Source organism: Streptomyces sp. NPDC043427, assembly GCF_056436655.1.
This window is the reverse complement of sequence record NZ_JBWKCC010000029.1, coordinates 1-56966: the sequence shown is the minus strand read 5'-3', so window position 1 is coordinate 56966 and position 56966 is coordinate 1. Positions and strand designations below refer to the sequence as shown.

General features: G+C 71.9%; 52 protein-coding genes, 1 rRNA gene and 1 pseudogene (1 of these 54 running past the window's edge). 17 read left to right on the top strand and 37 right to left on the bottom strand.

Going from position 1 to position 56966, the window contains the following annotated elements:
• A protein-coding gene (locus AC067M_RS34575; RefSeq protein ID WP_478700982.1) for an ABC transporter substrate-binding protein crosses the window boundary here: on the top strand, positions 1-21 show its 3' end. It extends 930 nt beyond the left edge of the window; the window shows 21 of its 951 coding nt (coding positions 931-951); its start codon lies beyond the left edge, outside the window; the stop codon is at positions 19-21.
• A 49-nt stretch (positions 22-70) separates the two neighbouring features.
• Here the strand turns inward: AC067M_RS34575 and AC067M_RS34570 are convergent, their stop codons facing one another.
• Positions 71-1300, bottom strand: coding sequence for a DUF5685 family protein (locus AC067M_RS34570; RefSeq protein ID WP_478700981.1), 1230 nt, complete (start codon positions 1298-1300; stop codon positions 71-73).
• A gap of 310 nt (positions 1301-1610) precedes the next feature.
• Here AC067M_RS34570 and AC067M_RS34565 point away from each other — a divergent pair, with 310 nt between their 5' ends.
• On the top strand, positions 1611-2048 hold the full coding sequence (locus tag AC067M_RS34565) for a cell division protein SepF (protein WP_478700980.1): 438 nt from the start codon (positions 1611-1613) through the stop codon (positions 2046-2048).
• Between the two features lie 203 nt (positions 2049-2251).
• Here the strand turns inward: AC067M_RS34565 and AC067M_RS34560 are convergent, their stop codons facing one another.
• Positions 2252-3856: an MFS transporter gene (locus AC067M_RS34560; RefSeq protein WP_478700979.1), complete on the bottom strand. Its 1605-nt coding sequence runs from the start codon at positions 3854-3856 to the stop codon at positions 2252-2254.
• 301 nt (positions 3857-4157) lie between these two features.
• Between AC067M_RS34560 and AC067M_RS34555 the strand changes: the two genes are divergently transcribed.
• Both AC067M_RS34555 and AC067M_RS34550 read left to right on the top strand, forming a co-directional pair.
• Positions 4158-5378 carry a mannosyltransferase family protein gene (locus tag AC067M_RS34555; protein ID WP_478700978.1) on the top strand — a complete coding sequence of 407 codons (1221 nt, stop codon included), beginning with the start codon at positions 4158-4160 and terminating at the stop codon, positions 5376-5378.
• A 228-nt stretch (positions 5379-5606) separates the two neighbouring features.
• A complete protein-coding gene (locus tag AC067M_RS34550; RefSeq protein ID WP_478700977.1) occupies positions 5607-6641 on the top strand; it encodes a phosphatase PAP2 family protein in 1035 nt (344 codons plus the stop codon).
• Positions 6642-6736: 95 nt separating this feature from the next.
• Here the strand turns inward: AC067M_RS34550 and AC067M_RS34545 are convergent, their stop codons facing one another.
• The 4 genes from AC067M_RS34545 to AC067M_RS34530 all read right to left on the bottom strand — a co-directional run bounded on the left by AC067M_RS34545 (position 6737) and on the right by AC067M_RS34530 (position 10180).
• Positions 6737-6952: an I78 family peptidase inhibitor gene (locus AC067M_RS34545; RefSeq protein WP_478700976.1), complete on the bottom strand. Its 216-nt coding sequence runs from the start codon at positions 6950-6952 to the stop codon at positions 6737-6739.
• Positions 6953-7283: 331 nt separating this feature from the next.
• Positions 7284-8294: a helix-turn-helix transcriptional regulator gene (locus AC067M_RS34540; RefSeq protein WP_478700975.1), complete on the bottom strand. Its 1011-nt coding sequence runs from the start codon at positions 8292-8294 to the stop codon at positions 7284-7286.
• A gap of 46 nt (positions 8295-8340) precedes the next feature.
• A complete protein-coding gene (locus AC067M_RS34535) occupies positions 8341-9648 on the bottom strand; it encodes an ABC transporter substrate-binding protein (RefSeq protein WP_478700974.1) in 1308 nt (435 codons plus the stop codon).
• Positions 9617-10180, bottom strand: a complete 564-nt coding sequence (locus tag AC067M_RS34530) for an MTB12 C-terminal domain-containing protein (protein ID WP_478700973.1) — start codon at positions 10178-10180, stop codon at positions 9617-9619. Before AC067M_RS34530 ends, AC067M_RS34535 begins: the two co-directional genes overlap by 32 nt.
• Positions 10181-10314: 134 nt before the next feature.
• Here AC067M_RS34530 and AC067M_RS34525 point away from each other — a divergent pair, with 134 nt between their 5' ends.
• The 3 genes from AC067M_RS34525 to AC067M_RS34515 are packed head-to-tail and all read left to right on the top strand — an operon-like array spanning position 10315 to position 14563.
• Complete coding sequence (locus AC067M_RS34525) at positions 10315-10818, top strand: hypothetical protein (RefSeq protein ID WP_478700972.1); 504 nt, start codon at positions 10315-10317, stop codon at positions 10816-10818.
• Positions 10818-13901, top strand: coding sequence for a branched-chain amino acid ABC transporter permease/ATP-binding protein (locus tag AC067M_RS34520; protein ID WP_478700971.1), 3084 nt, complete (start codon positions 10818-10820; stop codon positions 13899-13901). The genes AC067M_RS34525 and AC067M_RS34520 overlap by 1 nt, the downstream gene beginning before the upstream one ends.
• Complete coding sequence (locus AC067M_RS34515) at positions 13898-14563, top strand: ATP-binding cassette domain-containing protein (RefSeq protein WP_478700970.1); 666 nt, start codon at positions 13898-13900, stop codon at positions 14561-14563. The genes AC067M_RS34520 and AC067M_RS34515 overlap by 4 nt, the downstream gene beginning before the upstream one ends.
• An 87-nt stretch (positions 14564-14650) precedes the next feature.
• On the opposite strand, the gene AC067M_RS34510 is transcribed toward AC067M_RS34515, so the two are convergent.
• The gene (locus AC067M_RS34510) at positions 14651-15340 is read right to left on the bottom strand and encodes a LysM peptidoglycan-binding domain-containing protein (protein WP_478700969.1); all 690 of its coding nucleotides are present in this window, start codon (positions 15338-15340) and stop codon (positions 14651-14653) included.
• 520 nt (positions 15341-15860) lie between these two features.
• Between AC067M_RS34510 and AC067M_RS34505 the strand changes: the two genes are divergently transcribed.
• Both AC067M_RS34505 and AC067M_RS34500 read left to right on the top strand, forming a co-directional pair.
• The gene (locus AC067M_RS34505; RefSeq protein ID WP_478700968.1) at positions 15861-16643 is read left to right on the top strand and encodes a hypothetical protein; all 783 of its coding nucleotides are present in this window, start codon (positions 15861-15863) and stop codon (positions 16641-16643) included.
• A 71-nt stretch (positions 16644-16714) separates the two neighbouring features.
• Positions 16715-17128, top strand: a complete 414-nt coding sequence (locus AC067M_RS34500; protein WP_478700967.1) for a hypothetical protein — start codon at positions 16715-16717, stop codon at positions 17126-17128.
• A 63-nt stretch (positions 17129-17191) separates the two neighbouring features.
• Here the strand turns inward: AC067M_RS34500 and der are convergent, their stop codons facing one another.
• The 5 genes from der to aroH all read right to left on the bottom strand — a co-directional run bounded on the left by der (position 17192) and on the right by aroH (position 21636).
• Complete coding sequence (gene der / locus AC067M_RS34495; RefSeq protein WP_393625227.1) at positions 17192-18673, bottom strand: ribosome biogenesis GTPase Der; 1482 nt, start codon at positions 18671-18673, stop codon at positions 17192-17194.
• A 79-nt stretch (positions 18674-18752) separates the two neighbouring features.
• On the bottom strand, positions 18753-19400 hold the full coding sequence (locus tag AC067M_RS34490) for a lysophospholipid acyltransferase family protein (RefSeq protein WP_478700966.1): 648 nt from the start codon (positions 19398-19400) through the stop codon (positions 18753-18755).
• The gene (gene cmk, locus AC067M_RS34485) at positions 19397-20083 is read right to left on the bottom strand and encodes a (d)CMP kinase (RefSeq protein WP_478700965.1); all 687 of its coding nucleotides are present in this window, start codon (positions 20081-20083) and stop codon (positions 19397-19399) included. The genes AC067M_RS34490 and cmk overlap by 4 nt, the downstream gene beginning before the upstream one ends.
• 99 nt (positions 20084-20182) lie before the next feature.
• Positions 20183-21277, bottom strand: a complete 1095-nt coding sequence (locus AC067M_RS34480; RefSeq protein ID WP_478700964.1) for a prephenate dehydrogenase — start codon at positions 21275-21277, stop codon at positions 20183-20185.
• Entirely contained in the window at positions 21274-21636 is a 363-nt protein-coding gene (gene aroH, locus AC067M_RS34475; protein ID WP_478700963.1) for a chorismate mutase, read from the bottom strand. Before aroH ends, AC067M_RS34480 begins: the two co-directional genes overlap by 4 nt.
• 154 nt (positions 21637-21790) lie before the next feature.
• Between aroH and AC067M_RS34470 the strand changes: the two are divergent.
• Positions 21791-22041, top strand: a pseudogene (locus AC067M_RS34470) (DUF6529 family protein); the annotation flags it as partial.
• A complete protein-coding gene (locus AC067M_RS34465; protein ID WP_478700962.1) occupies positions 22038-22457 on the top strand; it encodes a Rieske (2Fe-2S) protein in 420 nt (139 codons plus the stop codon). The pseudogene AC067M_RS34470 and the gene AC067M_RS34465, both read left to right, overlap by 4 nt.
• A 43-nt stretch (positions 22458-22500) precedes the next feature.
• Here AC067M_RS34465 and AC067M_RS34460 read toward each other — a convergent pair whose 3' ends face one another.
• From AC067M_RS34460 to AC067M_RS34410, 11 genes are all read right to left on the bottom strand, one after another.
• A complete protein-coding gene (locus AC067M_RS34460) occupies positions 22501-23526 on the bottom strand; it encodes an ADP-ribosylglycohydrolase family protein (RefSeq protein ID WP_478700961.1) in 1026 nt (341 codons plus the stop codon).
• A complete protein-coding gene (locus AC067M_RS34455) occupies positions 23523-24242 on the bottom strand; it encodes an NUDIX hydrolase (protein WP_478700960.1) in 720 nt (239 codons plus the stop codon). The genes AC067M_RS34460 and AC067M_RS34455 overlap by 4 nt, the downstream gene beginning before the upstream one ends.
• 125 nt (positions 24243-24367) lie before the next feature.
• Positions 24368-25447, bottom strand: coding sequence for a pseudouridine synthase (locus AC067M_RS34450; protein WP_478700959.1), 1080 nt, complete (start codon positions 25445-25447; stop codon positions 24368-24370).
• The gene (gene scpB / locus AC067M_RS34445) at positions 25447-26145 is read right to left on the bottom strand and encodes an SMC-Scp complex subunit ScpB (protein ID WP_478700958.1); all 699 of its coding nucleotides are present in this window, start codon (positions 26143-26145) and stop codon (positions 25447-25449) included. The genes AC067M_RS34450 and scpB overlap by 1 nt, the downstream gene beginning before the upstream one ends.
• Complete coding sequence (locus tag AC067M_RS34440) at positions 26142-27158, bottom strand: segregation and condensation protein A (protein ID WP_478700957.1); 1017 nt, start codon at positions 27156-27158, stop codon at positions 26142-26144. Before AC067M_RS34440 ends, scpB begins: the two co-directional genes overlap by 4 nt.
• An 18-nt stretch (positions 27159-27176) precedes the next feature.
• The gene (locus tag AC067M_RS34435) at positions 27177-27764 is read right to left on the bottom strand and encodes a hypothetical protein (RefSeq protein ID WP_478700956.1); all 588 of its coding nucleotides are present in this window, start codon (positions 27762-27764) and stop codon (positions 27177-27179) included.
• Complete coding sequence (locus AC067M_RS34430; protein ID WP_478700955.1) at positions 27749-28873, bottom strand: ParA family protein; 1125 nt, start codon at positions 28871-28873, stop codon at positions 27749-27751. The genes AC067M_RS34435 and AC067M_RS34430 overlap by 16 nt, the downstream gene beginning before the upstream one ends.
• A gap of 396 nt (positions 28874-29269) precedes the next feature.
• A complete protein-coding gene (gene ald, locus AC067M_RS34425; protein ID WP_478700954.1) occupies positions 29270-30394 on the bottom strand; it encodes an alanine dehydrogenase in 1125 nt (374 codons plus the stop codon).
• A gap of 134 nt (positions 30395-30528) precedes the next feature.
• A complete protein-coding gene (locus AC067M_RS34420) occupies positions 30529-32586 on the bottom strand; it encodes a tetratricopeptide repeat protein (protein WP_478700953.1) in 2058 nt (685 codons plus the stop codon).
• A 174-nt stretch (positions 32587-32760) separates the two neighbouring features.
• Positions 32761-33387, bottom strand: a complete 627-nt coding sequence (locus AC067M_RS34415; RefSeq protein ID WP_478700952.1) for an NUDIX domain-containing protein — start codon at positions 33385-33387, stop codon at positions 32761-32763.
• A gap of 83 nt (positions 33388-33470) precedes the next feature.
• On the bottom strand, positions 33471-35120 hold the full coding sequence (locus AC067M_RS34410) for a CTP synthase (protein WP_478700951.1): 1650 nt from the start codon (positions 35118-35120) through the stop codon (positions 33471-33473).
• Between the two features lie 511 nt (positions 35121-35631).
• Between AC067M_RS34410 and AC067M_RS34405 the strand changes: the two genes are divergently transcribed.
• The gene (locus tag AC067M_RS34405; RefSeq protein ID WP_478700950.1) at positions 35632-37434 is read left to right on the top strand and encodes a glycoside hydrolase family 15 protein; all 1803 of its coding nucleotides are present in this window, start codon (positions 35632-35634) and stop codon (positions 37432-37434) included.
• A gap of 88 nt (positions 37435-37522) precedes the next feature.
• Positions 37523-38905, top strand: a complete 1383-nt coding sequence (locus AC067M_RS34400; protein ID WP_478700949.1) for an FAD-binding protein — start codon at positions 37523-37525, stop codon at positions 38903-38905.
• On the opposite strand, the gene AC067M_RS34395 is transcribed toward AC067M_RS34400, so the two are convergent.
• Positions 38892-39848, bottom strand: coding sequence for an LLM class F420-dependent oxidoreductase (locus AC067M_RS34395; protein ID WP_478700948.1), 957 nt, complete (start codon positions 39846-39848; stop codon positions 38892-38894). The genes AC067M_RS34400 and AC067M_RS34395 overlap by 14 nt on opposite strands.
• An 80-nt stretch (positions 39849-39928) precedes the next feature.
• Here AC067M_RS34395 and AC067M_RS34390 point away from each other — a divergent pair, with 80 nt between their 5' ends.
• The gene (locus tag AC067M_RS34390; protein WP_478700947.1) at positions 39929-41608 is read left to right on the top strand and encodes a PucR family transcriptional regulator; all 1680 of its coding nucleotides are present in this window, start codon (positions 39929-39931) and stop codon (positions 41606-41608) included.
• Positions 41609-41618: 10 nt separating this feature from the next.
• On the opposite strand, the gene AC067M_RS34385 is transcribed toward AC067M_RS34390, so the two are convergent.
• Entirely contained in the window at positions 41619-42617 is a 999-nt protein-coding gene (locus AC067M_RS34385) for a zinc-dependent alcohol dehydrogenase family protein (protein WP_478700946.1), read from the bottom strand.
• A 118-nt stretch (positions 42618-42735) separates the two neighbouring features.
• On the opposite strand from AC067M_RS34385, the gene AC067M_RS34380 reads away from it, so the two are divergent.
• Positions 42736-43077 (top strand): ArsR/SmtB family transcription factor, encoded by a 342-nt coding sequence (locus tag AC067M_RS34380; RefSeq protein ID WP_478700945.1) that lies wholly within the window; start codon positions 42736-42738, stop codon positions 43075-43077.
• On the opposite strand, the gene AC067M_RS34375 is transcribed toward AC067M_RS34380, so the two are convergent.
• From AC067M_RS34375 to AC067M_RS34355, 5 genes are all read right to left on the bottom strand, one after another.
• The gene (locus AC067M_RS34375; RefSeq protein ID WP_478700944.1) at positions 43041-44177 is read right to left on the bottom strand and encodes a glycosyltransferase family 4 protein; all 1137 of its coding nucleotides are present in this window, start codon (positions 44175-44177) and stop codon (positions 43041-43043) included. The genes AC067M_RS34380 and AC067M_RS34375 overlap by 37 nt on opposite strands.
• Positions 44178-44486: 309 nt before the next feature.
• Positions 44487-46205, bottom strand: a complete 1719-nt coding sequence (gene recN / locus AC067M_RS34370) for a DNA repair protein RecN (RefSeq protein WP_478701049.1) — start codon at positions 46203-46205, stop codon at positions 44487-44489.
• A gap of 236 nt (positions 46206-46441) precedes the next feature.
• The gene (locus AC067M_RS34365) at positions 46442-47347 is read right to left on the bottom strand and encodes an NAD kinase (RefSeq protein WP_133929214.1); all 906 of its coding nucleotides are present in this window, start codon (positions 47345-47347) and stop codon (positions 46442-46444) included.
• Positions 47344-48159, bottom strand: a complete 816-nt coding sequence (locus AC067M_RS34360; RefSeq protein ID WP_478700943.1) for a TlyA family RNA methyltransferase — start codon at positions 48157-48159, stop codon at positions 47344-47346. Before AC067M_RS34360 ends, AC067M_RS34365 begins: the two co-directional genes overlap by 4 nt.
• Positions 48160-48166: 7 nt before the next feature.
• Positions 48167-48466 (bottom strand): hypothetical protein, encoded by a 300-nt coding sequence (locus AC067M_RS34355; protein ID WP_478700942.1) that lies wholly within the window; start codon positions 48464-48466, stop codon positions 48167-48169.
• A 42-nt stretch (positions 48467-48508) separates the two neighbouring features.
• On the opposite strand from AC067M_RS34355, the gene AC067M_RS34350 reads away from it, so the two are divergent.
• Positions 48509-48856, top strand: coding sequence for a sterol-binding protein (locus AC067M_RS34350; RefSeq protein ID WP_478700941.1), 348 nt, complete (start codon positions 48509-48511; stop codon positions 48854-48856).
• Here the strand turns inward: AC067M_RS34350 and AC067M_RS34345 are convergent.
• The 4 genes from AC067M_RS34345 to AC067M_RS34330 all read right to left on the bottom strand — a co-directional run bounded on the left by AC067M_RS34345 (position 48840) and on the right by AC067M_RS34330 (position 53139).
• A complete protein-coding gene (locus AC067M_RS34345) occupies positions 48840-49703 on the bottom strand; it encodes an ABC transporter ATP-binding protein (protein ID WP_478700940.1) in 864 nt (287 codons plus the stop codon). The two genes, AC067M_RS34350 and AC067M_RS34345, sit on opposite strands and share 17 nt — an antisense overlap.
• Positions 49700-50752 (bottom strand): FecCD family ABC transporter permease, encoded by a 1053-nt coding sequence (locus AC067M_RS34340; RefSeq protein ID WP_478701048.1) that lies wholly within the window; start codon positions 50750-50752, stop codon positions 49700-49702. Before AC067M_RS34340 ends, AC067M_RS34345 begins: the two co-directional genes overlap by 4 nt.
• 119 nt (positions 50753-50871) lie before the next feature.
• Positions 50872-51915, bottom strand: a complete 1044-nt coding sequence (locus AC067M_RS34335) for a FecCD family ABC transporter permease (RefSeq protein ID WP_478700939.1) — start codon at positions 51913-51915, stop codon at positions 50872-50874.
• A 195-nt stretch (positions 51916-52110) separates the two neighbouring features.
• Positions 52111-53139 (bottom strand): HAD hydrolase-like protein, encoded by a 1029-nt coding sequence (locus AC067M_RS34330; protein WP_478700938.1) that lies wholly within the window; start codon positions 53137-53139, stop codon positions 52111-52113.
• Positions 53140-53212: 73 nt separating this feature from the next.
• On the opposite strand from AC067M_RS34330, the gene AC067M_RS34325 reads away from it, so the two are divergent.
• On the top strand, positions 53213-54496 hold the full coding sequence (locus AC067M_RS34325) for a DUF1015 domain-containing protein (RefSeq protein WP_478700937.1): 1284 nt from the start codon (positions 53213-53215) through the stop codon (positions 54494-54496).
• A gap of 111 nt (positions 54497-54607) precedes the next feature.
• Here AC067M_RS34325 and AC067M_RS34320 read toward each other — a convergent pair whose 3' ends face one another.
• The 3 genes from AC067M_RS34320 to rrf all read right to left on the bottom strand — a co-directional run.
• Complete coding sequence (locus tag AC067M_RS34320) at positions 54608-55459, bottom strand: tetratricopeptide repeat protein (RefSeq protein WP_478701047.1); 852 nt, start codon at positions 55457-55459, stop codon at positions 54608-54610.
• The gene (locus AC067M_RS34315; RefSeq protein WP_478701052.1) at positions 55351-56640 is read right to left on the bottom strand and encodes a hypothetical protein; all 1290 of its coding nucleotides are present in this window, start codon (positions 56638-56640) and stop codon (positions 55351-55353) included. The genes AC067M_RS34320 and AC067M_RS34315 overlap by 109 nt, the downstream gene beginning before the upstream one ends.
• 235 nt (positions 56641-56875) lie before the next feature.
• Positions 56876-56966 (bottom strand): 5S ribosomal RNA (rrf, locus tag AC067M_RS34310); the annotation flags it as partial.

The window sequence follows — 56966 nt, the reverse complement described above, 5'->3', positions numbered from 1 at the left end:
CCGCCGGAGCTGAACAGCTGAGAGCTGAAGAGCTGAGAAGCACCTCGGGGGCCTGGCCCTTGACGTCGGGTCAGCAGCCGTCGCAGGGGCAGCAGCAGTCGCAGCAGTCACAGTCGCAGTCGCGACAGCAGCCCTCCCGCTTCTTCCGCGACCATGGCCCCTCGTACTCCTTGGCGCAGCACAGTTTGCAGGTGCAGCACAGCAGCCAGAACATCCCGCAGCCCGCCCAGAACCCACGCCGGCCCTTCGGCGGCTCGGGCGCGGGCCCGCCACCGAAACCACCGAACCCGCCGCCGTCGTGGGAGCCCCCACCGCTGCCGTACGGGTTTCCGCCACCGTAGGGGTTCCCGCCGCCGTACGGCTGCTGCGGTGGGCCGTAAGGGCCCTGCTGCGGCGGCTGTCCGTAGGAGCCGGGCTGGTGGGAGGAGCACATCGGGACGGTGCCGAAGGCCCGGTCCACCGAGCGGCGCAGCTCGTGGACGAGCAGCAGGTGCGCGAGCTTCGCGTCCGCGAAGGCGACCTCGCGCAGCGCGAGCCGGATCCCGTGCAGGGCGTCGTCGGCGAGCCGCCGGGCCTCGGCGCGCGAGGTGCCGGTCGCGGTGAGCGGGTTCCACGCGCCCGACTCGGCGTCGGCCGCCTGGTCCTCCACGGCGTCCAGGAGATGCGCGAGCCGACCGAAGAGGCGCCCGGCCTCGGCGAGCGGTTCGGCGTTGTGCGGGCGTCCGGCGAGGACGGCGGTGTGCGCGAAGGCCGCGGCGGTCGCGGTCTCGGTCGGTTCGGTGACGGTCAGGATCGGCGTCCCGAGCCCGGCGAGCGTCTCGATGCCGACCTGCCGGTCGACGGCGTCGACGAGGAGGGCGGTGTCGAACCCGACGGCGGACCCGCTCCGGGCGCCCGCACGTCCCCAGCTCCGCGCGACCCTGCGGGCGGCGACCGCGACCGGCCGGCGTGCCAGCAGCCCGTCGCCGTCGGCGACATGGTCGCGCACCTTGGCGGAGGCGAGCACCAGGGAGACGGCGGCCGCGAGCCGCGCCCCCTCACCGTGGGCGACGGACGCGGTACGCATCCCGCGCAACGCGCACGGTCCGGCCGTACGCCGCCACCCGGTGTCACCGTCGGCGCGGTCGGCCTGAGCCTCCGTCAAAACGGATATCAGCAACCCGTCGTAGTTGGTCACGATCCGGGCGAGCTGCCCGTGGTCGGAGCGAAGAGCGAGACACAGGCCGCACAGGTGCGCCATCCACTGGGCTTTGAGCCCCTCGCCGAGACGGTGGGTGCAGGGCCTGACCATTCCGAACACGACGATCCCCCGTGGCTCGTACGACGTTTGGATTCGCATCGTATCGGCCAGTTGTCATGTCGCGGTGGCCGCCCGGTTCACCCGTACGCCGCGCCCATCACCCGTACGCCAGGAGAAATCATATTTCACTCACAGTCAGCAGCTGTGTACGACAGGAGCCTTGGGGCATACGGACTCTCGACGGATCGCCTGTGCACCAGTACCGTCACAAACCCCCCGCGCGGCGTCTATCCACTTGGCGCGCCGTCCGCATCATGGATGACCATAGGGATGCGGAAAGCAAGAAAGACCGCTGTGAGAGGAGGCGTCCATGGGATCGGTGCGCAAGGCGAGTGCCTGGCTTGGCCTCGTCGACGACAACGATGACGAGCGTTACTACGACGACGACTACTCCGAGGGGACCGACTCCGGGGACGCCTGGGTCACCGACCCCCGGGTGAAGGTCGCCACGGACACGGCCGAGGAAAAGGGCCGTCGGATCGGCACGGTCACCCCGGACAGCTTCCGGGACGCTCGTGCGATCGGCGAGATGTTCCGCGAGGGCGTTCCCGTGATCATGAACCTCACGGCCATGGATGCCGGCGACGCCAAGCGTGTCGTCGACTTCGCGGCCGGGCTGATCTTCGGCCTGCGCGGCTCGATCGAGCGCGTGTCCACCCGGGTGTTCCTGCTGACCCCCGCCGACACGGAGATCGTCAACGGGGAGTCGGCTCCGCACCGGACGGACGGCTTCTTCAACCAGAGCTGAGGCAGGGCCGCTCACCGGCCCTGCCCCCTCCGGGGGTCGGCAGCAGGCGTCAGTGGAGACGTCGAGTTCGGTGAGCGCCTTGCCCAGCACGAGCCGGTGCGTCTCGACGGCGGAGTCGGCCGCCGACGGCGAGTACGCCCCACGGAAGACGTCCACCCCCTCCTCCAGGAGTCACAGGTGGTGCGTGGGTGGGAGACAAACGCTCACACCGAGACGCGGGACTCCGCGACCTCCCGAGGCGCAGGCACCTCCACGGCCGCAGAGGACTCGCACTGCATGTTCCGCGGCAACCGCAACGCCATCACAGCCCCCAACAACAACAACACCGCACTCACGAGCAACGTGACGTGCAGGCCGTGCACAAAGCACTCCCGAGCCGTCCGCCGCAGGGCGACCCCGGCGGAGCCCCCCAACTGCCCGGCCACCTCATAGGCCTCGCCCAGCGAATGCCCGGCCGCCCGCGACGCCGACTCCGGGACCCCAGGAACGGACGACAACCCGGGCGCGTACGCCGCGTTCATCACCGTACCGAGCAGCGCGATCCCGATCCCGGCCCCGAGCTGGTACGACGTCTCCCCGATCGCCGCGGCCCCACCGGCCTGCTCCGGCGGTGCCTCGCTCAGCATCGACTCGTACGCCCCGAACAGCGTCGTCTCGAGCCCGAACCCCAGCAGCACGAACCCGGCCAGCATCAGCCCGGCGTTGTCCGACGCGCCCATCGCGGTCAGCAGCAGCACCGCGACCGCCGTGAGACAGAACCCGAAGCACACCATCCGGCGCGGCCCGAACCGCCGTAGCATCCGCGCACCGGCCAGCCCCGCCGCCATCGCCGCGAAGGTCAGCGGCAGCAACCGCAGCCCCGTCTCCAGCGGCGACAGCCCCAGCACCAGCTGCAGATACTGCGCCGCGATCAGCTCGAGACCCACCAGGGCCAGCATCGCCAGCACGATGCAGCCCACCGACGTACTGAACGCGGGCCGCGCGAACATCCGCAGGTCCACCAGCGGATGCGTCCGGCGCCGCTGACGCCGTACGAAGAGAACGATCAGGGTCGCGCCCACCACCAGCGGCAGCACAGTGAGCACACTGCCCGCGGGCTCCCCGCCGCCGAGCCGCTTCACGCCCAGCACCACACCGAACAGTCCGAGAGCCGCCATCAGCGCGCCGACGACGTCCCAGGGCCCCCGCCCGTCGCCCGTCGACTCGGGCAGCAGCAGCCGACCCACCGGCAGGCTGACCAGCATCAGCGGGATGTTGACGAGGAAGACCGAACCCCACCAGAAGTGCTCGAGCAGGAAGCCGCCCAGCAGCGGCCCGACGGCCGCGCCGACCGCGGCCACCGCGCTCCAGATGCCGATCGCGAGCGCCCGCTCGCGCCGGTCGGGGAAGACCTGCCGCAGGATCGACAGCGTCGCGGGCATGATCATCGCGCCGCCCACGCCGAGCAGCGCCCGGGCCGCGATCAGGGTCCGGGCGTCGGGCGCGAAGGCCGCGAGGGCGGAGGCGACTCCGAACAGGGCGTAGCCGAGGAGCAGGATCCGTCTGCGGCCCACCTTGTCGCCGAGCGTGCCGAACAGGATAAGGAGCGAGGCGCAGATGAGCGGGTAGACGTCGACGATCCAGAGCAGCTCTATCGCGCCGGGCCTGAGGTCCTCGGTGACAGCGGGCACCGCCACGTGCAGCACGGTCGCGTCGACGGCGACCAGGAGCAGGCTCACGCAGAGGACGACGAGTACGACCCAGCGGTTGGCACCGGCCCCGGCCGCCCGGCGGCGCAGCGCGGCGGCAGCCGTGGTCGTCCCGGACATGTACGTACCTCCCAGGTGTCGCGTTCGGCGGGCTCGCGGGGTGGGGGGTTCCCCGCGACTTCGGCCGGAGAGGAGCGGTGGTCTCCGGCCCGCGCAACGAACGGCGAGTGACACGTCAGCGTACGCGAGTCCTCGTCGAGGTCACGTGGCGGAGCTCTCACACTTGGGTGGAAGCTGTGTGGCGTACGCCACTCCTGCACCGCTTCCCCGCCGCCCCTCCATCCCTCCTCCACCTGCTGGTACGGCGGTCGGCACGCCCCGACACACCGTCCGGTTTTCGCGCAGGTCGATAATCGAGCCCGTGACCGATCTTGATGCGCGCGAGGCGCCGCCCGGTGCCGGGGCCCTGCGCCGGGCCGCCCCGGCGCTTCTCGGGTACGCGGCCGTGCGGGCTCTGGGGCTGCTCGTGCTGGCCCTGTGGAGCGCCGGGCGCGGCAAGAACGCGTACACGCTGTTGACGGCCCGCTGGGACGCGCTGTGGTACACGCGGGTCGCCGAGCTGGGGTACGGCTACGAGGTGCGCCTGCCCAACGGCGACGTGCACTCCAACCTCGCGTTCTTCCCGCTGCTGCCCTGGCTGGAGCGGGTGCTGCACACGGTGACCCCGCTGTCGTACGCCGACGGGGGTTTCGTCGTCAGCCTGATCGCCTCACTCGCCGCGGCCTGGGGGATCTTCGCGGTCGCCGACCACGTGTACGGGCGTCGGGCGGGGGTGTGCGCGGTGCTGCTGTGGGCCGTGCTGCCGGTCGGGATCGTGCAGTCGATGGCGTACAGCGAGTCGTTGTTCACGGCTCTCGCGGCCTGGGCGCTGTACGCCCTCCTCACCGGTCGCTGGCTGACCGCCGGGGTGCTGGCGTCGTTGTGCGGACTGACGCGGCCGGTGGGGCTGGCCGTGGTGGCGGCGGTGTGGGCGGCGGGCATCACCTCGTTCGTGCGAGACCGGAGCACGGCACTGGCACCCGGCGCGCGAACCGAGGAACACGCCTCCCCGATCCTCGGCGACCGGGTGGAACAGCGCGCTCCGCGCCGACGGCGCACTCTCGCTCTCCTCCTCGCGCCCCTCGGTGCCGCGGGATACGTCCTGTGGGTCGGCCACCGCACCGGCCGGGGTCCGTTCGGCTACCTCGACGTCCAGGCGGGCTGGCGCAACGGCTTCGACGGCGGTTACGCCTTCGCCCGCTTCGTCGCCGACAAGTTCACGTCGGTCCCGGGCGCCCTCGCGGGCCTGGGGCTGATCGTCGGCGTCGGCCTGGTCGTCCGGCTGTACGTCGTCTGCGTCCGGCAGCGCCAGCCGCTCCCGCTGCTGGTGTACGCGGGGGTCGTCACCGCACTTGCCCTGTGCGCGTCAAGCTACTTCGGCTCGAAACCGCGCCTGCTGCTGCCCGCCTTCCCCCTGCTGCTGCCCCTCGCCCTCGCCCTGTCCCGGCTGCGTACGCCCAGGTCAGCGCTGATCCTGGGCTCGGTCGCGGTGGCGTCGGCGGTGTACGGGGCGCTGTGGCTGAACGGTTCCGGTCCGCCATGATCGCCCGTGATCGCCAGGGTAATTCCATCCCATGATTCGGTGAACGAATTCATAAGGTAGCCAAAACTACTCGCACAGGATGATCAAAGGAATTGAAGGGAACAGCGTTCCGGCATTGCGGATTCCTCGGAATTAAACCCGCCGCTGAGAGCAATCCCACATCACATCGTCATCACAAACCCGTGGATTCGCCCGGGAACTGAGCTCACTCGCTGTAACGTCGATTGGGTGCGTACCGAACGAAACCTCACCCGTCTGGACCGGGTGTTCGCGAGACTGGACCGTGAGCCGGAACGACCGGCCCACCTCGACATGCCGAGGATGAGCCGGCACCGGGTCGCTCTGCTCGCCGGGACTCTGTCCTTCTACCTGGCGATCGTGTGGCTCGTGGTCATCACCTCGTGGCTGGTCCGTCTCGACTGGCAGGTCATGTTTTTCCGGCCGTACCAGCAGTGGTCCGGGATCCACTGGTTCGTGGACTACTACGTGGTGCTCGGCCAGCGCGGCCCGACGGCCGTGATGGTCGCGGCCTGGCTGGGCTGGCGCTCATGGCGCCAGCACACGCTCCGTCCGCTGCTGACCCTGGGCGCGTCCCTGCTGCTGCTCAACATCACGGTCGGCGCCGCCAAGATCGGCATGGGCCGTCTCGGCCCGCACTACGCGACCACGATCGGCTCGAACGAGATGGGCCTGGGCGGCGATATATTTCCCAGCGGCCACACCGCCAACGCCGTGGTGACCTGGGGCATTCTGGCTTATCTGGCCTCCACCCCGAGAGCGCGCCGCTGGCTGTCGGCACTGTCCGCGGTGACCTCGCTCGGCGTCGGGATGGCCACCGTCTACCTCGGTACGCACTGGCTGAGCGACGTCCTGCTGGGCTGGGCCGCGGGTCTGCTGGTCCTGCTGGCGCTGCCGTGGTTCGAGCCGTTGATCGCCCGCGCCGAGGTCGGGATCCTCGACCTGCGTGACCGCTGGCGTACCCGCCAGAGCGGTACGGCAACGCTGCCCGCGCCGGCCTCCCCGGTCACCTCGCCGATACTGCTCCCGTCGCGTGCCACGGCCGAGGAGGAGGCTCCGGCGGCTCATGACACGTCCACCGCGGCACGCTCGCCCAGGGCCTCGATCTACCTCGCTCCGGGCCCGCACGGCGGGCGCTCGGAGCGTACGCCGGTCACCCCGGTCGGCAGCCGCCGGCCACCGCACCCCGACCGCCTCCCGCGCGGCACGGCGGCCTCGGCGGCCCGCCCCCTCACCGGCGGCTGACGCCCACGACCGCGGGGCCGGTACGCACAGCCACCCCCGCACGACGAAGGCCCCGGCTCCTGGGAACAGGAGCCGGGGCCTTCGCATCGGATGTCTCAGCCCTTCCAGGCCCGCGCCACGCGGCCGTCCTTCACCTCCAAGTTCAGCCGTCCCACGCGGTACTCCATGGTGATGATCGTCCCCGGCGGCAACGCACGCACCGTCGACCACCCCCGCTCCCGCGCGAGCTGCTCGGCCCGGGCGGCCTCGAGGCCGACGTACCCGTCCGGATTGTCCTGGGGCTCCGCTGGTGGAGTGGGAATCGGTGCCATGCGGCCACGCTAGGCCGTGGTCGCCGACCGGGGAAGTCGACAGGCGTCCTGGATCACTCCGGTCACACTTCTGTCACAGGACCACGACACGCGTTTCGGCCCAACTCCGTCACACTTACGAGCGGTTCCGGACGCCTTCCGCACGCTTTCGAGCGTAATTCCCGTGTGTCGCGACAGCCCGCCGAATAACCGGACGGAAAGCGCCCGGAGAACCGCACCCTTACCCCGGCTCCATTCCCTTTCCGTGCCTGATCGTCGGGGCTGACGCCGCATAGGAAATACACCGATCCGCCACATAATCTCCGTACGCCCCGTGTGGGGCGCGCACGCCTCATGACGGGAGCTCACGCCGGCGCCCACGGCTCGGGTGAGGCTCCGCGGCCCGGGCCAGAGCGGCATCGAGCCGGTCGCGAACGGTTCTGATCGACTCCACGAGTTCGACGGGCTCCAGCACCTCGAAGGGGAAGCCCATCATCATCACGTGGATCACCATGACGTCGAGGTTCGCGGCCCCGGCGCGCAGGACGCAGGCGTCCTCGCCGTCCGCCTCCAGCGTCCCGGCGGAGGGGGAGACCCGCTCGGCCGCCTCCTCCAGGGGCACCAGCAGCCGCACGGCGGCGTGCGAGGCGTACGCGCGTGTGGAGACGCCCCGGGAGACATAGGCGGCGAGGTCCTCGGCGGGGGGCTCGCGCGGCTCGAAGCGCGGACCGTGCGGCGGCCTGGGCGTGACGCGGTCGACGCGGAACGTACGCCAGTCGTCGCGGTCGAGGTCCCAGGCGACCAGGTACCAGCGGCGCTCGGTGCACACCAGGCGGTGCGGCTCGACCGTGCGCCGGGTGGAGGCGCCGCCGTGGTCGCGGTACTCGAAGCGCAGCCGCTCGGCGTCGCGGCAGAGGTTGGCCAGCTCGGTCAGGACGCCGGGGTCGACGTTGGAGGGCAGGGTGTTGCGCATCATGGGCACGGTGAAGGCGTTCAGGGCGCCCACGCGGCGGCGCAGCCTGCTGGGCAGCACCTGCTCCAGCTTGGCCAGCGCGCGTACGGAGGTCTCGCCGATGCCGTCGATGCCCTGCCCGGCGGCCGTGCGCAGTCCGACGGCGACGGCGACCGCCTCGTCGTCGTCGAGGAGCAGCGGTGGCAGCTCCGCTCCCGCGCCCAGTTGGTAGCCGCCGCCCGTGCCGGGGCTGGCGTTGACGGGGTAGCCCAGCTCGCGCAGCCGGTCCACGTCCCGGCGTACGGTGCGCGCGGTGACGCCGAGCCGTTCGGCGAGATCGGCCCCGGACCACTCGCGGTGGGCCTGGAGCAGTGAGAGCAGACGCAGCAGTCGTGCGGAGGTCTCCAACATGGGGCCGAGTCTGCCAGCGGTCGCGGACAGGGACTGTCCTCGACCGTCAGGGCTCGTAGGGCAGTTGCGGCACGTCGAAGCAGGTGCTGTTCATGTCCCCTTGCGCGACCCATCCCTGGCCGTCCCGCCAACGCGCCACCGACAGACATGTCCTACGGCTTTTCGGCGGCTCGGGGAGCCTCTCGAACCGTACGGGGATCAGCAGTCCGTCGGCCGTGAACCCCTCGCTGCGGTTCATGAAGGCGTCGACACACGCGCGCGTGATGCCCGTGCGCGCACAGGACCGCGCCGCGTCCGTGAACCACTTCGCCGCCGCCCAACCCTCCAGCTGCCACTGGGAGTGCGTCTGCAGACCCTCGGTGGCGTCGCGGAACTCCCGTACGGCGGGGTGGGAGGTGTCCTCGTAGTCGCGGCTGCTTCCCGTCGCCCACAGGGCGTTGCGGCAGCGCGGGGAGTCCTTGTAGTCGTCGGGGACGGTGGACGTCCAGTTCTGCACGTTCGTCACCTTGGCGACGACGTCGGCGCCGACATCGTCCATCGCCTCGCACAGCCGCGCGTTGCCGTGTGTGTCGAGGGCGTCGAGGACGAGGTCGGCACCCTGGTCCTTCAGGTCGGCGGCGACCGCGCGGAAGTTGGGCAGGGCGAAGTCGACCTGCTCGGCGACCACCTTGTAGCCCTCGGCTTTCAGGCCACGCTCGACGAGCCGGGCGTAGGAGGCGGACGCGGACTGGTTGTAGGAGACGACGGCGGCCGTGCGGGCCCCGTGCTCGCGCTTGAAGTAGCGGTAGACCTCGGTGCCGCCGTACAGCTTGCCGTCCCAGCCGGGGGTGCCGTCACGGGGCGCGAGGCTGCCGTAGATGCCGTAGAGGTGCGGGTAGGTGTCGTAGGCGGCGCCGATGGGCTGGCCGCCGATGTCGGGCACGCGCGCGCGGGAGACGCGGGGGGCGCCCGCGTAGTCGAGGGCCGTGGTGGCGACCAGGGCGACGACCTTGTCCTCGTCGACCAGCCGGTGCACGCAGGTGTTGTTGCCGACGCCGCTGCCGCCGTCGTCGCACAGCCGCACCTCGACGCGGCGGCCGTCGATGCCCCCGCGCGCGTTGAGGCGGTCGAACCATGCCTTGGCGCCGTCGCGGGGGCCGGTGAAGGCGGCGCCGCCGACCGGGCTGGTGGCGCTGGTGATGATGCCGACACGGACGGCCTGTGCGGCCTGCGCGGTTCGCGTGTTCCGTGCGGGCACGCGGGTGTGGTCCTCGAAGTCGCTCTCCGGCAGGCGGCTGCCGCAGGCGGTGCCCAGGACGAGCAGCAGCGCCGCGACCGCCGTCTCAGCAGCCCGGTATCGGCGACTGCGAGGCATCGCCGCTCATCTGGACCAGTGCGCACAGCACCCTGACGGACACCTTCCAGGTGCCGTCCTCCTCGACGGACGTGCCCGCGGCGTTCGGCAGGGCGGTGGCGCCCTTCAGCAGCAGTGTGTACGTCACGTTCGCCTCGGTCGCCTTGGTGAACTCCACCTTCTCGACCTTCGCCTGGACCTGCCTGCCGCGCTCGTCACCGCTGAACGCCTGGAGCACCGGCGCCATCCGGTCGCCGTGCTCCAGGAGGGCCTGCTTCTCCTCCAGCGGGGTGCCGGGGTTGAAGAACTTCTCCCAGTTCTGCCGGATCTCCTGCTCGGCGGCCGCCGGATCGGCGGGCGCGGTGGCCGTCTGCGCGGACCTCGTCCTGGTGGGCGTGCTCTCGCTGCCGCCGCCGTTGTCGTCGCTGCAGGCCGCCAGGGCCGGGACGAGAACGAGGACCAGGGTGGCCGCCAGTACCGTCCCCCGTCCCGCCGCACGTGCGCCGCTCCCCCGCTGTGCGTTCCCCCGCCTGAGGTCGCTCCCGAGAACCATCTGGCTCACCACCGGGTGTCGGTCCGGGCGATGAGCGCCCGGTGCTTTCAGGGTCAGCTCCCAGAAGGCATAGTGCAAGCCATCGGCCGTCATGGACAGGCACATGCGCAGCACACGACGTGCGGGAGCCAGAGATGCCAACGACGCCTCCGACGCCGACGAGGCGGACCGCCCGCCTGCGGACCGTGCACCCGGTCCTGTGGGCCGGCTGGATCGCGCTCGCGGCCGGCGCGGTGCTGTGCGTCATCGGCTGGTACGGCGTCTCCGGCGAGCGCTACGCCGCACGTCAGCTGCCCTATCTCGCCTCCTGCACGGTCCCCGGCGCCGCGCTGATCATCGCCGGGGCGGTCCTGCTCACCCATGGGCGGGGCGCGCTCGCGGCTGCCCGCGTGGAGGAGCTGTACGGCCTGCTCGTGGCCGCCGAACCCGCCGACGCCGATGGGTCGGGGCGGGCCGCGACCGCGCCGGTCGCGGTCAGCGGCGAGCTGCGGATGGTGCCGGGCGGCACGCTGTGGCACCGCGCGGACTGCCCGTTGGTGGCGGGGAAGGCGGAGGCGGTGCCGGTGGACGGCAGGCTGCTGGCGACCGGTGACCTCGCCCCGTGCCCGATCTGCGAGCCCGACTCCGCGGACGACTGATGTCCTCCCTGACGTACGACCTCACGCTCGCCGGTCTCTCGGTGGGCGCCGCCGCCGCGCTCACCGGGATCGGCCTGGTCGTGACGTACCGCGCGACCGGTGTGCTCAACTTCGCGCACGGGGCGATCGCGATGGTGTGCGCGTACCTGCTGCGGCAGTGCGTGGTCGCGTGGGGGTGGCCACTGTGGCTCGGGGCGGCCGGGACGCTGCTGGTCGTGGCGCCGGCCATCGGGGTGCTGTTGGAACGGTTCGTCTTCCGTCCGACGGCGGTCCGGGGCGGTGATCCGGCGCAGACGCTGGTGGCCTCCCTCGGGGTGTTCGTGCTGCTGGTGGGCGGGGCCGCGCTGGTGTGGGGGCTGGGGGCCCGCGACGACGTCCCGGAGCTGGTGTCGGCGGACCCGTGGGGGCAGCTGGCTGTGGTGGTCGTGTTGGCGGCGGGGGTGGGGGCGGTGATCCGGTGGACGCGGTTCGGGCGGGAGCTGCGGGCCGTCGTGGACGACCGGGAGCTGGCCGTGCTGGGTGGGATCGACGCGGACCGGGTGGCCGCGGCGGGCTGGGCGTTCGGCGCGTTCACGGCGGGGCTCACGGGTGTGCTGTTGGCGCCGTACGTGCGCCTGGACCCGTACGGGCTGCCGCTGCTCGTCATGGAGGTGGTCGCGGTCGCCGTGGCCGCGCGGATGCGGAGCCTGCCGGTCGCGGTGGTCGCGGCGCTGGGCATCGGGGTCGCGCAGAGCCAGCTGACGCGCCTGCACCCCTCCGGCTGGGGCGAACCGCTGCTCCAGGCCGTCGGCGCGAACCTGTTCGTGGTGGCCCTGCTGGTAGCGGCCCTCGTCCTGCCCGGCATCGGCACGCGGGACGCGCTGCCGCGCACGGCCGTCGCGCGCGTGCCGACCCCGCCGGGTGCCTGGCTCGTGGCCGTCGTGCTGTTCCTGCTCCCGCTGGGCTTCGCGGGCACGGACCTGCACACGTCGGTCCAGGTGCCGGCACTGGGCGTGATCCTGCTGTCCCTGGTGGTCGTCACCGGCCGCGGCGGTCAGATCTCGCTGGGGCAGGCCGCGTACGCCGGCCTGGGCGCCCTCTTCACGGCGCTGCTCGCGGCGGGCCGTTTCCCGGGCCTGCCCCGCCTGCCCGAACTGGCGGCGCTGGCGGTGGCGGTGCTCCTCGTGGCGCCCCTCGGCCTGCTCACCGGCTGGCCGGCGATCAGCCGCCGGGGCCTGGCACTCGCCCTGGCGACCTTCGCGGTCGGCGTCGCGGTGAGCCGCTTCGTCTTCGCCCAGCCGTACGCCACGCACGGCCTCCTGCTGGGCCGCCCGGCGGGCTTCGACGGGGACCGCGCGTACTACGTCCTGGAGCTGGCCCTCCTCGCGGTCGCGCTGCTGGCGACGCACGCGTTGCGCCGGGGCCGTATCGGCCGGGCCCTCGCGGCCATGCGGGACCACGAGCCGGGGGCGTCGGCTGCGGGCGTCCGCGTCCCCTCCCTCAAACTCCTCGCCTTCGTCGCGGGCGCCGCCCTCGCCGCCCTCGGCGGCGCCATGCTCGGCATGGGCCTGCGCGCCTTCGACCCCGCCGCCTACGACCCCGTCCGCGCCCTCCTCTGGTTCGCCGCGGTCGTGGTCCTCGGCGCCGACAACACCCTGGGCGCCCTCGCCGCGGCCGCCCTGCTCGTGGGCCTCGACGCGGGAGCACGCGGCGGTGTGGCGGCGGCACTGGTCGGCGTGCTGGCCGTGTTGGTGGGCCGCTTCCCCGACGGCCCGTACGAGGCCCTGCGCACGGCGACGCAGAGGCTGCGCCCGCGCCGGACGGCGGACCTCACGCCGCTGGGGGCCCGGCTGCGGGAAAGGCTGCACCTGGCAGAGCGGCAGCCGGAGGGCGGCCCCGCGGCGACGGGGGCAACGGCACTGCGGGCTGCCGCGCCCAGGCGGGGCCCAGCCGAGGAGACCCGGCACCGCCCGGAGCACGCCGGCCCGGACACACGGCGGAAGACGCGGGCCCAGCCGACGAGCCCACCGCAGGACCTCGGCACGTCCCAGGACACACGGTCGGCACCCGGAGGACCGGACCACAGCCCTACTGCCCCTCCCGGGTCGACTGCCCCGCGGCCTCCGCAACCCGGCCGCCGAGCCGAGCCGGTGGTCCGGTCACGTTCGGGGGCGGGCGGCTCATCCGGGCCGGTCCGGCCGGCCTCCAGCCCGGGCGAGCAAGCCGAGCCAGTTCGGCCACGACCGGAGCCGGGACGCCCCGCCGAACCCACCCAGCCACCGTTCGGCCCGAGCAGCCCGGCCGAACCAGTCCAGCCACCCCCCGGCCCAGGCCGTCCAGCCGAGCCGCTCGACCCCACCCCCGCCGCCCCCGCCGGGGCACGGCCGCGCCCGCGCCGCACCCCTGCCTCCCCTCTCCTGGTCGCTCGCCGGCTCCGCGCGCGGTACGGCGGCTTCGTCGCTCTCGAGGGAGTGGATCTCGATGTGCGACCGGGGCAGGTCACCGCTGTGGTGGGGCCGAACGGGGCCGGGAAAAGCACCTTGTTCCACTGTCTGGCCGGGACCCTGTGTCCCGCGCGTGGGCAGGTGCTGCTGGGTGGGCGGGACATCACACGGCTGCCCGCGCACGCGCGGACCCGGCTCGGGATCGCGCGGACCTTTCAGCAGCTGGCCGTCTTCCCGTCGCTGACCGTGGCCGAGAACGTCCGCGTCGGCGCCGAGCAGGGGCGGATCATGGACCCGGACGCTGTGGAGCGGGCGCTCAGGCTGCTCGGGCTGGACGGACCGGCTCGTGCCCTGCCCGCCGCCGGGCTGCCGACCGGCACCCTGCGCCGCGTCGAGCTGGCCCGGGCCGTCGCGGGCGGCCCGAACGTACTGCTGCTGGACGAACCCGCCGCCGGACTCGACACCGCCGAGGTGACCGCGCTGGCCCGCGTGCTCAGGGCCCTGGCCGCCGACGGGACCGCCCTGCTCGTCGTCGAGCACGACCTGGACCTGGTCACGGACCTCGCCGACGTCGTCCACGTGATGACAGCGGGCCGGATCGTGCTCTCCGGGCCGCCCGCCCACGTCCTCGACACCCTCCGCGCGCAGGAGACCGCATGACCCTCTCGCTGCGCCACGCGCGCGTGCGCTACGGCCCCCTGGAAGCCCTGCACGGCGTCACCCTGGCCGCCCCCGGCCGGGCCCTGACCGTGCTGCTGGGCCGCAACGGCTCCGGCCGTACGACCGCCCTGCGCGCGCTGGCCGGGACCGTGCCGCTGTCCGGCGGGGCGGTGGTGTGGGACGGCGCGGACGTGACCCGTATGCCCGCGTTCGAGCGGGCGCGGCGCGGACTGTGCCTGGTCCCCGAGCGGCGGGCCGTGTTCGGCTCGCTCACCGTCCGCGAGAACCTCGACCTCGCCGCTTCCGCGCACGGACTCACCCACGAACCCGCCCTCGCCGCCTACCCCCAGTTGGAGCCGCTGCTCCCGCGCCGCGCCGGCACCCTCTCCGGCGGCGAGCAGCGCATGCTCGCCCTCTCCCGCGCCCTGCTGGCCCACGCGCGCGTGGTCCTCGTCGACGAGCCCGCCCAGGGCATGTCACCCGCGGTCGCGGCCCGCACGTACGAGCTGCTGGGCTCCCTCGACGCCTGTGTGGTCGTCGCCGAGCAACGACCACCGCCTGCCCTGCGCGACCGCCCGGCGTTCGTGTACGAACTGCGGCGCGGGGCCGTCGTGTTCGCCGGGGAGGCGGGCGAGTGGAGGCGACGGGAAGGACGGAAGTGAGGCGCTCGGTCTCGACCCGCGCACGCGCGGGCCCCGCCCTGTCGACCGGGCGGGGCCCTTCCTCCCTGGGAGCCCCAGGCAGGTGGCTCAGAGCGCCAGACGCTGCCCGGGCACGATCAGGTCGGGATCACCACCGATGACGGACTTGTTGGCGGCGTAGACCTTCTGCCAGGTCGTCCCGTGCCGGGCGGCGATCTTGCCCAGCGTGTCGCCCTCGCGGACGGTGTAGTCGCCGCGGGAGGCCCCGCGGTTGGTGTGCACCGACGACCGCTCCGCCGACTTCGACGCCGTCGAGGGCGCCGCGTTGCTGGACCCCGAGCCCGAACCCGACCTCGAAGCCGAACCGGAGCTCACGCCCGAACTCGATCCCGAACCCGAACCCGAGCCCGACGACGCCGCCGGTGCCCCGCCGGACGCTCCCGCCCGTGCCGAACACGTCGGCCACGCGCCCCACCCCTGGGCCCGCTGGACCTTGGTGGCGACGGAGATCTGCTGTGCCTTGCTGGCCTGGTCGGCGGTGGACGCGTAGGCGGTGCCGCCGTACGCGCGCCAGGTACCCGCGGAGAACTGGAGTCCTCCGTAGTAGCCGTTGCCGGTGTTGATGTGCCAGTTGCCGCCGCTCTCGCACTGGGCGATGCGGTCCCACACTCCGCTGTCCGCCGCCGCGGCGTTGCCGGTCGCGGCCAGCAGTCCGAGCGGGGCCAGCAGGGCCGCCCCGGCGAGGACCGCCGTCGTACGAGCCTTGCTGGTGCGGCTGTTATCGGCACATTCGGACATGAAGATCCCTCTCTGCAAACCCGGGCTTCCCCCTGGACGGGGCGCCGCCTCCACGCGTCGACGTGGGGGTGGCGCTCCGTCCCGCCCGCCGACGGTCGTGCTGCGCGGTGTCTGGCTCTGCGCGGTCGGCGGACGTACCCGAGCGGTGCTCGCTGCACACGGCGGAGCAATCTATGGATCCTGACGAGCCGTTATCAACCAACTCCCCGTTGTCGCAGGCCACTTGGGGGTTACCGCAGGTAGCGAGAGAATTGAAACACCCACTTCATGCGCGTATTACGTCATTTGTCGGGCAGTGACTCGGGTAAACAGTGAGCCAGCTCACGGACCCAACTTCCGTGACCTTCCCGTGACTTGACAATGAGTGCCCGATTACGCACTCAGCGTGACCGCCCGCGGCCGATGGTTCGATTCCGTTCGCCGTACAGCGTGACCCTGGCCACAGATCGCCCGTTGTCTTCTTCATGAGCCGGGGACTCACCCGGCCCCCGCCAACGCACCACATCCGAGGGAGCCACCCGTGCCGCGCATGCTCGACGTCAGCGACGAGGTACGCGCCGAGATCGGCAACGAAGAAGCCGACCGGCTGCTCGCCGGAGAGAACGCCCCGGGCAGTTACGACTGCACGTCCTGCCGCACCCCGGGCGACTCCGAGCACGAGCGGACCAGCACCGTCCTGTTCATCGGCGAGGAGACCGCCGTCCTCGCCTTCGCCCACGCCGGCTGCCTGCCCTCGCAGGTCGTCCAGGTCACCGAGGAACAGCTGCAGGGCGCCGTCCGCTCCATCAGCGGCGACACCGTCGACCTGGAGCCCGACAAGATCGTGCCCGAGCAGGCCGTGCTCGGCGTGACCAGCGGACTCCTCCTGATCGCCGGGGAGTTGCACCCGGCCCTGGTCGTCGAGCCCACCGCGCCGGTCGTGCGCCCCGGCACGACCGGCGCCGGCGACGACTTCCTGCCGCTGCTCATCGAGCAGGGCTTCATGCCGCTGTCCGAGCTGAGCTCCGTACCGCCCGTGCAGCACGGCTGGTCGGTGCTGCTCGCGATGGGGCAGCTGCACGCGGTGCTCCAGCCGGGTGCGCACGGCAGCCAGCCGGTCGCCTGGTGGCAGGCCCACCAGCCGCTCCAGGTGACGGAGGGGTGGCGTGCGGCCGCCAACAAGCACCAGCAGGTGCTGATGTTCGCCGCACCGGTCGGGTCGATCGGGCGCCAGCCGCGAGAGGACCTGCTGCGGGACGCGCTGGACAAGGCCGCGGCGGGCGGACAGCTGGTCGGAGCGGCGCTGCCTCTCGCGGGAACCTGAGCACAGCCCCCGCGCCTCAACACGGCACTCCGCAGCCGCATCCCTTCCAGTTCGGGGTCGTTTGGACATACGTGCACGCATACGACGTTCCTCGCCGCCCCTCCTTCCAGTCGATCCCTTCCGCGCGACCGGGTCAGGATCCTCAGGGGGGCCCATCGGCCACGCCGATCTACGACGCGCTCTACGCGGAGTACGTCAAGTCGTACCGCTCGCTGCCGGGTGATCGCAGCGGCGAGGAGGGGCTGGGGTTCACCGCGTTCGGGAACATCCCGCACAGCGCGGGGTCGTACGTGGAACACCGCTCGGGGACGTTCAGCAGCTCCTACAGCGCCTACAGCGCGGGAGCGCACAGCGCGCGGCACGGCGGCTCCTCGGGGCAGCAGTCGCAGTGGCAGCGCGTCGGACAGCTCGGGCAGCCCGCGCAGCAGCACCCCACGATGCACCACATCCCGGCGCTGCCGCCGGGCCCACGAAGGGGCCTGTGAAGCAGGAGAACAGTGAAGAGAGGGGCGGCCCGTCGGGCCGCCCCTCTCTTCACCTGTCCGGTGTTACTTCCTCTTCGCGCCGCGCTTCTCGCGCACCCGCACCGAGATATGGATCGGCGTCCCCTCGAAGCTGAACTCCTCGCGCAGGCGGCGCTCGATGAAGCGCCGGTAGCCCGCCTCGATGAAGCCGGAGGCGAAGAGCACGAACCGCGGCGGCTTGGTGCCGGCCTGAGTGCCGAACAGGATGCGCGGCTGCTTGCCGCCCCGGATCGGGTGCGGGTGGGCGGCGACCAGCTCGCCGAGGAAGGCGTTCAGACGGCCCGTCGGAACCCGGGTCTCCCAGCCCGCGAGAGCCGTCTCGATCGCCGGGACCAGCTTCTCCATGTGCCGGCCGGTGCGCGCCGAGACGTTCACCCGGGGCGCCCAGGCGACCTGGCCGAGCTCGGTCTCGATCTCCCGCTCCAGGTAGTAGCGGCGCTCCTCGTCGAGGGTGTCCCACTTGTTGAACGCCAGGACGACCGCACGGCCCGCCTCGACGGCCATGGTGACGATGCGCTGGTCCTGGACCGAGATGGACTCGGAGGCGTCGATCAGGATGACCGCCAGCTCGGCCTTCTCGACGGCGGCCGCGGTACGCAGCGAGGCGTAGTAGTCGGCGCCCTGCTGGAGGTGGACGCGCTTGCGGATACCGGCGGTGTCGACGAACTTCCAGGTGACGCCGCCGAGTTCGATGAGCTCGTCGACCGGGTCGCGGGTGGTGCCGGCGAGTTCGTTGACGACGACGCGCTCCTCGCCCGCCACCTTGTTCAGCAGCGAGGACTTGCCGACGTTCGGACGGCCGATGAGGGCGATGCGGCGCGGACCGCCGATCGCGGCGCCGAAGCTCTGCTCGGGCGCCTCCGGCAGCGCCTCCAGGACGGCGTCCAGCATGTCGCCGGTGCCACGGCCGTGCAGCGCGGAGACCGGGTGCGGCTCGCCAAGACCCAGGGACCACAGGTACGCCGCGTCGGCCTCGCCACTCGGGCCGTCGACCTTGTTGGCGCACAGCACCACCGGCTTGCCGGCCTTGCGCAGCAGTCGTACGACCGCCTCGTCGGTGTCGGTCGCGCCGACCTTGGCGTCGACGACGAACACGACGGCGTCGGCGGCCTCGATCGCGTACTCGGCCTGCGCGGCCACGGAGGCGTCGATGCCGAGGACGTCCTGCTCCCAGCCGCCGGTGTCGACGACCTTGAAGCGGCGGCCCGCCCACTCCGCCTCGTAGGTGACGCGGTCGCGGGTGACGCCGGGCTTGTCCTCGACGACCGCCTCGCGGCGGCCGATGATGCGGTTCACGAGGGTCGACTTGCCGACGTTCGGGCGGCCGACGACGGCGAGGACCGGCAGCGGTCCGTGTCCGGCCTCCTCGATGGCGCCCTCGACGTCCTCGAGGTCGAAGCCCTCTTCCGCGGCGAGCTCCATGAACTCCGCGTACTCGGCGTCGCCGAGCGCCCCGTGGTCGTGCTCGTGCTCGGCCGAGCCCTCGGGCTGGATGTGGTCGTTCATGAAGTCCGTACCTCGTCGTTCATCGTGGTGATCGGTGGAACGCCCGGATTCCCCGGGTCGATCCACTACTCATGGTCGCCTAGCGGCCGGTGAACCGCCTGGCGTTTTCCAGGTGTGCGGTGAGCTGCTTCTGGATGCGCACGGTGGCCTCGTCCAGCGCCTTGCGCGTACGCCGTCCGCTGCCGTCGCCCGCCTCGAAGGGGTCGCCGAAGACGACGTCGACGCGGCTGCGCAGCGGAGGCAGCCCCTTTATCAACCGTCCTGGCCGGTCGGAACTTCCCAGCACCGCGACCGGCACGATCGGGGCACCGCTGCGCACCGCGAAGTAGGCGAGTCCGGCCCGCAGGGAGGCGAAGTCGCCCTCGCCCCGGGTGCCCTCGGGGAAGATGCCCAGCACTCCCCCGTTCTGCAGCACGCCCAGCGCCCGGGTGATCGCCGTGCGGTCGGTGGTGTCGCGGTCCACCTTCAGCTGGCCGATGCCGGTGAGGAAGGGGTCGAGCGGGCCGATGAACGCTTCCTTCTTGATCAGGAAGTGCGTCGGCCGGGGCGCCACGCCCATGACCATCGGACCGTCGATGTTGTGCGAGTGGTTGACCGCGAAGATCACCGGCCCGGTCGCGGGCACCTTCCAGGCGCCGAGGACGCGCGGCCGCCACAGGCCGTACATCAGGCCGACGCCGATGCGTCGCCCGACCTCGGCACCTCGCGCCGATGGCAGCTCGGTCACTTCGCGGCCCGCTTCTCCTCGACGAGGGTGACGACACACTCGATGACCTGCGCGAGCGTCAGCTCGGTGGTGTCCACCTCGACCGCGTCGTCCGCCTTGGCGAGCGGCGAGGTCTTGCGGCTGGAGTCGGCGGCGTCCCGCTTGATCAGCGCCTCGCGGGTGGCGTGGACGTCGGCGCCCTTCAGCTCGCCGCTGCGGCGGGCGGCACGTGCCTCCGGCGAGGCGGTGAGGAAGATCTTCAGGTCGGCGTCCGGCAGCACGGTCGTGCCGATGTCACGGCCCTCGACGACGATGCCCTTCTCGGCGGAGGTGGCCAGGGAGCGCTGCAGCTCGGTGATCCGCGCCCGCACCTCCGGTACCGCACTCACCGCGCTGACCTTGGAGGAGACCTCCTGGCTGCGGATCGGTCCGGAGACGTCCACGCCGTCGACCGCGATGGTGGGGGCGGCCGGGTCGGTGCCGGAGACGATCTCGGGCTTGCCGGCCACGGCAGCGATCGCGGACGGGTCGTCGAGGTCTATGCCGTTGTTCACCATCCACCACGTGATCGCCCGGTACTGGGCACCGGTGTCCAGGTAGCTGAGACCGAGCTGCGCCGCCACGGCCTTCGACGTGCTCGACTTGCCGGTGCCGGCGGGGCCGTCGATGGCGACGATCACGGGCTGGGCGGCTCCGTTTTCCACGGGGGGACACCTTCCTGGTGCGGTGCGGCGGGGTGTGCGGGGCGCGAACGTGCCCCGCACAAGGTTACTGGGTACGCATCACTCGTCCGGCCGCACGCCTTACTGCCGGATCGCCCACCCGCGCTCGCGCAGCGCGGCCGTCAGGACCGCCGCCGCCTTCGGCTCCACCATCAGCTGCACGAGGCCCGCCTGCTGGCCCGTCGCATGCTCGATCCGTACGTCCTCGATGTTGACCCCGGCCCTCCCCGCGTCCGCGAAGATGCGGGCCAGCTGACCGGGCTGGTCGTCGATGAGCACGGCCACGATCTCGTAGGCCCGCGGAGCGGACCCGTGCTTGCCGGGGACACGGACCTGGCCGGCGTTGCCGCGGCGCAGGACGTCCTCGATGCCGGCGGTGCCCTCGCGCCGCTTGTCCTCGTCGGAGGACTGCAGCGCGCGCAGGGCCCGGACGGTCTCGTCGAGGTCGGCGGAGACGTCCGCGAGGAGGTCGGCGACCGGCCCCGGGTTGGCGGAGAGGATGTCGATCCACATCCGGGGGTCGGAGGCGGCGATCCGGGTCACGTCCCGGATGCCCTGCCCGCACAGCCGTACGGCGGCCTCCTCCGCGTTCTCCAGGCGGGCGGCGACCATGCTGGAGACCAGGTGGGGCATGTGGGAGACCAGCGCCACCGCGCGGTCGTGGGCGTCGGCGTCCATCACCACCGGGACGGCCCGGCAGTGCGAGACCAGCTCCAGGGCGAGGTTCAGCACCTCGGTGTCGGTGTCCCGGGTCGGCGTGAGCACCCAGGGCCGGCCCTCGAAGAGGTCCCCGGTCGCGGCCAGCGGGCCGGACTTCTCGCGCCCCGACATGGGGTGCGAGCCGATGTACCTCGACATCACCGACGGGTCGAGCCCGAGCTCCTCCAGCTCGCGGCGTGGGCCGCCCTTGACGCTGGCCACGTCGAGGTAGCCGCGGGCCACGCCCCGGCGCATGACGTCGGCGAGCACCCCGGCGACATGGGCGGGCGGCGCGGCGACGAGCGCGAGGTCCACGGGGCCCTCGGGGGCCTCGTCCGTGCCGGCTCCGAGCGCGGCCGCCGTACGGGCCTGCTCGGGGTCGTGGTCGGCGAGGTGGACGACGACGCCCCGCTGGGCGAGGGCGAGGGCGGCGGACGTACCGATGAGCCCGGTTCCGATGACGAGTGCGGTCCTCACTGGGCGATGTCCTTGCGCAGGGCTGCGGCGGCGCCGAGGTAGACGTGGCTGATGTCGGCGCGGGCCCGGTCGGACTCGATGTGCGCGAGGACACGGACGACGCGGGGCATGGCGCCCGCGATGTCGAGTTCCTGGGCGCAGATCAGCGGTACGTCGGCGATGCCGAGCTTGCGGGCGGCGGCGGCCGGGAAGTCGCTGTGCAGGTCGGGCGTGGCCGTGAACCAGATGCTGATCAGGTCCTCGGCCGTGAGGGAATTCCGGTCCAGGATGGCGGTGAGCAGGGCTCCGACCTGCTCGTCCATGTGTCCGGCCTCGTCCCGCTCCAACTGGACGGCCCCCCGGACCGCTCGTACCGCCACGGCACCGCTCCTTGCTCCCGTACGTATCGGCTCTCTCGTCCAGCGTAGTCAGCCTGGCCCCACCGGTGGGCATCGCCCGCCCGCTGAGACGGCGGAACGAGTCGCCGGAAACAGGGAGAACGCCCCGTGCGCCTCTTTGAGCCGGACCGTACCCGTGGCCGTACCCGTCGCGGTGCACTGTTTGTACGCGTTGGTCTATCAGACGTATGAAATGCGCGTTTTGTGGCATTCTCTCGTGGGTTGCTTCTTCTGCGGGGCCTTCAGCGCCAAGATGCTGCTGCTCCGCTCGGAGCGACTTCCGGGATGGCTGCTGCCGATCGTCGGCGGGCTGGTGTTCGCGTGCTCACGGTCGTCTGGCTGACCTCCGCCCTCTGGTTCTTCCGCACCTTCGGAGTGACGACATGACCCATCCTGCGACACGGCGCACGGTTCTCCTCGCGACGGGCGCGGCGGCGTTCGCCATCGGCTGCAGCAACCAGGGTGAGGGGGACGGCTCCTCCGACTCGTCGTCCTCCTCAGCGAACGCCACAGGCGGGCAGGAGCTGGCCAGGACGGCCGACATCCCGGTGGGCGGCGGCAAGATCTTCAAGGACGAGAAGGTCGTGGTGACCCAGCCGACGAAGGGTGACTTCAAGGCTTTCTCGGCGATCTGCACGCATCAGGGCTGCACGGTGGGCACCGTGGCGGACGGCACCATCGACTGCCCCTGTCACGGGAGCAGGTTCCACATCGAGAACGGCTCGGTGGCCCACGGCCCGGCGACCAGGCCGCTGCCCTCGAAGCAGATCGCGGTCGAGGGCGAGTCGATCCGCCTGACGTAGGTCCTCAGAGGTCCCGGAAGTCCTCAGAGGTCCTCAGAGATCTTCAGAGGTCCCAGAGCGCCCCGAGCGTCACCAGCTCGCCGTGGTACTCGATCCGGTCGGCCCACTCCGTCGGCCATGCGTCGGCGCCCAGGTAGGCGCCCGCGAAGGCGCCGGTCAGGCAGGCGATCGAGTCGGAGTCGCCGGAGGTGCAGGCGGCCCGGCGCAGCGCGGTGAGCGGTTCGTCGACGAAGAGCAGGAAGCACAGCAGCCCGGTGGCCAGGGCCTCCTCCGCTATCCATCCCTCCCCGGTGGCCAGGCACGGGTCGGTCTCGGGCGAGACGGTGCGCACGGCGCCCTGGAGCCGCTCCAGGATCTCCAGGCACTCGTCCCATCCGCGCGCGATGAAGTGCTCGGGGGTGGGGTCCTGGCTCCGGGTCCACAGGTCGCCGAGCCAGGCGTGGTGGTAGTGGGAGCGGTTGTCGAGGGCGTACGACCGCAGCAGCCCGACGAGCCCGGCCGGATCGGCCCCCTGGGCGAGCAGCCGTACGGCGTGCGCGGTGAGGTCGGAGGCGGCGAGCGCGGTGGGATGGCCGTGCGTGAGCGCCGACTGCAACTGGGCGGCGCCCGCGCGCTGCTCGTCGCTGAGTCCGGGCGCGAGGCCGACCGGCGCGACGCGCATGTTGGCGCCACAGCCCTTGGAGTGGATCTGGCTGGCGTCCTGCCACGCTCGCCTCTCGTCCTTCAGCAGATTGCAGGCGACCATGCAGGTTCGGCCCGGCGCCCGGTTGTTCTGCGGCGACTGGTACCAGTCCACGAACTCTTCCCGGAGCGGCCGCTCGAACCGCTTCGGTCCGAGGACGCCCCGGTCCATGGCCGTACGCAGCCCCTGGCCCACCGCCAGGGTCATCTGCGTGTCATCGCTGACGATCGCGGGCGTGACCAGCTCCATCCGCTGCCAGGGGCCGCACTTGGCGAGGATCGACGGCACGTCGTTGAACTCCGTCGGGAAGCCCAGCGCGTCCCCGAGGGCGAGACCGAGCAGCGTCCCGGTGGCGGCGCGCTTGCGGACGGTGGTGGAGGCGGTCATGCGGGACGTCCTTCCCGGGACGGTCGGAGCAGGGGCGGATGCAGGGCGGTGGCGGTGCCCGCGCGGTACAGCGCGGCCGGTTTGCCGCGGCCGCCCGTCAGCCGGGCGGCACCGGGGACGGCTTCGACGAAACCGGGCGTGGACAGCACCTTGCGGCGGAAGTTGGGCCGGTCGAGCCCGGTGCCCCACACGGTCTCGTAGACCTCCTGCAGTTCCCCGAGAGTGAACTGCGGCGGGCAGAAGGCGGTGGCGAGGCAGGTGTACTCGAGCTTGGCACCGACGCGTTCGTGGGCGTCGGCCAGCATCGTGTCGTGATCGAAGGCGAGCGGCCCGGCGGAGTCGTACGGCACCCAGCGGGCCTCGCTCGCGTCACTGCCGCCGTGCGGCTCGGGCGGGTGGGGCAGCAGTGCGGCGAACGCGACGGACACGACCCGCATACGGGGGTCGCGATCGGGTTCGCTGTAGGTCCGCAGCTGCTCCAGGTGCAGCCCCTGCACGTCCGACAGGCCGGTCTCCTCGGCGAGTTCACGCCGGGCGGCCGTCTCCGCGGACTCGTCCGGCTGCACGAACCCGCCGGGCAGCGCCCAGTGCCCGGCGTACGGCTCCTGTCCGCGCTCGACGAGCAGCACGTGCAGGGCGCCCTCGCGGAGGGTGAACACGGCGAGGTCGACGGTGACGGCGAAAGGTTCGTGGGCGTACTTGTCGTAGCCCTGCATGACCTCCACCCCCTTTTATAGTCATCACGACTATAAAAGGGGGTGGAGGTTCTTCACAAGCTCTTGGGCCTCGCAAGCCCTCAGAGGCCTTGCAAGCCCTTGGAGCCTTGGAGTCCTTGGAGTCCTTAGAGGTCGACTTCCTTCATCAGCATCCCGACCTCGGTGTTCGACAGGCGGCGCAGCCAGCCCGACTTCTGGTCGCCGAGGGTGATCGGACCGAAGGCGACCCGCACCAGCTTGTCGACCGGGAAGCCGGCCTCGGCGAGCATGCGGCGGACGATGTGCTTGCGACCCTCATGGAGGGTGACCTCGACCAGGTAGTTCTTGCCGGTCTGCTCGACGACCCGGAAGTGGTCCGCGCGGGCGTAGCCGTCCTCCAGCTGGATGCCGTCCTTGAGCTGCTTGCCCAGGTCACGCGGGATGGGGCCCACGATGTGCGCGAGGTAGACCTTCTTCACGCCGTACTTGGGGTGGGTCAGCCGGTGCGCCAGCTCGCCGTGGTTGGTGAGCAGGATGACGCCCTCGGTCTCGGTGTCGAGCCGCCCGACGTGGAACAGCCGCGTCTCGCGGTTCGTGACGTAGTCGCCGAGGCACTGGCGGCCCTCGGTGTCCTCCATCGTGGACACGACGCCGGCCGGCTTGTTCAGCGAGAAGAACTGGTACGACTGCGTCGCGACCGTCAGCCCGTCGACCTTGACCTCGTCCTTCTCCGGGTCGACCCGCTTGCCCTGCTCCAGGACGATCTCGCCGTTGACCTCGACCCGCGCCTGCTCGATCAGCTCCTCGCAGGCACGCCGGGAGCCGTAGCCCGCGCGCGCGAGGACCTTCTGCAGCCGCTCGCCCTCCTGCTCGGCACCGGGGAAGGTCTTGGGGAGCTTGATGTCCTTCTTGCCCGCGTACCGGTCGCGGTTGCGCTCCTCGACCCTCGTCTCATACTCACGCGAACGCGAGGGAGCCGTACGCCCGCCCTGCTGGGGCTTCTTGGGCCCGCCCTTGGCACCGCCGCGCGCCGCGCCGCCCCGCCCCGACTTGGGGCCCTCCGGGGAGGCGCCCGGGCCCACGTCGTAGCGGCGCTCCTCGGGCCGGGGCTTGCGGGGACGGCCCTGACCCTGACCCTGGCCCTGACCCTGCTTCTGGTCCCTGTTGTTGCCGGCCCCGCGGTGGTTACCGCGCCCGCCGCTCTTGCCGCTACCGCTGCTTCGCATCAAATGTCCGTCGTCGTTGTATTAGGCATGTGCATCCCTGGACCGTCGTCCGGGTCCGGGGCGTCCGGATCGAACGACGGTACGGCTTCCTGGGTCTCGGCCTCGATCGCCTCCGCCTCCGGGAGGAAGGGCGCGAGCTCCGGGAGCTCGTCCAGACCGCGCAGGCCCATCCGCTCCAGGAAGTAGTTCGTCGTCACGTACAGGATCGCACCTGTTTCGGGTTCCGTGCCCGCCTCCTCGACCAGACCGCGTTGGAGGAGGGTGCGCATGACCCCGTCGCAGTTGACCCCGCGCACGGCCGAGACGCGGCTGCGGCTCACCGGCTGACGGTAGGCGACGACCGCCAGCGTTTCCAGCGCGGCCTGGGTGAGGCGGGCCTGCTGGCCGTCCAGGACGAAGCCCTCTACGGCCGGGGCGTACTCGGCACGGCTGTAGAACCGCCAGCCGCCCGCCACGTACCGCAGCTCGAAGCCGCGGCCCTGCACGGTGTACTCGTCTGCCAGCTCGCGCAACGCGTCCGCGATCTGCCGCCGGGGCCGCTCCAGTATCTTCGCCAGATGCTCCTCGGTCGCGGGCTCGTCCACGACCATGAGCACGGCCTCCAGGGCGGGCTTGAGGTCGAGATCGGCGACGGCACGCAGCCCGGCCGGGGCGTCGACGACGGCGTCGGTGGTGGCCTCGAGGGTGTCCTCACTCACGCCTTCTCCTCCTCCTTGGGCTTCTCGGGCGGCCGGTCGAACTCGTCGGTCACCATGGGCTCGGCTTCCCCGTCCCCGCCGGTCCACCGCACGATCAGCTCACCGAGCGCGGTCTCCTGATCGAGAGCGACGGCCTTCTCCCGGTACAGCTCCAGCAGGGCGAGGAAGCGCGCTACGACGGTGAGGGTGTCGTCGGTGTCCTCCACCAGCACCCGGAAGCTGGCCTCTCCCAGCTCCCTGAGCCGCGCGACCACGATCCCGGCCTGCTCCTGCACACTGACCAGCGGCGCGTGAATGTGGTCGACGTACACCTGCGGCTTGGGCTTGGGCTGCATCGCCTTGACCGCCAGCTTGGCGAATCCTTCCGCCCCGATGCTGATGACCACTTCGGGCAACAACTCGGCATGGTGCGGCTCCAGCCCGACGGTACGCGGATACCGCCTGGCCTCCTCTTCGAGCCGCGCGTTGAAGATGTCCGCGATCTGTTTGTACGCCCGATACTGCAACAGCCGCGCGAAGAGCAGGTCCCGCGCTTCGAGCAGCGCCAGATCGGCCTCGTCCTCCACTTCGGCGGCGGGCAGCAGCCGAGCGGCCTTCAGATCGAGCAACGTGGCGGCCACGACGAGAAACTCGGTCGTCTGATCCAGGTCCCAGTCCGGCCCCATGGCCCGGATGTGCGCCATGAACTCGTCGGTCACCTTCGACAGCGCGACTTCGGTGACATCGAGCTTGTGCTTCGAGATCAGCTGGAGGAGCAGATCGAACGGCCCCTCGAAGTTGGCGAGCCGAACCTTGAAGACACCGTCGGGGGCTTCCTGCGGAGCGGGTTCCTGCGGAGCGGGTTCCTGCGGAGCGGGTTCTTGAGGAACGGGTTCGTGAGAAACCGGCTCAGGAACCGGCTCCGGTGCGACCACCTCGGGCTCCGGCTCGGCGGGCGCCGCCCCCGGCCCCCGCCCCAGCACACGCCGACGACCGCCGGGTACACCGGACCGGGGAGCGTCGTTCGAGGTCATAGCCCCCGCAGGCTACCGCTACCGCCCACGCAGCCGTCGTACGAGGATGCTCGCGTCACCCCGCGACTCCAGATCGGCCAACACCACGGCCACCGCCTCACGCACAATGCGCCCCCGGTCGACGGCCAGCCCGTGCTCACCCCGGAGCACCAGCCGCGCATGCTCCAGATCCATGAGTTCCTCGGCGGACACGTACACCGTGATCTTCTCGTCGTGCCGCTCCCGCCCACTGGGCCGCCGCGAGGCCGCCCGGCCCCGCTTCTTGGGGGCCGCCGCGGCAGAACCTTCCTGCGCCGCTCCCTGCCGCCGTGGTGACCGCTCAGCGGCAGCGGCGGCGGACCTGCTGCGGGACTCCCCCGCGTCGCCCGCCTCCGCCTCCACCGCCACGTGCTCCGCGCCCTCGCCGTCCCCGCCCTGCGCGGGCACGGCCTGCGGCGCGTCCTCGGACGAGGGCGACGCGGCGGCCACCCCGTCGCTCTCCCCCGCGGGAGCCGGCACCCGGGCCTCACCGTTGGCCCCTCGCCGGGGAGTGGACGGCTGGAGCGCCATTCCCCCTGTCGTACGGAAAAGTTCGTCGGCCCCCGGCAGACTCACTCGGCGTGACACCGGGCGAGCACCTCCCTGGCGAGCTGGCGGTAGGCGGCGGCACCGACGGAGTTGGAGGCGTACGTGGTGATCGGCTCGCCGGCGACCGTGGTCTCCGGGAAGCGGACCGTGCGCCCGATGACCGTGTGGTAGACGTGGTCGTCGAACGCCTCGACGACGCGCGCGAGCACCTCACGGCTGTGCACCGTGCGGGAGTCGTACATCGTGGCGAGGATCCCGTCGAGCTCCAGCTCGGGGTTGAGCCGCTCCTGGACCTTCTCGATGGTCTCCGTCAGCAGCGCCACACCGCGCAGGGCGAAGAACTCGCACTCGAGCGGCACGATCACCTTGTGCGCGGCCGTCAGGGCGTTGACCGTGAGCAGGCCGAGCGAGGGCTGACAGTCGATCACGATGTAGTCGTAGTCGGGCAGCAGCGGCTTCAGCGCCCGCTGCAGCGTCGACTCGCGCGCGACCTCGCTCACCAGCTGGACCTCGGCGGCGGACAGGTCGATGTTGCTCGGGAGGAGGTCCATGTTGGGGACCGCCGTCTTCAGGAGCACCTCGTCGGCCGCCATCCCCCGCTCCATGAGCAGGTTGTAGACGGTGAGGTCGAGCTCCATCGGATTGACTCCGAGTCCGACCGACAGCGCGCCCTGCGGGTCGAAGTCCACGAGCAGCACGCGACGGCCGTACTCCGCGAGCGCGGCACCCAGGTTGATGGTCGACGTCGTCTTGCCGACGCCACCCTTCTGGTTGCACATCGCGATGATCTTCGCGGGGCCGTGGTCGGTCAGCGGGCCCGGGATCGGGAAGTACGGCAGCGGGCGGCCGGTAGGGCCGATGCGCTCGCGGCGCTGGCGGGCAGCGTCGGGCGCGAGCGTGGCCGCGTACTCCGGGTCCGGCTCGTACTCGGCGTCGGGGTCGTAGAAGTGCCCCTCGGGCAGTTCGTCGTAGTCGGCGAAGTGGTTGTGGGGCGCGCCACTTCCGTCGCCGGCCATGGCGTTCACGTGATGGCCATCCATGCTGTGGTGTGTCCGAGTCGCCTGCGGACTCTGGTGGGCTGCGAAGGTGCGCACCGCGACGGAGCCGACAGCCTCGAACCCCGCGGGACCCTCGGCCTGTGCGGGCATTCCTGGTTGACCACCCCCGGGAGAAAATGTCGACTCATTCACAAGTCGTCTTACCTCCTTGGTGACCAGGAAACTTCTAGACAGGTCAGCGTGGCACCATGCCGACGATTGGCGACTCTATGGCGTGTCGGCGGTCCGCAGCAACACAATCCGCCGGACCCGGCAGGATGTGTCGGCAATGAAACATCCCGCTGTCAAGGGCGTACGGCCGTCGCACGGTAGGTTTCGCCGGTGTGCGAATCGGTCGAAGGGTTACGTTCGAGGCGAGTTGACCGAGAGTCGCAAAGTGACCATACACACATCCGGCCGGACCTTATCGGGCAAGGTCCGGCCGGGTGCGTGGCGTTGACGACCTCTGTTGACGTATCGCCTTTTGCCTGTGAGCGACTTGGCGACTCAGCCGAGCAGCGACGCCAGCTCGACGTGCTCCAGGCCGTGCGCCTCCGCCACCTCGCGGTAAACGACCTTGCCGTCATGGGTGTTGAGACCCTTGGCCAGCGCCGGGTCGCGGCGCAGCGCCTCCACCCAGCCCTTGTCGGCGAGTTCGACGATGTAGGGCAACGTGGCGTTGGTGAGGGCGTAGGTGGAGGTGTTGGGGACCGCGCCGGGCATGTTGGCGACGCAGTAGAAGACCGAGTTGTGGACCCGGAAGCTCGGCTCGGCGTGGGTGGTCGGACGGGAGTCCTCGAAGCAGCCGCCCTGGTCGATCGCGATGTCGACAAGGACACTTCCCGGCTTCATGCGTGACACGAGCTCGTTGCTGACCAGCTTCGGGGCCTTGGCACCCGGGATGAGCACGGCACCGATGACGAGGTCGGCCTCCAGGCACGCCTTCTCCAGTTCGAAGGCGTTGGAGACGACCGTCTGGATCTTCGTGCCGAAGACCCGGTCGGCCTCCTTGAGCTTGTTGATGTCCTTGTCGAGCAGGGTCACGTGGAAGCCCATGCCGATGGCGATCTGTGCGGCGTTCCAGCCGGAGACACCGCCGCCGATGACGACGGCCCGGCCGGCCAGCACGCCGGGGACACCGCCGGGCAGCACGCCGCGTCCGCCGTTGGCGCGCATCAGGTGGTAAGCGCCGACCTGCGGGGCGAGCCGGCCCGCGACCTCGGACATGGGGGCGAGCAGCGGGAGCGCGCGGTTGGGGAGCTCGACGGTCTCGTACGCGATCGCCGTGGTGCCGGACTCGACGAGCGCGTCGGTGCACTCCTTGGAGGCGGCCAGGTGCAGGTAGGTGAAGAGCGTCTGGTCCTTGCGGAGGCGGTGGTACTCCTCGGCGATGGGCTCCTTGACCTTCAACAGCAGGTCCGCGGCGGCCCACACCTCGTCGGCGGTGTCCAGGATCTCGGCACCGGCGGTGACGTACTCGGCGTCGGGGATGGAGGAGCCGACACCGGCGCCCCGCTCGACGACGACCTCGTGGCCGTGGCGCACCAGCTCGTGCACACCGGCGGGGGTGATGGCCACCCGGAACTCGTTGTTCTTGACCTCGCGGGGAATGCCGACCTTCACGTCGATCACGGTCCTTGGCTCAGAGGGTGTGGGGCATAGCAATACATACCCGGGCATGCACGGGCACACCGGGAGAACCGCAGGAGAACGTGCGGCAGAGCCAGTCTAATGAAGGTGTACTCGCTGTCTAGCCTTCCATTGCATCAATCTTCAGTGGATGCATTGCGGATTTCGCAGGCGTTGGCGTCCTGTTCCGGGGCGGAATCATGTTCCTGAGCCTCCTCACCCAGCATCCGCGCGGCGGCGCCGCGGTGCATCCGAGCCGCCGTGGGGTCGCCGAGGTGCTCCAGGGTGTCGGCGATCCGCAGGTGCAGCGCGGCCTGCAGCCGTACGTCCTCCGCGCGCCGCGCCCACTCCGCGGCCTCCTGACAGGTGCGCAGCGACTCCTCGGGCCTGCCCGCGTACTCCTGGACCCGCGCCAGCTCGCTCAACGCCCGCGCATGGGCCGCCACATCGCCGGTCCTGCGGTATCCGGCGAGAGCGGCCCGCCAGGCCCGCTGTGCCTCGCCGTAGCGGCCCGCGTAGGTGTGGGCGGCGGCGATCCGCCCGTACAGCCGGGCGGCCTCCGCGCGCTCGTCACGGGCCAGCCGCTGGGCGAGGGCCCTGCCGAACCAGTCGGCGGCCCGGTCGTAGTCCCCGAGCTCCAGGTGTGCGCCCCCTACGGATTCCATCGCGCGCCCGGTCGCGTACGGGTCGTTCGCCTCCCGTCCGGCGTCCAGCGCGGCCCGGTAGCGCACCAGCGCGTCCGCCGTACGACCGGTGCGGGCGTCGAGGTCGGCGAGGTTCAGCAGGGCGGCGGCCCGCTCGCGGTGCAGGCCACGGCGCTCGGCCACGTCCAGGACGAGCCCGTGGATGTCGTAGAGGTCGGGCGCGGCCGCCTGGGTGCCGACGTGCGCGACCATCGCCCTGACCAGCTGGGACATCAGGCGGCGCGCCAGCGTGTCCACCTCGCCGTCGGCGACCGCGAGGCGGGCCGCGGCGAGCAGGCTGGGCCTGCGGATGCGCAGCCAGTCGGCGGCCGCCCTGGGGGTCGGGAAGCGCAGGGCGCGCGGCATGTCCTGGAGCTTCTCGCGCGCCTCGGGGTCGTCGGTCTCGGTGATGGCCCTGCAGGACTGCAGCAGCCGCACCGTCCGCTCCAGCATGCGGGCCCGGGCCAGTTGGAGCTCGGCCGGGCGCTCCTGGGTGTGGGCGAGGGGCTTGAGCAGCGGATACAGGCAGCCGGGCACCTCGTACTGCGGCAGCGGTGAGTCGACGGACCGCAGCAGGCCCAGGGCGACGAAGTCGTCGAGGGTGGTGCGGGCGCTGCCGACCGAGCAGCCGGCGAGCGCGGAGGCGGTGTGCGGCTCGACGAGTCCGGCCGGGGCGAGGGCGAGCAAGCGCAGTATCCGGGCGGCGGGGGCAGGCAGCAGCCCGTGGGTGAGCCGGAAGACACGGCTCAGGGGCGTGCCCTCGTTGCCGTCGGAGCGCAGCTGTTTGGCGAGGTCGGAGACGGCGGCCTTGGGGCGGGCTGCGAGCCAGCCGCCGGCCAGCGTGAGGGCGGCCGGCTGGCCCTGGCACTCCTCGACGAGTCCCTCGGCGGCCCGGGGGTCGACGGTGATGCGGACCGAGCCGGTGTAGCGGGTCAGCAGCTCCAGGGCGGACTTGGTGTCCAGCCCGCCCAGCGTGCACGGGCGGACGTCGGAGATCCCGGTCAGCGGGCCTGAGGAAACGGCGACGACCAGGCAGTCCGGTGCGTCCGGCAGCAGCGCGTCGACCTGTTCGGCGTCGGCCGCGTCGTCCAGCAGGAGCAGCATGCGCCGGTCGGCGAGGGCGTCGCGCAGGGCCGCCGTGAGGTCGTCCTCGGCGGCCCCGGCGGCGGTCGGCAGTTCCAGGGCGGTCAGCAGCTCACGAGCGGCCCGTCCGACGGGCACGGGCGTGCCGTCGCTCTCGCTCAGACGGGCCCGCAGCACCCCGTCCGGGTAGCGGTCGGCGACCTGTCGTACCAGCTCCTCGGCGAGGGCCGTGCGGCCGGAGCCGGGGCGGCCCGCGATGAGGAGCACGCGCGCGCGTGGGGCCTTCTTTCCGGACAGGGTGTCCAGTCCCGCGCGTTCGATGTCGGCGCGCAGCTCCTTCAACTCCCGTGTGCGGCCCAGGAAATGGGGCTCCGCGGCCGCGTGTCCCGACAGCTGCACTCCGTCCGTGTCCACCGCCTGATCCGTCACGGGCCACACTCCCGTCCCACCGCACGCGCAAACCCGCCGGGACTCCGGTCCGGGCTGTTTCCAGAGCCTAGTTCACGCTCTGCGACGTTCCGTGAGGAGCGCGGCGGGGAGGTCCCCCGATCGGATCAGGCGATCGTCACACCGGCAGTGGGGAACGGTGTCGCGCCCCGCCGCTCACGCCTCGAAGGGCCGCGCCGGCCACGGTGCCTCCGCCGGGCGCAGGGCCTCGAGGCCGTCGCCCCTCTGGGCGGCGACGAGCGAGAGGACGCCGACGACGAGGCAGTTGTTGTGCAGCTCGCCCGCGAGCACGCCCCGGACGAGTTCCTCGACGGGCACACGCGCGTGCTCCATGTCGGCCTCCTCGTCCTCGACTTCGAAGCGCTGACCGTCGGCCGCGGACAGCCCCCGGGCGAGGAAGATCCGTACGGCCTCGTCGCAGCCGCCGGGGGTCGTGTACACGTCGGTCAGGACCCGCCAGTCCTCCGCCTTGACGTGCGCCTCCTCGTACAGCTCGCGCTGGGCGGCGTGCAGCGGGTTCTCGCCCGGTACGTCGAGCAGACCGGCCGGGATCTCCCACAGCTTGTGGCGTACGGGGTGCCGGTACTGCTTGATGAGAAGGACACGGCCCTCCTCGTCGAGGGCGAGGACGGCCACGGAACCCGGGTGGACCTGGTAGTCGCGGTGGGCAGGCTCACCGTTCGGCATGACCACCTCGTCGGTGCGCACGGAGGTCTTGCCGCCCACGAAGGGGGTCTCCGTCGCCCGGATCTCCCATTCCTCGGGGGTGTCCTTGATCGTCATGCCACGTCCTCCCACAAGCCAAAACAAAACCGGGGTGCCCACCTTTGAAGGTATGCACCCCGGCCACCGTACAACCGGTTGTGTTACTTGGAATTCTTCCGCTCGACCGATGCCTTCACCAGGCCGGCGAACAGCGGGTGCGGCCGGGTCGGACGCGAGCGCAGCTCCGGGTGCGCCTGCGTGGCGACCAGGTAGGGGTGGGTCTCGCGCGGGTACTCGACGTACTCGACGAGCTTGCCGTCGGGCGAGGTGCCCGAGAAGAGGATGCCCGCCTTCTTCTCCAGCTCGGCGCGGTAGGCGTTGTTCACCTCGTAGCGGTGCCGGTGGCGCTCCTCGACGTACTCCTTGCCGTCGTACACCTCGCGCACGATGGAGTCCTCGGCCAGCTTGGCCGGGTACATGCCCAGGCGCATCGTTCCGCCCATGTCGCCCTCGCCGGCGACGATGTCGAGCTGCTCGGCCATGGTGGAGATGACCGGGTGGGCGGTGGCCGCGTCGAACTCGGTGGAGTTGGCGTCGGGGATGTCGGCCAGGTTCCGCGCGGCCTCGATCACGATGCACTGCAGGCCGAGGCAGAGGCCGAGCAGCGGGAGCTTGTTCTCGCGGGCGTACTTGATCGCACCGACCTTGCCCAGGACACCGCGGTCACCGAAGCCGCCCGGGATGCAGATGCCGTCGACGTCACCGAGCTGCTGCGCGGCGCCGGCCGGGGTCTTGCAGTCGTCCGAGGTGACCCACTTGATCTTCACGCGGGCCCGGTTGGCGAAGCCGCCGGCACGCAGGGCCTCGGTGACCGAGAGGTAGGCGTCGGGCAGGTCGATGTACTTGCCGACCAGCGCGAGGGTGATCTCGTGGTCGGGGTTGTGGACGCGGTCGAGCAGGTCGTCCCAGGTCGTCCAGTCCACGTCACGGAACGGCAGGTCCAGCTTTCGGACCACGTAGGCGTCCAGGCCCTCGCCGTGCACGGTCTTCGGAATGTCGTAGATGGACCGCGCGTCCGGGCAGGCCACGACCGCCGCCTCGTCGACGTCGCACATCAGGGAGATCTTGCGCTTGATCGCGGTGGGGACCTCGCGGTCGCAGCGCAGGACGATCGCGTCGGGCTGGATACCGATGTTGCGCAGGGCCGCGACCGAGTGCTGGGTGGGCTTGGTCTTCAGCTCACCCGACGGACCGATGTAGGGCAGGAGCGAGATGTGAACGACGAAGACGTTGTCCCGGCCGACCTCGTGCCGCACCTGGCGGACCGTCTCCAGGAACGGCAGCGACTCGATGTCGCCGACGGTGCCGCCGACCTCCGTGATGACCACGTCGACCTCGTCGGTGGCCATACGGCGGATGCGATGCTTGATTTCGTTGGTGATGTGCGGGATGACCTGCACGGTGTCACCCAGGTACTCGCCGCGCCGCTCCTTGGCGATGACGGTCGAGTAGACCTGGCCTGTAGTGACATTGGCGGAGCCGTCCAAGTCGCGGTCGAGGAACCGCTCGTAGTGTCCGATGTCCAGGTCGGTCTCGGCGCCGTCGTTGGTGACGAAGACCTCACCGTGCTGGAACGGGTTCATCGTCCCCGGGTCGACGTTCAGGTACGGGTCGAGCTTCTGCATCACGACACGCAGGCCCCGCGCCTTGAGCAGCATGCCGAGGCTGGAGGCGGTGAGACCCTTGCCGAGAGAGGAGGCGACACCCCCGGTGACGAAGATGTGCTTGGTCGTCGTAGATTTGGGCGGCATGGCCAAGAGGGGGCTCCCGTGGTCGCGGTCTGGGGGTGCGGTACGGCTCCCGGCCGGAGATCTCCGGGGTCGCCGTCGCTGCGGTTCGGGGGTTTCGAGCCCACCGGTCCACGGGCTACCAGGGTATCAGCGACGGCGGGGGATGGCTTCCGGCCACGCTCCGCTCACGGGTCGACACAGACACGCGTCGAGCACGCGTTTCTCACCTGTCGCTCACCCGATCGGCCCATCCGCGTTGCACGGAGCGGCACGCAGATCATCTACGTGCGTCGTATCCTGCTCGGACACTCGCTGCCGAGCCCGGCCGGGTAACACGGCACCACCCCCGCCGATACACACCGGAACAACGAGAGCTCGTCAGTTCGTTGAGCAGTAATTGTCGTTTTGCCACACGGCACGGGCGACTGCTTTGCTTCACCGCTCAACGACGCATACCCAAGACCCCTTGACCGCATTAGCGAATGCCCCCGTTTTTCCCGGGGGCGACGTGGCCGTTCGACTGGAGTTGCACGTGGCCGGGCGCATCGAAGACTACGCACTCATCGGAGACATGCAGACAGCGGCGCTGGTCTGCCGTGACGGCACGGTGGACTGGCTCTGCCTGCCGCGCTTCGACTCGCACGCCATCTTCGCCGGTCTGCTGGGCACCGAGGAACACGGCTTCTGGCGGCTGGGCCCGGCGCACGGCTCCGACGCGGAGCCACCGACCGCGGCCCGGCGCAGCTACCGCGGCGACTCGCTGATCCTGGAATCCGAGTGGGACACCCCCCGCGGCACCGTCCGTGTGACGGATTTCATGCCCCCGCGTGACGGCGCCCCGCAGCTGATCCGGATCGTCGAGGGCGTCTCGGGCCGCGTGCCGATGCGCTCGGCCCTGCGGATGCGTTTCTCGTACGGCCGGGTCGTGCCGTGGGTGCACAAGCACGAGGGGCGCACGGTCGCCGTCGCCGGCCCGGACTCGGTGTGGTTCGACACCACGGCCGAGACCTACGGCAAGTCGCTGACGACGTACGCGGACTTCACGGTCGCCCCGGGCGACCGGATCGCCTTCACGATCTCGTGGGAGCCCTCGCACAAGGAGCCGCCCGCGCTGCCGGAGCCCGAGCAGTCGCTGCAGGCCACGGAGGACTTCTGGCGCGAGTGGTGCGAGCACTGCACGTACCACGGCCCCTACCGTGAGGCCGTGGTCCGCTCCCTGATCACGCTGAAGGCCCTGACGTACGCCCCGACCGGTGGCATCGTCGCCGCCCCCACCACCTCGCTCCCCGAGGACATCGGCGGCGTCCGCAACTGGGACTACCGCTACACCTGGCTGCGCGACGCGGCGATCACCCTGTCCTCGCTGCTGCGCACCGGCTACCGCGAGGAGGCCCGCGCCTGGCGCGAGTGGCTGCTGCGCGCGGTCGCGGGCGACCCCGAGAACCTGCAGATCATGTACGGCATCGCCGGTGAGCGCGAGCTCGGCGAGGCGGAGCTGGACTGGCTGCCCGGCTACGAGAACTCCGCGCCGGTCCGTGTCGGCAACGGCGCCGCGCACCAGCTCCAGCTCGACGTCTACGGCGAGGTCACCGAGGCCCTGCACCTGGGCCACATGACGGGGCTGGCCCGCAACGACTACGCCTCCCTCCTCCAGCTGAAGCTGATCCGGTACCTCGAGGACCACTGGGACGAGCCGGACGAGGGCATCTGGGAGGTGCGCGGCCCGCGCCGCCACTTCGTGCACTCCAAGGTCATGGCCTGGGTCGCGGTGGACCGCACGATCAAGCTGATCGAGTCCGGTGACGCGGACGGCCCGCTGGAGAAGTGGCGCGAGCTGCGCGACGACATCCACCGGGACGTCTGCGAGAAGGGCTACGACAAGGAGCGCAACACCTTCACGCAGTCCTACGGCTCCAAGGAGCTGGACGCGTCCTTGCTGCTCATCCCGCAGATGGGCTTCCTGCCGCCCGACGACAAGCGCGTCATCGGCACCATCGAGGCGATCCAGCGTGAGTTGTCCACGCCGGACGGCTTCATCCTGCGCTACCCGACCTCGGGCGGCCACGAGGGCGTCGACGGGCTGCCCGGCGACGAGGGCGCGTTCCTCGCCTGCTCGTTCTGGATGGCGGACGACCTCGCGATGATCGGCCGCGTCGACGAGGCCCGCAAGCTGTTCGAGAAGCTGCTGTCGCTGCGCAACGACCTCGGTCTGCTGGCCGAGGAGTGGGACCCGCGTCTCAAGCGCCAGGTCGGCAACTTCCCGCAGGCCTTCAGTCACGTCCCGCTGATCGACACCGCGCTGCGGCTGACGGCGTCCGGCGCGTACGGCGGCTGACCGGCGTACGACGGCTGAACAGGACCGACCGCCCAAGCCCGCCTAGCCTGGTGACAGACCCAGCCCCTGATGTCGGAAGGGGGCGGCCATGGCTTCCCTCTCGAAGGCGGGCGCGGCCCTCACCGCGCTGCGCGAGGATCTGACCGGCGACGTGTTCGCCCCGGGTGACCCGGGCTACGACGACGCCCGGGCGGTGTTCAACGCGATGATCGACCGGCGGCCGGCGGTGATCGCGCAGTGCGCGGACGAGAGAGATGTCGTCCGGTCGGTGCGCTTCGCCCGGGACCTGGACCTGAAGATCGCGGTGCGCGGCGGCGGGCACAGCGTGGCAGGCATGGCGAGCAACGACGCCGGTCTGGTGATCGACCTGCGCCGGATGCACGAGGTGACCGTCCACCCCGCGGCGGAGGCGGTGCGGGTCGGCGGCGGGGCCACGATGAGCCATCTGGACCGGGCGACCCAGCCCTACGGTCTCGCCACGACCGGCGGCCGGGCCTCCACCACGGGTGTGGGCGGCTTCGTCCTCGGCGGCGGCACCGGCTGGCTGGACCGCTGCTTCGGCCTGGCCGCCGACAACCTGCTCGGCGTGGAACTGGTCACCGCCGACGGCTCCCCGACCCACGCCAGCGCCGACGAGAACCCGGACCTGTTCTGGGCCCTGCACGGCGGTGGCGGCAACTTCGGCGTCGCCACCGCGCTCACCCTGAAGCTGCACGAGCTGCCGGAGTTCTCCATCGCGCTCGTGCTCTACCTCCCCGAGCACGGCCGCGAGGCCGTCCGCACCTACCGCGACCTGATCACGGCCGCACCGAACGAGGCGGGCGGCGCCGTCATCTATCTCACCGCCCCGCCCGAGGAGTTCGTACCGCCCCACCTGGTCGGCACGCTGACATGCGGTGTCCTGCTGACGTACGCCGGCGGGGAGGCCGACCTGCGCAAGCTCGCCGAGCCGCTGCTGGCGCTGCCGCACGAGACGGAGATCGTCGGGGCGATGCCGTACGCCGACGTGCAGTGCATGATCGACGATCCGCCGGGGATGCGGAACTACTGGTCGGCGGAGTACCTCACGGGCGCGCCCGACGCCTTCGTGGACGTCTTCTGCGCCCGCGCCGACTCCATGCCCGTGCCGACCGCCACCCAGCACGTGCTGTTCCCGCAGGGCGGCGCGATCGCCGAGGGCCCGCACGGGTATCCCCTGCCCTACCGGGACGCGCCGTGGGCCGTTCACCCCTTCGGGATCTGGGAGGACCCGGCGGACGACGAGCGGAGCATGCGATGGGTGCGGGACGTCAGGAAGGACGCCCGGCCGTGGAGCACCGGCGACGTCTACCTCAACTTCATCGGCGACGAGGGCCCGGAGCGGGTGATCGCCGGCCTCGGCGGGGAGAACGCCCGGCGCCTCGCGGAGCTGAAGCGGCACTACGACCCGGACAACGTGTTCCGCTTCAACCACAACATCAGGCCGGCCTGAGCGCCGTGAGCGTGCGCTCCCCCGCCGGATCGCCCGCCGTGGCGGGGACCAGGGCGATCTCGTCGAGGCCCGCCTCGGCGTAGGCGTCGATGCGGGCGCGCACGGTGTCGAGGTCGCCGACCAGGCCGACCGCGGTGGCGGCCTCCGGGGGCAGGGCCCGTACGAGGGTCTCGCGGTCGGCGCCCTTGGCGGCCAGCTCGACGGCGGCGGCGAAGCCCGCCTCGACGAACATGTCGCTGTAGCCCGGCACGGTCAGATAGCCGGCGATGCTGCCCAGGACCTGGGCGAGCGACTGCGGATCGGGGTCGACGGCCGCGGGCAGCCAGGAGGCCAGCGTCGGCGGGGTACGGCCCGCCCGCTCGGCCGCGTCGAGCATCTTGGCGCGCAGTACGCGCACCTGCTCCGGGGAGACGATGTCCAGCAGCATGCGGTCGGCGTGCGCGGCGGCCGTTGCGATGGCGCGGTCGCCGAACGCGGCCACGGTGAGCTGCCCACCGGGCGGCGGCAGGCGCCGCAGGAAGGCGCTGCCGGGGACGATCGGCTCGCCGGGCTCTCCGTGCAGCAGACCGCGCAGGGCGGCGGCGCTCTCCTCCATGGCGGCCGCGGGCCGGGCGCGGGGCCTGCCGTGGACGCCTTCGACGACCCGCTTGCTGGACGTGCCGAGTGCGACCCCGACGGGACGGCGGACGAGGGCGGCGCTCGACGCGGCGCCGCGTGCGATCGTGAGCGGGTCCCGCACGTTCACCGGCACCGGCCCGGCCGTCAACACGGCCCGTTCGGTGGCCAGTCCGATGGCCGTCGCCAGGACGAACGAGTCCCAGGTCGCCCCCTCTCCCGCCCAGATCTCGCGATATCCGAGCCGGTCGGCGAGTTGCGCGACACGCAACGGCTCCTCGACCGGGCTGTCGTCCTCTCGTGCCGCGGCGACCACACTGATGTCCATGACGGCGCCGCTACCCGGTGATCGCGGCCGTAAGCCCGCGGAGCTGTCACCAGGGCATCAGCGCAGGTAGCGTCCGCTGCATGGACAGCCGCACGGACCACCGATTCGACAGCCACGGCGCCGGCGTCACCGTTCAGCGGGCGCTGGAGCTGCCCGGCCTGCGCAGCGGGCTCCCCGAGGTCCTGGCGGGCGGCGACCGGCTGGGCCGCACCGTGCGCTGGGTGCACGCGGGCGAGGTGCCGAACATCGCCTCGCTGCTGAAGGGCGGCGAGCTGTTGCTGAGCACCGGCTACGGCCTCGGCACCCGCCCGGCCGAGCAGCGGGCGTTCGTGCGCACCCTGGCCGAGCGCGGGATCGCCGCCCTGGTGATCGAGCTCGGCCCGCGCTTCAGTCGTCTGCCGGCCGCCTTGGTCGAGACGGCGCGCTCGGCCGGGCTGCCCCTGGTCCAACTGCACCGCGAGGTGCCGTTCGTGACGGTCACGGAGGAGATCCACACCGAGATCGTCAACGGCCACTACGCGCTGCTGCAGCGGGCGGAGGAGGTGCACCGCCGCTGCACGGAGGCGCTGCTGGGCGGCGGCGGGATCCCGCAGGTGCTGGGCATTCTGGCGGACTTCAGCGACAACCCGGTGTTCCTGGAGACGACGGACGGCCAGCTCCTGTACGCCGCCGGGTCCGGGCCCGAGGGCGCGGATCCGCTCCAGGTGTGGGAGGGGTTGCGCGGCCCGCGCAAGGACGCGCCGCCGCCTACGGGTTCGGTGCTCGTGGACGTGCCGGGCGGTGGCCCGGGGGCGGGTTCCGTACGAGCCCGGCTCGCGCTGCTGCCCGTGCGCGCCCCGCTCGCTCCCGTGCACCGGATCGCCGCGGAGCGGGCCGCGGGCATCCTGGCCGTCGTGCTGATGCAGGCCCGGCAGGAGGAGGAACTGGCGGCGCGCGGACGCGGCGACTTCCTCACCGACCTCGCCGAGGGGCGCGTCACGGCGGAGGACGCCCCGGCGCAGGCGCGCGTGCTGGGCTTCAAGCCGGGCAACAGCCCGCTGCTGCCGGTGGTCATGCGCCTGGGCGACGCGCTCTCCCCCGCAGGGGGTACCGCCCGCTCGAGCGCGGTCGAGAGCGGGGGAGGCTGGGCGGTGCTGGCGCGGGCGGTCGCGGAGGAGCTGGCGTCGGTGGGCGTCCCGGTCCTCCTTGGCGTACGCCCCGTCGAGGGCCGGGTGCCACTCCTCCTGGGCCTGCGCTCGGAGTCGGAGCGCCCGGCGGTCGCGGACCGGGTCGCGGCGGCGCTGCGGGCGGGGGTGGAGCGGGCCGGGATGCAGCGGCCGGGGGCTCAGCCGCCGGTCGTGGTCGTCGGGGTGGCCGGCGGCTGGGCTGCGGCGGCATCCGGCCTGCGGCACGCGGCCGAGACGGCGACCGCGGCCCAGGGCCTGTCGGACCGCCCCTGGTACGACGCCCGCCGCCTCGACATCGACCTGCTGCTGTGGCGGCTGCGGGACCATCCCGACCTGGCGGCCTTCGTGGACCGGGCGATCGGCCCGGTCCAGGAGCACGACCGCCGCTCCAAGCCGCCGCTGCTGCCCACTTTGGAGACCTACCTCGCCCATGCGGGCCGCAAGGCGGAGACGGCCCGCGAGCTCCACCTCAACCGACAGACCCTCTACAACCGCCTCGCCCGCATCGGCGAGTTGCTCGGCACCGACCTCGACGACCCGCAGACGGTCCTGGCCTTGAGCCTGGCCCTGCGGGCCCGACGGCACGTGTCCTGAGAAGGCGGCTTCAGTGGTCCACGGTGACCACGATCTTGCCGAACTGCGTGTTGGACTCCAGGTGCAGGTGTGCCCGCACGATCTCCTCCAGCGGGAACGTCCGGTCCACGACCGGACGGAAGGCCCCGGTGCGCAGCCCCGACGTCACGTACGCCACCGCGCGCCGCAGCCGCTCCGGGTCCCTGGAGGTCTCCAGCATCGTGTACGTCCGCATGCTCAGCGCCGGCATGCCCAGCTCGAACCCTGGATACGGGGTCGGCTGCCCGCTCTGCGCGCCCCAAAGGATCATCGTCCCGTCTGCGGCCACGGCCCGCGCCAGCTCCACCACCCCGGGCCCGGCGACGGCGTCGAAGACGTACTCGGCGCCCCTTCCGCCGGTCAGCTCCAGCACGCGTGCCGCCACGTCCTCCTCGTCGGAGACGATCACCTCGGCGGCGCCCTCCTCCAGCAGGCGCTGCCGCTTGGCCCGGGTCCGGGTGACGGCGAGCGGCGTGGCGCCCACCCGCAGGGCAGTGTGGATCGCGGCCAGGCCGACACTGCTGGAGGCCGCGTCGATCACCGCCACGTCCCCCGCCCGCAGGCCGCCGACCTCGACCATGCCGCCGTAGGCGGTGAGGTAGGGCATCCACACGGCGGCGCCGGAGACGGCGTCCACCCCGTCCGGGCGGGCCAGCAGCGCGGCCGCCGGGACGATCGTCCGCTCGGCGTACACGGTGTGGTCGTTCTGCGAGAAGACCGGCAGCACGGTCACCGCCTGCCCCACCGCGAACCCCGTCACCTCGGGCCCGACGGACTCGATCACCCCGGCGGCCTCGTAGCCGAGCCCGGAAGGCAGTTGTCCGACCGGCTCGATGTACCGGTCGCTGCGGAACAGCGCCTCGGCCCGGTTGATCCCGATGGCGTCCACCCGGATCCGCACCTCGCCGGGCCCCGGTTCACCGACCGCCACCTCCTCCAGCCGCAACACCTCGGGCCCGCCCACCTCGTGGAACCGCACCGTCCTGGCCATACCGTCTCCCCGTTCACTCGTGCTGAGGTCGGTCGGCCCCACCCTGACGCAGAAGTACGATCGTCGTCAAACTTTGATGCCGGTCGAACTTCTCCCGCCGCTGCCGTACTGTGGGCTCATGGAACGCACGCCACCGCACCCCGACGTGCGGCAGTTCGACCTCCAGAAGGTGCTGGAGGCCCTGGTCGACCCGGTGCGCCGCGGCATCGTCACGCAGCTCCGGGCCGCCGGTGAGGACATCGCCTGCGGTGGCTTCGACATCGCGGTCAGCAAGTCCACCGCGACCCATCACTTCAAGGTGCTGCGCGAGGCGGGCCTGATCCGGCAGTACTACGTCGGCACCTCACGGATGAACACCCTGCGCCGGGCCGAGATGGACGAGGCGTTCCCGGGCCTGCTCGACGCGCTGACGTCGGCCCAGGATCAGCTCAGGGGTCGCGGCTGCGTCAACTCGTCGTAGACGCTGAGGACCTGGGCGACCGTCTCGTCCTCCGTCGGCCAGGTGGCCGCCTGCCGCACGCCTCTCCCCCGCAGCTCCTCGCACCGCTCGGGGTCGCCGAGCAGCCGTATGACGGCGTCGGCGAGGGCGCCCGCGTCGCCGTACGGGACGAGTTCGGCGGCGTCGCCGACGAGTTCGCGGACGCCGCCGACGTCGGTGGCGACGAGCGGCACGCGCGCGTGGAGGGCCTCCTGCGCCAGCACGGACCGCGACTCCCACCGGCTCGGCAGCAGCGCCAGATCGGCGGCGGCGAGCAGCTCGCCCACGTCGTCCCGCCGTCCGACGAGCCGCACCGGCAGCCCCTCGTCCTCGATCCGGCCCTGGAGCACCGCCCGCAGCGGCCCCTCACCCGCGATCACGACCAGCGGCAACGGGTCGAGCTCGCGCCACGCGCGCGAGGCGTCCAGCAGGACGTCGTACCCCCGGTGCCGGTCGAGGGAGCCCACCGCCATCAGCAACGGGCGTCCGATGGCGCCGAGTTCGGCCCGCGCCTTGGGCCGCTGCCGCTCGGGTCCCTCGGGGCCGTCGGACGCGCGGGGCCCGGGCAGCGCCACGGCGGCGAGCCGCGCGTCCCGCGCGCCCGTCCGGCGCGCCCGGTCCACGAGGTCGGAGGAGGTCCCGAGCACCACGGTGGCGGCCTTCGCGACCCGCCGCTCCAGCAGGCGCAGGAGATGAGCGCGCGCCCCCTCGGCGTGCGCGCGGTTGTGCCAGGTGACGACGAGCGGGGTGCGCCGGCCGCTGAGGGCGAGCACCGCTCGGAAGGAGGCGTGCAGCCCGTGCGCGTGCACCAGGTCGGCGTCCGTGCAGGCCGCCCGCAGGGCCGCCACGGAACCCGGGTCGCTGCTGCGCGGCACGTGCACGTGGTCGGCGCCGGCGCCCGCGAAGTCGTAGGCGCGTTCGGCCTCCGAGGGGGCGCAGACCGTGACCCGCACGCCCCGAGCGACGAGCCCCGCGGTCAGGGAGCGCACATGTGCGCTGCTGCCGGCGTTGCCACCGCCCAGCACCTGCACGGTGCGCAGCGACGACTGACCGTGCGGTGCGGGGCTGCTCACGGGGCTCACGCGGCCGGGGCTCCTGGTTCGGCATCGGACGGTCACGAAGAAACGTACAGAGGGAGACCGCGCGCGGTGGTGTTCTGCGCGATTCCTCCCCCTTCTACGCCAAGGATGCCAGGACGTACGGGTGTTCCGGGAACGCCGGGGAGCCGGTGACCGTGCCGGACCCCGTACAGGTCACCCGCACACCACCCACACGAGTGAATCGGTGCACGTCTGCGCGAACGCGGCTCTGCACGCCCTCCCGGATGCCGGCTCAGCACGCCCTCCCGGACGCCGGCTCAGCACGCTGCACTCCCTCCCGTGTCCTCGGCCCTACGCGCCCTCCCGAGCCGTCGCCAGCAGCTCCTCCGCATGCGCCCGGGCCGTCTCCGAGTCCTCCTGCCCGGCCAGCATGCGGGACAACTCCCTGATCCGGTCCTCCCCTTCGAGCACCTTCACACCGGAGCGCGTCACCGACCCGTCGTTCGTCTTCTCGACCAGCAACTGCCGGTCGGCGAACGCGGCCACCTGCGGCAGGTGGGTCACCACGACGACCTGGGCGGTTTTCGCGAGCCGCGCGAGCCGCCGCCCGATCTCCACGGCCGCCTTGCCGCCCACGCCCGCGTCGACCTCGTCGAAGAGATACGTCGGCACGGGATCCGTCCCTGCGAACACGACCTCCACGGCCAGCATCACGCGCGAGAGCTCACCGCCGGACGCACCCTTGGCAATGGGCCGGGGCGGCGCCCCCGGATGCGGCGCGAGCAACAGCTCGACCTCGTCGACCCCGGACGGCCCGTACGCCACGGCACGACCGCCGACCTCCACGCCCTCCGGGTCCTCGGTGTGCCGGATCTCGAACGACACACGCGCGTGCGGCATCGCCAGCGAGGCCAGCTCGGCGGTCACGGCGGCGGCGAACCGCTCGGCGGCCTCCGCACGGGCGTCGGTCAGCGCCTGCGCCAGCCCGCCCAGTTCGATCCGCAGCGCGTCCCGCTCGCCGGTCAGCTCGTCGATCCGCTCGTCGTCGGAGTCCAGCTCGGTGAGCCGGGCCGCACTCCGCTCGGCCCACGTGAGCACCGCGCCGACGTCCTCGCCGTACTTGCGCGTCAGCGCGGTCAGCGCGGCCCGCCGCTCCTCGACCGCCGCGAGCCGCAGCGGGTCGGCGTCCAGGTCGTCGGCGTACCCCGCCAGCTCCCCCGCCACGTCGCCCAGCAGGATCCCGACCTCCCCGATCCGGTCGGCGAGCGCCGCCAGCGCCGGGTCATGCGCCCGTACGGCCTCCAGGGCCCGCTGAGCGCCCGCGACGAGGGTGGTCGCGTCAATTCCCTCGGGGTCCTCCGGATCGCCCGCCAGAGCGCCGTGAGCGGCCGTGGCGGCCGACGACAACGCCTCCGCGTGCCCCAGCCGCTCCGCCTCCTCCGCCAGCTCCACGTCCTCACCGGCACGCGGCTCCACGCCGGCGATCTCGTCGAGCCCGTACCGCAGCATGTCGGCTTCCTGGGCCCGCTCACGCGCGCGTGTGGTGATCTCCTCCAGCTCCACGGACACGGCCCGCAGCCGCCGGTACGCCTCGCCGTACTTCGCCAACGGCACGGCGACGGCATCCCCGGCATACCGGTCGAGCGCCTGCCGCTGCCGGGACAGCTTCAGCAGCCCCTGCTGGTCGGTCTGCCCGTGCACGGCCACCAGCTCGTCGGCGAGCTCGGCCAGCATCCCCACAGGCACACTGCGCCCGCCGACGTGCGCCCGCGAGCGCCCCTCGGCCGACACAGTGCGGCTGATCAGCAACGCCCCGTCGTCGAGCTCGGCCCCGGCCTCCTCGGCCCGAACGGCCACCGAGGCGCCCGAGGGCACGGTGATCCGCCCCTCCACAACCGCCTTCTCGGCCCCGATCCGCACGAGCGCCGCATCCGCCCGCCCGCCCAGCAGCAATCCGAGGCTGGTGACCACCATGGTCTTACCCGCACCCGTCTCACCCGTGACGGCGGTGAACCCCGGCGACAACTCGACGACAGCGTCGTCAATGACCCCGAGCGACCGTATCCGCATCTCCTCCAACACGGAGAAGACCTTACGAGGTCGGGGGCGGACAGTGCGACGGCCCCCGGCCCCATAGTCGGAAGCCGCAGGTGAACGATTGAATATGGGCTGCCCTTGTCACCCGGGGGAGTGGTCCGGCCAAAGGGGCGCGGGGCTGTGTCGACATGCGGCTCCGCCGTGTGGGCGCGACGAGCCACAACCCACCCGCAGCCGCCGACGCTCCCCAGCGCCCCACCGCGAACCGGCTAGTGCGGCGCCCCCCGCCACCCGGAAACCGGCAACGCGAACTTCGCCACCAGCCGATCCGTGAACGAAGCATGATGCAGCCGAGCCAACCGCACCGGCACAGCCCCCCGCCGCACCTCCACCCGCGCCCCGGGCGGCAACTCCACAGTCCGCCGCCCGTCACACCACAGGACCCCCGGCGGGATATGAGGCAGAACCTCCACCGCCAACACAGAATCCGGCGACGTCACCAACGGCTTCGCGAACAGCGCATGCGCACTGATCGGCACCATCAACAACGCCTCGACCTCGGGCCACACCACGGGCCCACCCGCCGAGAACGCGTACGCGGTCGACCCGGTCGGCGTGGACAGCACGATCCCGTCACACCCGAACCCCGTCACCGGCCGCCCGTCGATCTCGAGGACGACCTCGAGCAGCTTCTCCGCCGAGACCTTCTGGACGGCCGCCTCGTTCAGCGCCCAGTCCGTGTGCACGATGTCCCCGTTGCGGTGAACGACGACGTCGACGGTCATCCGCTCCTCGACCTCGTACGCCTTCGTGACCACCCGGTCCACGACCTTGTCGAGATCGTCCCGCTCGGCCTCCGCGAGGAACCCGACCCGCCCGAGGTTGACCCCGAGCATCGGCACCCCGGACGCCCGCGCGAACTCGGCGCCGCGCAGCAGCGTCCCGTCGCCGCCCAGCACGATCAGCAGCTCACACCCGTCGAGGCACTGCGGAGTCGCCTCCTTGACCAGCTCCACCTCGTCCGACAGCGGCAGGTCGCGCGCCTCGTACTCCAGGACGCGCACGCCGATGCCCGAGCGCAGCAGCCCCTTCACCACCAGCTCCGCACTGCGGATGGCGGCGGGCCGCCCCGTGTGGGCGAGCAGGAAAACAGTTCGAGCTCGGTTCTGAGTCAACGCGGCCCCTCCGCAACTGCACGGTCAACATCGGCCGGGTCCAGGGTCGGCGCCCCGGACCGCAGCCAGAGAAAGTACTCCACGTTGCCCGAGGGTCCGGGCAACGGACTGGCCGTCACACCCTTCACCCCTAGACCCAGCTCCCAGGCCTTGCCGGCGACCCCCCGCACGGCCTCGGCCCGCAGCTGCGTACTGCGTACGACTCCCCCGCTGCCCAGCCGTTCCTTCCCCACCTCGAACTGCGGCTTGACCATCATCACCAGGTCGGCGTCCGGCTTCACGCACCGCGTCAGGGCCGGCAGCACCAGCCCGAGTGGGATGAAGGACAAATCCCCCACGACAAGATCCACAGGCTCCCCATCGATCGCTTCAAGCGTCAACTCGCGTACGTTCGTACGGTCCTTGACGGTGACGCGTTCATCGCTCTGCAGAGACCACGCGAGTTGTCCGTATCCGACGTCGACGGCGACGACGTGCGCGGCGCCCGCGCGCAGCAGTACGTCGGTGAAGCCACCGGTGGACGCGCCGGCGTCCAGCGCCCGCCGCCCCTCGACGACGAGCCCCTGCGGCACGAAGACCTCCAGCGCGCCGGCGAGCTTGTGGCCGCCCCGGGAGACGTACTCCGGGTCGCTGCCGTCGACGGCGACCACGATCGCGGCCGCCGTCTCCACCTGTGTGGCGGACTTGGTCGCGACGGTCTTGCCGACGGTGACCCGCCCGGCGGCGATCAGCTGGCCGGCGTGCTCGCGCGAGCGCGCGAGCTTCCGGCGGACCAGCTCCGCGTCCAGACGGCGGCGTGCGACTCCTGCCACGTTCGGTTCAGCTCCTGCTCTCGTATGTCGAGGGGGGCACCGGAGGTCCCGGGCGGGCGTCGAGCGCGGTGAGCGCGTCGCGCAGCCCCCGGTGTACATCCTCGTACACCTCGACATGCCCGTCCGTGGCGAGGTGGTCCGCGTCACCGAGCCGCGCCAGCTGGGCGTCGACCTCGGCGTTGCCGGTGGGGGTGCGGGGCACGTTCAGCGCGGCGGGCGCGGCGGGGTCGCGCTCCGGTTCCTGTGGCTCCGGTTCCCGCGGCTGCGCCTGCGGCGCGGGCTCGGGCTCCGGCACTGTCTCGCTCATGCCCAGACGCTACCCCGAACCCCTGGGGTACCGTCGATCGCGATGGCCACCATTGAGGAGTGCCGTGCGGCACTCGAGAAGCTCTCGGAGAACATGCAGAGCGCCGAAGGGGACGTCCGTACGGCCGCCTCCCTGGACCGTTCGGTGACCTGCTGGATCACGGACCTGGACGTCACGTTCATCGGCCGGATGACGGCCGGCCGGATCGTGGTGCAGGACACCCTGCAGGGCCCTCCTCGGGAGAAGGCCCAGATCAGGCTGACCATGACCGGTGACGATCTGGTCGCGCTGGTCGCGGGCGAGCTGAACTTCGCGAAGGCGTGGGGTTCGGGGCGGGTGAAGCTGGAGGCCGGTCTCAGGGACCTCTTCCAGCTCAGGAAGCTTCTGTAGCGACCGCCTGCCGGCCAGGCGTCCGCGCAGTGCGCGCCGCCGGCACCACCAGCGGGGTACCCGTCTCCGGGTCGTCGATGACCTGGCAGCGCAGCCCGAAGACCTCCTCCACCAGCCCGGCGGTGACGACGTCGTTCGGCGCTCCCTGCGCGATGACCTCGCCGCCCTTCAGGGCGATCAGGTGGGTGGCGTACCGGGCCGCGTGGTTGAGGTCGTGCAGGACGGCGACGAGCGTGCGGCCCTGCTCCTCGTGCAGTTCGGCGCACAGGTCGAGCACGTCGATCTGGTGCTGGATGTCCAGGTAGGTCGTCGGCTCGTCGAGCAGCAGCAGCGGTGTCTGCTGCGCGAGCGCCATCGCGATCCACACACGCTGGCGCTGACCGCCGGACAGCTCGTCGACGTACCGGTCGGCGAGCTCCGCGACTCCGGTCTGCGCCATGGACTCCTGGACGACCCGCTCGTCCTCGGCCGACCACTGGCGCAGGATGCCCTGGTGCGGGTAGCGGCCGCGACCCACCAGGTCGCCCACGGTGATCCCGTCGGGCGCGATCGAGGACTGCGGCAGCAGCCCCAGCGTCCGCGCCACCTTCTTCGCGGGCATCGACTGAATCACCTGCCCGTCGAGAAGCACCCGCCCCTGGGACGGCTTCAGCATCCGCGACAGGGCCCGCAGGAGCGTCGACTTGCCGCACGCGTTCGGACCGACGATCACGGTGAAGGAGTTGTCGGGGATCTCCACCGACAGCTGTTCGGCGATGACACGCTGGTCGTAGGCGAGGGTGACGTTCTCGGCGGACAGGCGGTTCACGGTACTCCTTGGGGTGTTCTTCTTCGCTGAGCCGCTCATATCCGGCCCGCCTTGCGCTCGGTGACCAGCAGCCACAGCAGATAGACGCCTCCGACGACGCCGGTGACCACGCCCACGGGCAACTGGTCGGCTCCGAAGGCCCGCTGCGAGACCCAGTCGGCGGTGACGAGCAGGGTGGCGCCCATGCACAGGGACGGCAGGAGGTTCGGTCCCGGCGAGCGGGTCAGGCGCCGGGCGAGCTGCGGCGCGGTGAGCGCCACGAAGCTGACGGGGCCCGCGGCGGCCGTGGCGGACGCGGTGAGCAGCACGGCGGCGACCATCAGCAGCAGCCGGACGCGCTCCACGCGCACGCCGAGCGCGTTGGAGACGTCGTCGCCCATCTCCATCATCCGTAGACCCGGCGCGTTGGCGAGGACGAACGGCACGAGCACCGCCCACAGGGCGAGCAGCGGCCAGACCTGCTCCCAGTCACGGCCGTTGAGGGACCCGGTCATCCACACGACCGCGCGGGCCGCGTCGACGAGGTCCGCCTTGGTGAGCAGATAGCCGTTGACCGCCGTGGCGATCGCCGCGACGCCGATGCCGACCAGCACCAGACGGTAGCCGTGCACGCCCCGCTTCCAGGACAGCAGGTAGATGGCGGCGCCCGTGACCAGTCCGCCCACAAGCGCCCCGAGGGTCACCTCGGTGGGGCTCCCGGAGAACAGCACGATCATCACGAGCGCGCCCGCCGTCGCGCCCTGCCCGAGGCCGAGCACGTCCGGGCTGCCCAGCGGATTACGGGAGATGGCCTGGAACAACGCGCCACCGAGCCCCAGCGAGGCGCCGACCAGCAGCCCGACGAGGACCCTCGGCAGCCGCAGCTCGTTGACGATGAACTCCTGCCCCGGGTTGCCGTCACCGACCAGCGTCTTCAGCACGTCGGAGGCCGGGATGGGGAAGTCGCCGGTGCCGATCAGCGCCACGCTCGCGGTGAGCGCGGCGAGCAGCAGCAGGACGACGACAGTCAACGCGCGGACGTTCAGCCGGACGGAGACCCCGCCCGGGCCGCGCACGGCCCGGACGGAGACCCCGCCCGGGCCGCGCACGGCCCGGACACCACGCGCGGTTCGGGTGCTCTTGTCCGCGGTCTTCACGTCTTCGGTCTTCACGTCTTCGGTCTTCACGTCTTCGGTCTTCACGTCTTCGGTCTTCACGTCAGCGGTCTTCACAGCTGCGCCGTCCTCCTCCGTCGTACGAGATAGATGAAGACCGGGCCGCCGATGATCGCGGTGACGATGCCGACCTGGAGCTCCGAGGGCCGGACGACGATCCGGCCGATCACGTCCGCGCCGAGCAGCAGCACGGGCGACAGGACGGTCGCGTACGGCAGGATCCAGCGCAGGTCGGGACCGGTGAAGGAACGCACGACGTGCGGCACCATCAGCCCGACGAACACGATCGGCCCGCAGGCGGCGGTCGCCGCCCCGCACAGCACGGTCGCGGCGAGCATGGACAGCGCCCGGGTGCGGTTCAGGTTGGCGCCGAGTGCCTTGGCGGTGTCGTCGCCCATGGCCATCGCGTTGAGCGGCCGGGCGAGCGCGAGCGCGAGGACGGTGCCGACCGCGAGAAACGGCAGCACCTGGCGGATCGTCTCGTCGGTCGCGGACGACAGCGAACCCACCGTCCAGAAGCGCATCTTGGCCAGCGCCGCGTCGTCCATGATCATCACGGCCTGGAGGTAGCCGTAGAGCGCGGCACTGATCGCCGTACCGGCGAGGGCGAGCCGCACGGGCGTGGCACCCCGGCTGCCGCCCAGGAACCAGACCAGCGCGCCGACGGCGGCCGCCCCGAAGAACGCGAACCACACATAGCCGGTCAGGCTCGTGACACCCAGATACGTCACCGCCGTGACGACCGCGGCCGAGGCGCCCGCGTTGATGCCGAGCAGCCCCGGGTCGGCGAGCGGATTGCGCGTCAGCGCCTGGAGCACGGCCCCGGACAGGCCGAGCGCGGCCCCGGCGAGCAGCCCGAGCACGGTCCGCGACAGCCGCTCGTCGACCACGACGTCGCCGTACGTCCCCGAGTTCTCGAACAGGCCGTGCCAGACCTGCGCGACGGACAGCTCCTTCGCGCCGATCGCGATGCTCGCCAGGGCGACGAGCGCCAGGATCAGGACGGAGAGCAGGAGCCCAAGGCTCCGTACCGCCCGGCGTCTTGGGGGCGCGGGGGCGGTCTCCGCGCGCTGTTCGGGAGGACTGTCGACCAACACGTAGTTAGGTTAGCCTACCCTCGCATTTCCCTTCGCTCCCTGGTCGGCACACGGCCTCGGGTTCACAGGCCCGTTGCGGGTCCGTCGCGCACTTTCACAGGCCGGGCACCGACGCGCCTCGCAGCGCTCAGGTTCACCGTCGGGCGCCGGCCCACCTCACGGCGGTCGCGCTCACAGGCCGAGCGCCGACCTACCTCACAGCCCCAGCCGCGCCAGCGCCTTGCCCCCGTCCAGTTCGCAGGTGCCCTCCCCGGCCACCGTCCAGGCCGCCGCGCACAGCGCCCGGAGGCCGTCCAACGCCTCGCCCTCACCGTCGAGTTCGAGCCGCCCGTCGCCGACCGTCGCCGTCCACCCGCCGCACCGGAACCCGCCGTCGGCCTCCGTGACCTCCGGCTGTCCGGTGAGCAGCCCGCGCAGATCCGCGTCGACGTACGTCGGCCGGTGCTGCGGCGGCGCGGCCAGCAACTGCGCGCCGTCGGTGACACCGGTCAGCACCAGCAGCGAGTCGACCTCGCCGTTGAACGCGCCCTCGATGTCCGTGTCCAGCCGGTCCCCGACCACCAGCGGCCGCTCGGCACCCGTCCGCAGGATCGTCTCCCGGTGCATCGGCGGCAACGGCTTGCCCGCCACCTGCGGCTCGGCCCCGGTCGCGATCCGCACGACCTCCACCGCCGCCCCGTTGCCCGGCGCGATCCCCCGCCCGCTCGGAATCGTCAGGTCGGTGTTGGAGGCGAACCACGGCACCCCGCGCGCGACGGCGTAGGACGCCTCCGCGAACCGCCCCCAGGGCAGGTCGGGCCCGCCGTACCCCTGCACGACGGCGGCGGGATCGTCGTCGGCGGACTCCACGGGCACGAGCCCACGCTCCCGCAGCGCCACCCGCAGCCCCTCCCCGCCGATGACCAACACCCGCGCGCGCCTGGGCACCTGCTCACTGATGAGCCGGGCCACCGCCTGCGCCGACGTGATGACGTCGTCCGGCCCCGTCGGTATCCCCAGCTCGCTCAGGTGCTCGGCCACCGTGTCCGGGGTGCGCAGCGCGTTGTTGGTGACGTACGCCAGACGCATCCCGCCCGCGCGGGCCGTGTCGAGCGACTCGACCGCGTGCACGATCGCGTTACCACCCGCATACACCACACCGTCCAGGTCGAGCAGCGCCGTGTCGTATGCCTCGCTCAGGGCCTGCCCACTGCCCTCGGGCCTCGTCCTGACGCTCCGGCTCATTACACATCGCTCCTCGTTCACTCGACTTTCCCCCGATCATCCCGCATGCCACTGACACACGTACGATGCCGGGATGAACTCAGCAGGTCACTCGGAAGCAACGGCGCGCCGAGGCCTGGAACTCACCCCGTTCCGAGGCCTGCGATACGACCCCGACCGGGTCGGCAGCCTGGCCGCCGTGACGTCCCCACCGTACGACGTCGTCGTCCGCCCCGACGGTCTGCACCATCTCCAGTCCGCGGACCCCTACAACATCGTGCGGCTGATTCTCCCCCAGGCCACCACCCCCACCGCCCGCAACGCCCAGGCCGCCGACACCCTGCGCCGCTGGCTCGACGAGGGCGTCCTGACCACCGACCCCGAACCGGGCCTGTACGTCTACGAGCAGCATGACGGCGACGGCATGATCCAGCGCGGTCTGATCGGCGCCCTGCGCCTCTCCGAGCCGTCCGAGGGCGTGGTCCTGCCCCACGAGGACGTCATGCCGCACGTCGTCGCGGACCGCGCGGCCCTGATGCGGGCCACCTCCGCGAACCTGGAGCCCCTGCTGCTGACGTACCGCGGCAACGGCTCGGCGGCCGAGGTGGTGGAACGCGCCGCCGAACGACCCCCGCTCCTCGACACGACCACCGAGGACGGCTTCAGCCACCGCCTCTGGTCGGTCACCGATCCCGCCGAAGTGGCCTGCGTCCAGGGGGACCTCGCCCACCAACAGGCCCTGATCGCCGACGGCCACCACCGCTGGGCGACCTATCGCCGGCTCCGCGCCGAGCACTCCTCCCCCAGCCCCTGGGACTACGGTCTGGTCCTCCTCGTCGACACGGCCCGCTACCCCCTGCGCGTCCGCGCCATCCACCGCCTCCTGCACGGCCTGCCCGTGGCCGACGCCCTGTCCGCCCTGGACGGCCTGTTCCGCGTACGCCGTCTCGACGTGCCCCTGGCGCAGGCGCTCGACGCACTGGCCGACGCGGCCCGCGAGGGCAACGCGTTCCTCCTGGCCGGCGACGGCGCCTTCCATCTCATCGACCGCCCGGACCCGGGCCTCCTGTCCCGCACGGTCCCCGCCGAGCACCCCGCCGCCTGGCGTTCGCTGGACGCGACGGTCCTGCACGCCACGCTCCTCGACCACGTCTGGCACATCTCCGAGGACTCCCCCGCCCACATCGCCTACATCCACGAGACGGCCGCCACCGTCGCGAAGGCGGAACGCGACGGCGGCACGGCGGTGCTCCTGCACCCGGTCCGCGAGGAAGTCGTCCGCGACCTCGCCCGCCAGGGCGTCACCATGCCCCGCAAGTCCACCTCCTTCGGCCCGAAACCGGCGTCAGGCCTGGTCCTGCGGGCGCTGGACCTCTGAGCGAGCCTTCTGACAGGGCCTTCTGACAGGGCCTTCTGACAGGCTCCTCTAGCGGGCATACAAAAGGGGCGGGACCCCTGACCCGGGATCCCGCCCCTTCACTCACCGACGTCAGTCCTCGTCGTACTGACCGTCCTTGCCGTGCGTGTCGACCTGGCCGTCCGTGTCGTCCTTGTCATCCATGTCGACCTTGTCACCCGCGTTGACCTTGTCATCCGCGTCGACCTTGGAGGCGTCGGCGCTCTCCGCCTGGACCTCCCCGCGCTCACGGTCACTCGCGTCCTCGTCGAGGGCGTCGACGAACTCCACCCCGTCCAGCTCGGCGAGCCGGTCGGAGGCGTCCGTGCTGCCGTCCCGGTCGGCCTCGACGGCCTTCGCGAACCACTCGCGCGCCTCGTCGACCCGCTCGGCCGCGAGCAGCGCGTCCGCGTACGCGTACCGCAGCCGCGCGGTCCACGGCTGGACGGAGCCGGAGGCCAGCTCAGGGCTCTGCAGCGTCACGATGGCCGCGTCCAGCTGCCCCATGTCACGCCGGGCGCCGGCCGCGACGAGCCGCATCTCGACCTGCCCGGCCTTGTCGAGCTTGTGCACCTCGGGAGCGCCGGCCATGTCCAGCGCCTTCTCCGGCCGCCCGAGCCCACGCTCGCAGTCGGCCATGACGGGCCACAGCTCCACACTGCCGGTCATCCGCCGCGCGGCCCGGAACTCGGCGAGCGCCTCGCTGTACTTCTGGTTCGCGTACGCGGCGAATCCGGCCGCCTCGCGCACGGCCGCGACGCGCGACGCCAGCCGCAGGGCGACCCTGGAGTAGCCGTACGCGCCCTCGGGGTCCTCGTCGATGAGCCGGGCGACCATCACCAGGTTCTTGGCGACGTCCTCCGCGAGCGTCTTCGGCAGGCTCTGCAGCTCCTGCCGTACGTCCTTGTCGATCTCGTCGCCCGTGACGTCCTCGGGGATCGGCAGCCGCTTGATCGGCTCGCGGTCACGATCCCGCTCCTCGCGGAACCGCCCACCGCCGCCGCCACGCCGGTCGTCCCGGTCGCGGAAGCCACCGGGCCGACCGCCTCGGTCGTCCCTACGCGGACCGCGTCCACCACGGTCGTCCCGACCCCGGAACCCGCCACGCTCACCGCGGTCGCCCCGCTGGTCGTCGCGCCGGAAACCCGTGCGCGCGTCGCCGCCACGGAAACCACGGTCACGCTCACCGCCACGCTCGTCCCGACGGAAGCCACCACGGTCCCCGCGGTCGCCACGGTCGTCACCACGGCGGTCGTCACGGCGACCGTAGCCACCGCCGCCACCACGGTTGTCGTCACGCCGGAAGCCGCCGCGGTCGTCGTCCCGGCGCTCCGGGCGAGCGCCACGGTCGTCACGACGGAAGGTGGGACGGTCGCCCCGGTCACCACGGTCGTCACGACGGAAGGAAGGGCGGTCGCCCCGGTCGTCGCGGCGAGGTCCACGGTCACGGTCGTCACGCTGGAACGACGGACGCGGCCCCCGGTCACCCTCACGTCGGTCGTCGCGCCGGCCGCCATAGCCACCGCCGCCGCCACGGTTGTCGTCACGACGGAACCCACCGCGGTCGCCACGGTCGTCACCGCGGCGGTCGTCGCGACGGTCGTCACGGCGACCGTAGCCACCGCCGCCACCACGGTTGTCGTCACGCCGGAAGCCGCCGCGGTCGTCGTCCCGGCGCTCCGGGCGAGCGCCACGGTCGTCACGACGGAAGGTGGGACGGTCGCCCCGGTCACCACGGTCGTCACGACGGAAGGAAGGGCGGTCGCCCCGGTCACCACGGTCGTCACGACGGAAGGAAGGGCGGTCGCCCCGGTCGTCGCGGCGAGGTCCACGGTCACGGTCGTCACGCTGGAACGACGGACGCGGCCCCCGGTCACCCTCACGTCGGTCGTCGCGCCGGCCGCCGTAGCCACCGCCACCACGATTGTCGTCACGCCGGAACCCACCACGGTCCCCGCGGTCGCCACGGTCGTCACCACGGCGCTCGTCGCGACGGTCATCACGGCGACCGTAGCCACCGCCACCACCACGGTTGTCGTCACGACGGTCGTCACGCCGGGCGCCGTAACCACCGCGGTCGTTACGGTCGTTGTCGCGGCGGTCGTTGTCGCGGCGGAAGCCGCCACGGTCCCCGCGGTACCCGCCGCGGTCGCCGCGGTCACCACTGTCCCGTCGCTGCTGGTCGCGCTCCGGTCGCTCGTCGGGAGAGTTGGTGGACATGGTGACTCCTGTCTTCGGTACCGCAAGTCATTCTCGCGCAGTCGGGTACCCGATGCGCCCTGGCCTGCGCTTGTTTCAAAACACGAAAAGGACCCCTGGTCCCAGCTGAACGCTGGTGACCAGGGGTCCTTCCCAAAGATTGTTCGGCGGCGTCCTACTCTCCCACAGGGTCCCCCCTGCAGTACCATCGGCGCTGTAAGGCTTAGCTTCCGGGTTCGGAATGTAACCGGGC

What these genes read in the sequence shown, in the direction of transcription:
- AC067M_RS34565 (WP_478700980.1), top strand. Translation starts at nt 1,611, where the DNA reads ATGGGATCGGTGCGCAAGGCGAGTGCCTGGCTTGGCCTCGTCGACGAC.
- AC067M_RS34560 (WP_478700979.1), bottom strand. Translation starts at nt 3,856, where the DNA reads ATGTCCGGGACGACCACGGCTGCCGCCGCGCTGCGCCGCCGGGCGGCC.
- AC067M_RS34545 (WP_478700976.1), bottom strand. Translation starts at nt 6,952, where the DNA reads ATGGCACCGATTCCCACTCCACCAGCGGAGCCCCAGGACAATCCGGAC.
- AC067M_RS34540 (WP_478700975.1), bottom strand. Translation starts at nt 8,294, where the DNA reads ATGTTGGAGACCTCCGCACGACTGCTGCGTCTGCTCTCACTGCTCCAG.
- AC067M_RS34535 (WP_478700974.1), bottom strand. Translation starts at nt 9,648, where the DNA reads ATGCCTCGCAGTCGCCGATACCGGGCTGCTGAGACGGCGGTCGCGGCG.
- AC067M_RS34530 (WP_478700973.1), bottom strand. Translation starts at nt 10,180, where the DNA reads ATGGTTCTCGGGAGCGACCTCAGGCGGGGGAACGCACAGCGGGGGAGC.
- AC067M_RS34525 (WP_478700972.1), top strand. Translation starts at nt 10,315, where the DNA reads ATGCCAACGACGCCTCCGACGCCGACGAGGCGGACCGCCCGCCTGCGG.
- AC067M_RS34520 (WP_478700971.1), top strand. Translation starts at nt 10,818, where the DNA reads ATGTCCTCCCTGACGTACGACCTCACGCTCGCCGGTCTCTCGGTGGGC.
- AC067M_RS34515 (WP_478700970.1), top strand. Translation starts at nt 13,898, where the DNA reads ATGACCCTCTCGCTGCGCCACGCGCGCGTGCGCTACGGCCCCCTGGAA.
- AC067M_RS34510 (WP_478700969.1), bottom strand. Translation starts at nt 15,340, where the DNA reads ATGTCCGAATGTGCCGATAACAGCCGCACCAGCAAGGCTCGTACGACG.
- der (WP_393625227.1), bottom strand. Translation starts at nt 18,673, where the DNA reads ATGAACGACCACATCCAGCCCGAGGGCTCGGCCGAGCACGAGCACGAC.
- AC067M_RS34465 (WP_478700962.1), top strand. Translation starts at nt 22,038, where the DNA reads ATGACCCATCCTGCGACACGGCGCACGGTTCTCCTCGCGACGGGCGCG.
- AC067M_RS34460 (WP_478700961.1), bottom strand. Translation starts at nt 23,526, where the DNA reads ATGACCGCCTCCACCACCGTCCGCAAGCGCGCCGCCACCGGGACGCTG.
- AC067M_RS34455 (WP_478700960.1), bottom strand. Translation starts at nt 24,242, where the DNA reads ATGCAGGGCTACGACAAGTACGCCCACGAACCTTTCGCCGTCACCGTC.
- AC067M_RS34450 (WP_478700959.1), bottom strand. Translation starts at nt 25,447, where the DNA reads ATGCGAAGCAGCGGTAGCGGCAAGAGCGGCGGGCGCGGTAACCACCGC.
- AC067M_RS34440 (WP_478700957.1), bottom strand. Translation starts at nt 27,158, where the DNA reads ATGACCTCGAACGACGCTCCCCGGTCCGGTGTACCCGGCGGTCGTCGG.
- AC067M_RS34430 (WP_478700955.1), bottom strand. Translation starts at nt 28,873, where the DNA reads ATGCCCGCACAGGCCGAGGGTCCCGCGGGGTTCGAGGCTGTCGGCTCC.
- AC067M_RS34415 (WP_478700952.1), bottom strand. Translation starts at nt 33,387, where the DNA reads ATGACGATCAAGGACACCCCCGAGGAATGGGAGATCCGGGCGACGGAG.
- AC067M_RS34410 (WP_478700951.1), bottom strand. Translation starts at nt 35,120, where the DNA reads ATGCCGCCCAAATCTACGACGACCAAGCACATCTTCGTCACCGGGGGT.
- AC067M_RS34400 (WP_478700949.1), top strand. Translation starts at nt 37,523, where the DNA reads ATGGCTTCCCTCTCGAAGGCGGGCGCGGCCCTCACCGCGCTGCGCGAG.
- AC067M_RS34395 (WP_478700948.1), bottom strand. Translation starts at nt 39,848, where the DNA reads ATGGACATCAGTGTGGTCGCCGCGGCACGAGAGGACGACAGCCCGGTC.
- AC067M_RS34390 (WP_478700947.1), top strand. Translation starts at nt 39,929, where the DNA reads ATGGACAGCCGCACGGACCACCGATTCGACAGCCACGGCGCCGGCGTC.
- AC067M_RS34385 (WP_478700946.1), bottom strand. Translation starts at nt 42,617, where the DNA reads ATGGCCAGGACGGTGCGGTTCCACGAGGTGGGCGGGCCCGAGGTGTTG.
- AC067M_RS34380 (WP_478700945.1), top strand. Translation starts at nt 42,736, where the DNA reads ATGGAACGCACGCCACCGCACCCCGACGTGCGGCAGTTCGACCTCCAG.
- recN (WP_478701049.1), bottom strand. Translation starts at nt 46,205, where the DNA reads ATGCGGATACGGTCGCTCGGGGTCATTGACGACGCTGTCGTCGAGTTG.
- AC067M_RS34355 (WP_478700942.1), bottom strand. Translation starts at nt 48,466, where the DNA reads ATGAGCGAGACAGTGCCGGAGCCCGAGCCCGCGCCGCAGGCGCAGCCG.
- AC067M_RS34350 (WP_478700941.1), top strand. Translation starts at nt 48,509, where the DNA reads ATGGCCACCATTGAGGAGTGCCGTGCGGCACTCGAGAAGCTCTCGGAG.
- AC067M_RS34345 (WP_478700940.1), bottom strand. Translation starts at nt 49,703, where the DNA reads ATGAGCGGCTCAGCGAAGAAGAACACCCCAAGGAGTACCGTGAACCGC.
- AC067M_RS34330 (WP_478700938.1), bottom strand. Translation starts at nt 53,139, where the DNA reads ATGAGCCGGAGCGTCAGGACGAGGCCCGAGGGCAGTGGGCAGGCCCTG.
- AC067M_RS34325 (WP_478700937.1), top strand. Translation starts at nt 53,213, where the DNA reads ATGAACTCAGCAGGTCACTCGGAAGCAACGGCGCGCCGAGGCCTGGAA.